This is a genomic window from Micromonospora sp. WMMD882 (assembly GCF_027497255.1).
In the GTDB taxonomy this organism is placed as follows: Bacteria; Actinomycetota; Actinomycetes; order Mycobacteriales; family Micromonosporaceae; genus Micromonospora.
On sequence record NZ_CP114903.1, the window covers coordinates 979,830 to 1,037,500 of the forward strand.

Annotated in this window: 52 protein-coding genes (2 of these 52 cut by a window edge); 35 read left to right on the plus strand and 17 right to left on the minus strand. The window is 74.1% G+C overall.

The annotated features are described in order from the left end of the window. Together O7606_RS03645 and O7606_RS03650 are read right to left on the minus strand one after the other, a co-directional pair. On the minus strand, positions 1-1,360 hold the start of the coding sequence (locus O7606_RS03645) for a carboxyl transferase domain-containing protein (RefSeq protein WP_281597568.1). 4,097 nt of this gene lie to the left of the window's left edge; only the first 1,360 of its 5,457 coding nucleotides appear in the window; the start codon lies at positions 1,358-1,360; its stop codon lies beyond the left edge, outside the window. A gap of 313 nt (positions 1,361-1,673) precedes the next feature. After that, positions 1,674-1,940 carry an RICIN domain-containing protein gene (locus O7606_RS03650; protein ID WP_281597569.1) on the minus strand — a complete coding sequence of 89 codons (267 nt, stop codon included), beginning with the start codon at positions 1,938-1,940 and terminating at the stop codon, positions 1,674-1,676. 706 nt (positions 1,941-2,646) lie between these two features. On the opposite strand from O7606_RS03650, the gene O7606_RS03655 reads away from it, so the two are divergent. The 10 genes from O7606_RS03655 (at position 2,647) to O7606_RS03700 (ending at position 15,675) form a co-directional block, all read left to right on the plus strand. Further along, positions 2,647-4,788, plus strand: a complete 2,142-nt coding sequence (locus O7606_RS03655) for a hypothetical protein (protein WP_281597570.1) — start codon at positions 2,647-2,649, stop codon at positions 4,786-4,788. A gap of 50 nt (positions 4,789-4,838) precedes the next feature. Next, positions 4,839-6,569 carry a GT4 family glycosyltransferase PelF gene (gene pelF, locus O7606_RS03660; RefSeq protein WP_281597571.1) on the plus strand — a complete coding sequence of 577 codons (1,731 nt, stop codon included), beginning with the start codon at positions 4,839-4,841 and terminating at the stop codon, positions 6,567-6,569. Continuing rightward, on the plus strand, positions 6,566-8,071 hold the full coding sequence (locus O7606_RS03665; protein WP_281597572.1) for a hypothetical protein: 1,506 nt from the start codon (positions 6,566-6,568) through the stop codon (positions 8,069-8,071). The genes pelF and O7606_RS03665 overlap by 4 nt, the downstream gene beginning before the upstream one ends. 27 nt (positions 8,072-8,098) lie before the next feature. Beyond that, positions 8,099-8,899, plus strand: a complete 801-nt coding sequence (locus tag O7606_RS03670; protein ID WP_281597573.1) for a sugar phosphate nucleotidyltransferase — start codon at positions 8,099-8,101, stop codon at positions 8,897-8,899. Continuing rightward, positions 8,896-9,792 (plus strand): NAD(P)-dependent oxidoreductase, encoded by an 897-nt coding sequence (locus O7606_RS03675; protein WP_281597574.1) that lies wholly within the window; start codon positions 8,896-8,898, stop codon positions 9,790-9,792. Before O7606_RS03670 ends, O7606_RS03675 begins: the two co-directional genes overlap by 4 nt. Then, positions 9,789-10,898 (plus strand): endo alpha-1,4 polygalactosaminidase, encoded by a 1,110-nt coding sequence (locus tag O7606_RS03680; RefSeq protein WP_281597575.1) that lies wholly within the window; start codon positions 9,789-9,791, stop codon positions 10,896-10,898. Before O7606_RS03675 ends, O7606_RS03680 begins: the two co-directional genes overlap by 4 nt. Before the next feature lie 91 nt (positions 10,899-10,989). After that, on the plus strand, positions 10,990-12,333 hold the full coding sequence (locus O7606_RS03685) for a nucleotide sugar dehydrogenase (protein ID WP_281597576.1): 1,344 nt from the start codon (positions 10,990-10,992) through the stop codon (positions 12,331-12,333). Further along, positions 12,330-13,298 (plus strand): NAD-dependent epimerase/dehydratase family protein, encoded by a 969-nt coding sequence (locus O7606_RS03690; RefSeq protein ID WP_281597577.1) that lies wholly within the window; start codon positions 12,330-12,332, stop codon positions 13,296-13,298. The genes O7606_RS03685 and O7606_RS03690 overlap by 4 nt, the downstream gene beginning before the upstream one ends. Continuing rightward, the gene (locus O7606_RS03695; RefSeq protein ID WP_281597578.1) at positions 13,286-13,987 is read left to right on the plus strand and encodes a hypothetical protein; all 702 of its coding nucleotides are present in this window, start codon (positions 13,286-13,288) and stop codon (positions 13,985-13,987) included. Before O7606_RS03690 ends, O7606_RS03695 begins: the two co-directional genes overlap by 13 nt. A gap of 182 nt (positions 13,988-14,169) precedes the next feature. Continuing rightward, entirely contained in the window at positions 14,170-15,675 is a 1,506-nt protein-coding gene (locus tag O7606_RS03700) for a hypothetical protein (RefSeq protein ID WP_281597579.1), read from the plus strand. 66 nt (positions 15,676-15,741) lie between these two features. Here the strand turns inward: O7606_RS03700 and O7606_RS03705 are convergent, their stop codons facing one another. After that, on the minus strand, positions 15,742-16,518 hold the full coding sequence (locus O7606_RS03705; RefSeq protein ID WP_281597580.1) for an IclR family transcriptional regulator: 777 nt from the start codon (positions 16,516-16,518) through the stop codon (positions 15,742-15,744). A 54-nt stretch (positions 16,519-16,572) separates the two neighbouring features. Here O7606_RS03705 and eda point away from each other — a divergent pair, with 54 nt between their 5' ends. From eda to O7606_RS03720, 3 genes are all read left to right on the plus strand, one after another. Continuing rightward, positions 16,573-17,235: a bifunctional 4-hydroxy-2-oxoglutarate aldolase/2-dehydro-3-deoxy-phosphogluconate aldolase gene (eda, locus tag O7606_RS03710; protein WP_281597581.1), complete on the plus strand. Its 663-nt coding sequence runs from the start codon at positions 16,573-16,575 to the stop codon at positions 17,233-17,235. Positions 17,236-17,302: 67 nt separating this feature from the next. Beyond that, positions 17,303-18,406, plus strand: coding sequence for a sugar kinase (locus tag O7606_RS03715; protein WP_281597582.1), 1,104 nt, complete (start codon positions 17,303-17,305; stop codon positions 18,404-18,406). Between the two features lie 67 nt (positions 18,407-18,473). Further along, positions 18,474-19,076: an adenylate kinase gene (locus O7606_RS03720; protein ID WP_281597583.1), complete on the plus strand. Its 603-nt coding sequence runs from the start codon at positions 18,474-18,476 to the stop codon at positions 19,074-19,076. Here O7606_RS03720 and O7606_RS03725 read toward each other — a convergent pair. After that, positions 19,025-20,680 carry an LLM class flavin-dependent oxidoreductase gene (locus O7606_RS03725; protein ID WP_281597584.1) on the minus strand — a complete coding sequence of 552 codons (1,656 nt, stop codon included), beginning with the start codon at positions 20,678-20,680 and terminating at the stop codon, positions 19,025-19,027. The genes O7606_RS03720 and O7606_RS03725 overlap by 52 nt on opposite strands. Positions 20,681-20,902: 222 nt before the next feature. Here O7606_RS03725 and O7606_RS03730 point away from each other — a divergent pair, with 222 nt between their 5' ends. After that, positions 20,903-21,580: a hypothetical protein gene (locus tag O7606_RS03730; RefSeq protein WP_281597585.1), complete on the plus strand. Its 678-nt coding sequence runs from the start codon at positions 20,903-20,905 to the stop codon at positions 21,578-21,580. 343 nt (positions 21,581-21,923) lie between these two features. Here the strand turns inward: O7606_RS03730 and O7606_RS03735 are convergent, their stop codons facing one another. Further along, on the minus strand, positions 21,924-22,298 hold the full coding sequence (locus O7606_RS03735; protein ID WP_281597586.1) for a MerR family transcriptional regulator: 375 nt from the start codon (positions 22,296-22,298) through the stop codon (positions 21,924-21,926). 63 nt (positions 22,299-22,361) lie between these two features. On the opposite strand from O7606_RS03735, the gene O7606_RS03740 reads away from it, so the two are divergent. From O7606_RS03740 to O7606_RS03795, 12 genes are all read left to right on the plus strand, one after another. After that, complete coding sequence (locus tag O7606_RS03740; RefSeq protein ID WP_281597587.1) at positions 22,362-23,117, plus strand: alpha/beta hydrolase; 756 nt, start codon at positions 22,362-22,364, stop codon at positions 23,115-23,117. A gap of 3 nt (positions 23,118-23,120) precedes the next feature. Continuing rightward, on the plus strand, positions 23,121-23,990 hold the full coding sequence (locus O7606_RS03745; protein WP_281597588.1) for an NADP-dependent oxidoreductase: 870 nt from the start codon (positions 23,121-23,123) through the stop codon (positions 23,988-23,990). Positions 23,991-23,999: 9 nt separating this feature from the next. Then, positions 24,000-25,184: an MFS transporter gene (locus O7606_RS03750; RefSeq protein ID WP_281597589.1), complete on the plus strand. Its 1,185-nt coding sequence runs from the start codon at positions 24,000-24,002 to the stop codon at positions 25,182-25,184. A gap of 256 nt (positions 25,185-25,440) precedes the next feature. Beyond that, positions 25,441-26,643, plus strand: a complete 1,203-nt coding sequence (locus O7606_RS03755; protein ID WP_281597590.1) for a sedoheptulose 7-phosphate cyclase — start codon at positions 25,441-25,443, stop codon at positions 26,641-26,643. Beyond that, positions 26,636-27,328: a cupin domain-containing protein gene (locus tag O7606_RS03760; RefSeq protein ID WP_281597591.1), complete on the plus strand. Its 693-nt coding sequence runs from the start codon at positions 26,636-26,638 to the stop codon at positions 27,326-27,328. Before O7606_RS03755 ends, O7606_RS03760 begins: the two co-directional genes overlap by 8 nt. Further along, positions 27,325-28,713, plus strand: a complete 1,389-nt coding sequence (locus tag O7606_RS03765) for an alcohol dehydrogenase catalytic domain-containing protein (RefSeq protein WP_281597592.1) — start codon at positions 27,325-27,327, stop codon at positions 28,711-28,713. Before O7606_RS03760 ends, O7606_RS03765 begins: the two co-directional genes overlap by 4 nt. Before the next feature lie 2 nt (positions 28,714-28,715). Continuing rightward, on the plus strand, positions 28,716-29,501 hold the full coding sequence (locus tag O7606_RS03770; RefSeq protein ID WP_281597594.1) for an SDR family oxidoreductase: 786 nt from the start codon (positions 28,716-28,718) through the stop codon (positions 29,499-29,501). A gap of 12 nt (positions 29,502-29,513) precedes the next feature. Further along, positions 29,514-30,431 carry a VOC family protein gene (locus O7606_RS03775; protein WP_281597595.1) on the plus strand — a complete coding sequence of 306 codons (918 nt, stop codon included), beginning with the start codon at positions 29,514-29,516 and terminating at the stop codon, positions 30,429-30,431. Beyond that, on the plus strand, positions 30,431-31,432 hold the full coding sequence (locus tag O7606_RS03780; protein WP_281597597.1) for a ketoacyl-ACP synthase III family protein: 1,002 nt from the start codon (positions 30,431-30,433) through the stop codon (positions 31,430-31,432). The genes O7606_RS03775 and O7606_RS03780 overlap by 1 nt, the downstream gene beginning before the upstream one ends. Position 31,433: 1 nt before the next feature. Then, on the plus strand, positions 31,434-33,056 hold the full coding sequence (locus tag O7606_RS03785) for an FAD-binding protein (protein ID WP_281597598.1): 1,623 nt from the start codon (positions 31,434-31,436) through the stop codon (positions 33,054-33,056). A gap of 168 nt (positions 33,057-33,224) precedes the next feature. Next, positions 33,225-34,601, plus strand: a complete 1,377-nt coding sequence (locus O7606_RS03790) for a glycosyl hydrolase family 18 protein (protein WP_281597600.1) — start codon at positions 33,225-33,227, stop codon at positions 34,599-34,601. A 45-nt stretch (positions 34,602-34,646) separates the two neighbouring features. Beyond that, positions 34,647-35,297 (plus strand): M23 family metallopeptidase, encoded by a 651-nt coding sequence (locus O7606_RS03795; protein WP_281597601.1) that lies wholly within the window; start codon positions 34,647-34,649, stop codon positions 35,295-35,297. A 9-nt stretch (positions 35,298-35,306) separates the two neighbouring features. Here the strand turns inward: O7606_RS03795 and O7606_RS03800 are convergent, their stop codons facing one another. The 7 genes from O7606_RS03800 to O7606_RS03830 form a co-directional block, all read right to left on the minus strand. After that, on the minus strand, positions 35,307-35,831 hold the full coding sequence (locus tag O7606_RS03800; protein ID WP_281597602.1) for a hypothetical protein: 525 nt from the start codon (positions 35,829-35,831) through the stop codon (positions 35,307-35,309). A 60-nt stretch (positions 35,832-35,891) separates the two neighbouring features. Further along, a complete protein-coding gene (locus O7606_RS03805) occupies positions 35,892-36,074 on the minus strand; it encodes a hypothetical protein (protein ID WP_281597603.1) in 183 nt (60 codons plus the stop codon). Beyond that, positions 36,071-37,006 carry a peptidoglycan-binding protein gene (locus O7606_RS03810; protein WP_281597604.1) on the minus strand — a complete coding sequence of 312 codons (936 nt, stop codon included), beginning with the start codon at positions 37,004-37,006 and terminating at the stop codon, positions 36,071-36,073. Before O7606_RS03810 ends, O7606_RS03805 begins: the two co-directional genes overlap by 4 nt. Beyond that, on the minus strand, positions 37,003-37,551 hold the full coding sequence (locus O7606_RS03815; RefSeq protein ID WP_281597605.1) for a hypothetical protein: 549 nt from the start codon (positions 37,549-37,551) through the stop codon (positions 37,003-37,005). The genes O7606_RS03810 and O7606_RS03815 overlap by 4 nt, the downstream gene beginning before the upstream one ends. Further along, positions 37,548-38,111 (minus strand): MauE/DoxX family redox-associated membrane protein, encoded by a 564-nt coding sequence (locus O7606_RS03820; RefSeq protein WP_281597606.1) that lies wholly within the window; start codon positions 38,109-38,111, stop codon positions 37,548-37,550. The genes O7606_RS03815 and O7606_RS03820 overlap by 4 nt, the downstream gene beginning before the upstream one ends. A 2-nt stretch (positions 38,112-38,113) precedes the next feature. Further along, positions 38,114-38,797: a hypothetical protein gene (locus O7606_RS03825; protein WP_281597607.1), complete on the minus strand. Its 684-nt coding sequence runs from the start codon at positions 38,795-38,797 to the stop codon at positions 38,114-38,116. A gap of 203 nt (positions 38,798-39,000) precedes the next feature. Then, a complete protein-coding gene (locus O7606_RS03830; RefSeq protein WP_281597608.1) occupies positions 39,001-40,389 on the minus strand; it encodes a short-chain fatty acyl-CoA regulator family protein in 1,389 nt (462 codons plus the stop codon). A 231-nt stretch (positions 40,390-40,620) separates the two neighbouring features. Between O7606_RS03830 and aceA the strand changes: the two genes are divergently transcribed. The 8 genes from aceA to O7606_RS03870 all read left to right on the plus strand — a co-directional run bounded on the left by aceA (position 40,621) and on the right by O7606_RS03870 (position 52,796). After that, positions 40,621-41,889: an isocitrate lyase gene (gene aceA, locus O7606_RS03835; protein WP_281597609.1), complete on the plus strand. Its 1,269-nt coding sequence runs from the start codon at positions 40,621-40,623 to the stop codon at positions 41,887-41,889. Then, the gene (gene aceB, locus O7606_RS03840) at positions 41,886-43,490 is read left to right on the plus strand and encodes a malate synthase A (protein WP_281597610.1); all 1,605 of its coding nucleotides are present in this window, start codon (positions 41,886-41,888) and stop codon (positions 43,488-43,490) included. The genes aceA and aceB overlap by 4 nt, the downstream gene beginning before the upstream one ends. Positions 43,491-43,775: 285 nt before the next feature. Continuing rightward, on the plus strand, positions 43,776-45,089 hold the full coding sequence (locus O7606_RS03845) for a hypothetical protein (protein WP_281597611.1): 1,314 nt from the start codon (positions 43,776-43,778) through the stop codon (positions 45,087-45,089). Beyond that, the gene (locus O7606_RS03850; RefSeq protein WP_281597612.1) at positions 45,086-46,213 is read left to right on the plus strand and encodes a transporter substrate-binding domain-containing protein; all 1,128 of its coding nucleotides are present in this window, start codon (positions 45,086-45,088) and stop codon (positions 46,211-46,213) included. The genes O7606_RS03845 and O7606_RS03850 overlap by 4 nt, the downstream gene beginning before the upstream one ends. A 9-nt stretch (positions 46,214-46,222) precedes the next feature. Further along, positions 46,223-47,308, plus strand: coding sequence for a hypothetical protein (locus tag O7606_RS03855; protein WP_281597613.1), 1,086 nt, complete (start codon positions 46,223-46,225; stop codon positions 47,306-47,308). Further along, complete coding sequence (locus tag O7606_RS03860) at positions 47,305-49,524, plus strand: serine/threonine-protein kinase (protein ID WP_281597614.1); 2,220 nt, start codon at positions 47,305-47,307, stop codon at positions 49,522-49,524. The genes O7606_RS03855 and O7606_RS03860 overlap by 4 nt, the downstream gene beginning before the upstream one ends. Positions 49,525-49,558: 34 nt before the next feature. After that, on the plus strand, positions 49,559-51,016 hold the full coding sequence (locus tag O7606_RS03865; RefSeq protein WP_281597615.1) for a VWA domain-containing protein: 1,458 nt from the start codon (positions 49,559-49,561) through the stop codon (positions 51,014-51,016). Positions 51,017-51,020: 4 nt separating this feature from the next. After that, positions 51,021-52,796: an AAA family ATPase gene (locus O7606_RS03870; protein WP_281597616.1), complete on the plus strand. Its 1,776-nt coding sequence runs from the start codon at positions 51,021-51,023 to the stop codon at positions 52,794-52,796. Here the strand turns inward: O7606_RS03870 and O7606_RS03875 are convergent. The 4 genes from O7606_RS03875 to O7606_RS03890 form a co-directional block, all read right to left on the minus strand. After that, entirely contained in the window at positions 52,686-53,330 is a 645-nt protein-coding gene (locus O7606_RS03875) for a DUF305 domain-containing protein (RefSeq protein ID WP_281597617.1), read from the minus strand. The genes O7606_RS03870 and O7606_RS03875 overlap by 111 nt on opposite strands. Before the next feature lie 34 nt (positions 53,331-53,364). Further along, a complete protein-coding gene (locus tag O7606_RS03880) occupies positions 53,365-54,123 on the minus strand; it encodes a lytic polysaccharide monooxygenase (RefSeq protein WP_281597619.1) in 759 nt (252 codons plus the stop codon). A gap of 197 nt (positions 54,124-54,320) precedes the next feature. Then, the gene (locus tag O7606_RS03885; protein ID WP_281597620.1) at positions 54,321-55,868 is read right to left on the minus strand and encodes a SulP family inorganic anion transporter; all 1,548 of its coding nucleotides are present in this window, start codon (positions 55,866-55,868) and stop codon (positions 54,321-54,323) included. A 148-nt stretch (positions 55,869-56,016) separates the two neighbouring features. Next, complete coding sequence (locus O7606_RS03890) at positions 56,017-56,472, minus strand: hypothetical protein (RefSeq protein ID WP_281597621.1); 456 nt, start codon at positions 56,470-56,472, stop codon at positions 56,017-56,019. Between the two features lie 230 nt (positions 56,473-56,702). On the opposite strand from O7606_RS03890, the gene O7606_RS03895 reads away from it, so the two are divergent. After that, on the plus strand, positions 56,703-57,491 hold the full coding sequence (locus O7606_RS03895; protein WP_281597622.1) for an NAD-dependent deacylase: 789 nt from the start codon (positions 56,703-56,705) through the stop codon (positions 57,489-57,491). Between the two features lie 45 nt (positions 57,492-57,536). Here the strand turns inward: O7606_RS03895 and O7606_RS03900 are convergent, their stop codons facing one another. Beyond that, positions 57,537-57,671 carry the final stretch of a hypothetical protein gene (locus O7606_RS03900; RefSeq protein WP_281597623.1) on the minus strand. The gene runs 426 nt beyond the window's last position, so the window shows 135 of its 561 coding nt (coding positions 427-561); its start codon lies beyond the right edge, outside the window; the stop codon is at positions 57,537-57,539.

Below are 57,671 nucleotides of genomic sequence, written 5' to 3' on the forward strand. Positions count from 1 at the left end.
CCGCGCCGCGTACCCGGTCGATCCAGCCGGTGTCCGCGCTGGCGTCGATGACCTCGGGCTGGTCGAGCAGGTCGAGCACGAAGCTCTTGTTGGTGGCGCCGCCCTCGATGATCACGGTGGTCTCGGCCATCGCCCGGCGCAGCCGGCCGAGCGCCTCGTCGCGGTCGCGGCCGTACGCGATGATCTTGGCGATCATGGAGTCGAAGTCGGCGGGGATGGTGTCGCCCTCGCTGACCCCGGTGTCCACCCGGATGCCCGGCCCGGCCGGTAGGTCCAGCAGGGCGATCCGGCCGGGGGAGGGGGCGAAGTCGCGGTCCGGGTCCTCGGCGTTGAGCCGCGCCTCGATGGCGTGCCCGCGCTCGACCGGGGGCGTGCCCTCCAGCCGCCCGCCCGAGGCCACGTGGAGCTGCGCCTTGACCAGGTCGAACCCGGTGGTGGACTCGGTGATCGGGTGCTCGACCTGGAGCCGGGTGTTGACCTCCAGGAACGCGAAGAGCCGGTCGCCGGGGTGGTAGAGGAACTCGACGGTGGCCGCGCCCCGGTAGCCGACCGCCACGGCCAGCCGCTCGGCGGACGTCTTCAGCTCGGCGACCTGCTCCGGGGCGAGCACCGGCGACGCGGACTCCTCGATGACCTTCTGGTTGCGTCGCTGCACCGAGCAGTCCCGGACGCCGAGCGCCCACGCGGTGCCCTGGCCGTCGGCGATCACCTGCACCTCGACGTGCCGGGCCCCGGTGACCAGCCGCTCCAGGAAGACGACCCCGCTGCCGAACGCCCGGGCGGCCTCCTGGCTGGTGCGCTCGTAGGCGTCCACCAGCTCGTCCTCGTTGGTGATCACGCGGATCCCGCGCCCGCCGCCACCCGCGGTGGCCTTCAGCATCAGCGGGTAGCCGATCCGGGCCGCCGCCGTGACCGCGGCGTCCAGGGTCTCCACCGGACCGCGACTCCACGGCGCGACCGGCACGCCGACCTCCTCGGCGATCAGCTTCGCGCCGATCTTGTCGCCGAGCTTGCGCATGGCGTCCGGGCTCGGCCCGACGAAGGTCACCCCGATGCGCTGGCACAGCTCCGCGAACGCCGGGTCCTCGGCGACGAACCCCCAGCCCACCCACGCGGCGTCGGACCCGGTCTCCACCAGCGCCCGCTCCAGCACCCCCAGGTCGAGGTACGGGCGCGCGGACGCGGGACCGAGGTCGTACGCGACGTCGGCCTCCCGCACGAAGGTGGCGGTCCGGTCGACGTCGGTGTGCAGGGCGACGGTCTCGATCCGGGTCCCGGTTTCCGCGGCCAGCTCCCGGACGGCGTGGATGAGCCGCATCGCGGCCTCACCACGGTTGACGATGGCGACACGACTGAACACCCGAAGAGGCCTTTCTGTAGACACCACGATGTGCGCGCCGGGGCACGACGGTCCCGGCAGTGTTCACCTTTCCCTCTACCGGCTGGCAGCGCCATGTCGCAGACAGCGCACACTCTGGTGGATCAGTTGTAGGAACCGTACAAAAAGCGTTGGCCGACCCCGTCCCACCAGGGGAGACGCGACCGGGGCGCGGGGCGACCCGGTCGCGCCGGATCTCCCGCACGGATCCCGTCGGTCCGGGCAGACCGACCTGCCGCCGGCGCCGCGCGGGGAGGGGTGGCCGCCCGGGCCCCGCTCCGAGGGCGCTCGCGGGTCAGCCGGGCAGGCTCCACCGCTGGTTGACGCCGCCGTGGCAGTCCCACAACCGGGCCTGCGCGCCGTTGGCGGTGCTGGCGTCCGGGATGTCGACGCAGCGGCCGGACGCCGTGCCCACGATCCGGGTGGTCTGCCCGGCCTCGCCGCCCGGCGCGCCGATGCCGCCGGACACCGCGCGGGCGGGGCCGACGGGCGCCGTCACTCCCGTGACGGCGAGACCCGGCGCGGCGGACGCCCCGAGCCATCGCCGGATGAAAATTGCCATCTGAAATTTACCCGTAATGTTCCCGTGTCGGCTTCACGACACCGTGCCGTGCCGCGTGCCAGAACTCGGGCGGTCGGATCCGGGAATTACCCGCCACGTTCCGATGAGGCGTCTGACGGCCTGCGTGCCCGTCGCCGGCGAGGGCGGCCGGTCGAGGCGTCGTGCCGCCGGGAAGAGTGGCCGTTCGGGTGGCGGGTCAATGTTCGCCCGTCTTTAGCTGCGAATTAAGCGTCCGGCTCCCTGCGCGTGGGGCGGGTCGCTCCTCGGATGCACCCGTGGCGTCCCGCTCGCTTGGAAAAGCTGGGCAGATGGCACATCGATGGGCCGAACGGCCGACCTTCGTCACCGGTGCGGCCACATTAAGCGAGCCTTAAGTAGCTACCGATCTGATGACTGACCGGCCTTCCCCGGTGTCCCAATCGTGGCGAAAAAAACCTGTATCGAAGCGTTGCGGAAGCGCGGAAAAGACGCAACTCCCCCCGACCGGAGTGGGCGTCGAATGGATCGTCAAGGTCGAGGCCGGAATATTCGTGCAGGCCGGGCCGGAAATGGCGCCCGCTAGCAGCAGGTGACGATTTCGTCAATGACGTGGATCTGGCACCCGAACCGCTGTGTCGACGGTCGACTCCGATTGGTAGCCTTCGCCCGCACCTCATCAGTCCACCGTGGACTGACACACTGTCGTCTCCTCATCGGAGGTCAGTACATGGTCCCCACCGGACCTGCGCGTCGCCGCGCAACCCGACTCGCCCTCGCCGGGCTGACCGCGCTCACGGTCGTGCTCGGCGCCCAGACCCCAGGCCTCGCCCGGCCGGCGGCCCCCGCCGTCACGCCGCCCGCCGTGCCCGGCCTCGGCCAGGTCGCGAAGCCGAAGCAGGCCCGCCCGGCCCCGCTGCCCAAGCGGTCCGGCACCGTCCAGGTCACCGCCGACCGCAAGCAGACCACCCAGCAGGGCGACGTCGGCGCCCAGGCGCTCAACGACAAGGTGGCGCTGCGCGCGCTGATTGTCGCCACCAACACCGCCGACTTCGGCGTGGCCACGCTGACCACCACCCTGGACCGGGTCGGCGCGCACTACGACATCGTCTACACCGCCACCCAGTCGATCACCGCGAGCTCTCTCGTGCGCCCCGACGGGGTGGGCAAGTACAACGCGATCCTGCTGACCAACAGCATGCAGATGTACGAGCACAACGGGAACTACCTCAGCGGCCTGACCAGCACCGAGTGGAACACCCTCTGGGCCTACGAGCGCAACTTCCAGGTCCGCCAGGCCGCCCTCTACACCAGCTACGGCACCTGGCCGGAGGACTACTGCCTGACCTCCAACGGTGAGGGCGGGGTCGGCGACACGCCGCTGCCCGTCTCGCTCACCACGGCCGGCGCGGGCGTCTTCGACTACCTCAACAGCGCCGCGCAGATCCCGGTGGTGCAGTCGTACGTGTACCGCACCTCGATCCGGTCCGGCTGCGCCGCCACGCCCCTGATGACCAACGGCTCCGACGTGCTCGCCGTCACCACCACCTCCACCGACGGCCGGGAGCGCATCGCGCTGACCTTCACCTCGAACCAGTACCTGCTCCACTCCGACCTGCTGGTCTACGGCCTTGTCCGGTGGGCGAGCAAGGGCCTGTGGTTCGGTGAGCAGAAGCACCACCTGAACGTCGACATCGACGACTGGTTCAACACCTCCGACCACTACAAGGAGGACGGCACCGTCGAGTACGCTCCCGGCTTCCAGGTCAGCGGGCACGACACGGTGAACCTCGACGCGAAGCAGACCGCGCTGCGCGCGGCGTACCCGCTGGCCTCGAACTTCACCTTCACCATCGCGTTCAACGGCTCGGACATCGACCCGTTCGCCGGTGACCAGTGCAGCCCCAACGGCGACGCGACCACGCTGACCGCCACCACCAAGTGCCTGAAGAACAACTTCCGGTGGATCAACCACACGTTCAACCACCCCGAGTTGAACTCGACCAACTACGCCACCTCGTACGCCGAGATCGACGACAACCGGACCGCGGGCGACTCGATCGGGCTGAGCTTCCCGGACAGCGTGCTGAAGACCCCCGAGTACTCCGGTCTCGGCGTCTACAACGACGACCCGGACAACGACACCGGCCCGCCCACCGACCACGGCCTGGAGGGATCCAACACCGCGCTGCTGGACGCCGCCGAGGACCTCGGCGTCACGACGATGGCCGGCAACATGTCGTTCGGTAGTCACAAGCCGGCGGACTTCAACGCCGCCCGGGTGCACCCGCTGAACTCGGCCATCGCCGTGGTGCCGTGCTGGCCGACGAACATCGCCTACCACACCACCACCCCGGCCGAGCAGACGGTCTTCTACAACTCCTTCTACGGGCCGAACGGGCTCTTCCCGTACTGGCCCACCGACCGCACCTACGCCCAGCTCCTGGACTACGAGGCCGGCGTGGGCCTGCAGCACGTGGCGTCCGGCTCGATCTACGCGCACACCTTCCACATCGCCAACGTGCGCGACTACGGCTCGGGCGACACCCTGATCACCGACTGGGTGGAAGCCGTGCTGGAGAAGTACACCTCCCTCTACTCGGTGCCGCTGCTGAACTCGCAGTGGACCGACGTCGCCGCGTACACCCTGGCGCGCAACGCCCACTTCGCCGCGCTCGACGCCGGGGTGGACGCCGTCTACGACCGCACCCTCGGCACCATCGCGGTGACCTCGCCGGCCGCCGGCTCGGTCCGGCTCGGCGGCGTGACCACGACCACCACCGGCGCCACCTCGTACGGCACCGACGTCACCGTGCCGGTGACGCTCGCGGCGAACACCACCGTGACGCTCAACGCCGCTCCCCGCCCCTGACCAACCTCGACGGCAAGAAACGGTGACAAGAAAGTGAACGGGAGCGCTCGGTGAGGATCGCACTGGTCTCGGAAGGGACCTACCCCTACGCGATGGGCGGCGTGAGCATCTGGTGCGAACAGCTCATCCGGGGGATGCCGGACTACCGGTGGGAGGTCGTGGCGCTCACCGTGGACGGCACCGAGAAGCCGGTCTTCGACCGGCCGGCGAACCTCGACCGGGTGCACTCGATCCCGCTGTGGGGCGGACGGCCTTCGGGCCGCCGCCCCCAGCGGGGGACCCTGGTCCCCTCCGGGCGCCCCGGAGCCGGGTTCGTGGAGTCCTACGAGGTGTTCCTGCGGGCGCTGGTCACCCCGCTGGAGTCGACCCGATCACAGGCGGGCGCGGTCAACCGCAGCACCTTCCTGCTCGCGCTGCGCGGCCTGTTCGAGTACGCCGCCGACGGCGGGGACCTCAGCGGCGGCGTGCTCTCCAACCAGGCCCTCGGGATGATGCTCGACGCCTGGCAGACGCTGCGGGTCGACGAGACCGGGCCGCCGCTCACCGTCGCCGACGCGCTGGAGGCGGCCTGGCTCATCGCGCACATGCTGCGGCCGTTGAGCGCGCCGCCGGTGCGGGCCGACATCGTGCACTCGTCGATGAACGGTCTCGCCACGCTCGTCGGGATGGCCGCCACGTGGACGTACGGCACCCCGCTGGTCCTCTCCGAGCACGGCATCTACCTGCGTGAGCGCTACATCTCCTACCTGCACGACAAGGCGCCGCACGCGGTCCGGGTGCTGGTGCTGAGCTTCTTCCGCTCGCTCGCCGGAGCGGCCTACCTGATCACCGGCGCGCTGGCGCCGCACTCGCAGTACAACCGCCGCTGGCAGCTGCACAACGGCGCCGACCCCGACCGGATGTGGACGATGTACAACGGGGTCGACCCGGAGGAGTTCCCGCCCGCGCGCAGCGAGCCGGAGGTGCCGACCATCTCGTTCATGGGCCGGGTCGACCCGTTGAAGGACCTGCACACCCTGATCCGGGCGTTCGCGCTGGTCCGCCAGGAGATCCCGGCCGCGCGGCTACGTATCTTCGGCGGCACCCCGGCGGCCAACAAGGTCTACCACGAGAGCTGCCTGACCCTGATCGACGAACTGGGGCTGACCGGTCACGCCACCCTGGAGGGTCGGGTCGGCAGCGCGGTCGAGGCCTACCACGCCGGCAGTCTGGTCGCGTTGACGAGCATCTCCGAGGGCTTCCCGTACACGGTGGTGGAGGCGATGGCCTGCGGACGGCCGACCGTCTGCACGAACGTCGGCGGCGTCGCCGAGGCGGTCGGGGACACCGGCATCGTCGTCCCGCCCCGGGACGTGGCCGCCGTCGCCGCCGCCTGCGTCAAGCTGCTCAGCGACACCGAGCTGCGGTTGCGGCTCGGCGCGGTCGCCCGGCAGCGGGTCCTGGACCGGTTCACCCTGCAACGCTCGCTGCAGGCGTACCGCGACATCTACGACCTGCTGGTCGCCGCGCACACGCCGGCCGGTCCGCCGGCGCAGCGGGTGCGTGGCCAGGCGCAGGGCCGGGTCCGGGTGCCGGACCACCGGATCCGACCCGGGGTGGCCGCCGTCCCGGCCCGGGTGCCCCGGCCACGCGCCTCGGAGGAGGACAACCGCACCAACGCGGCGTACGTGCCGCGCCACGCTCCCACCCCGTCCGCCTGGCCGCAGCCCCGGCCGCCGATGGCGTACCCGCAGGGCGAGCCGGCCGGCCGGCTCCGGCGACCGGCCGGTGAGCCGCGGTGACCTCCGGCGTCGACGGCGACACCGTCGTCCTGCAGCGGCAGTCCGGCGGCACGGCCACCCGCCCCGACGAGCCCGAGCGCACCATCCTGCTGCCCCGGATCTCCACCGACCCGGTCGACGAGCTGGTCGAGCGGGTTCGGCCCAGACTGAACCGGGCGGTCGACGCCCTCCAGGTGGCGGCCGCGCTGGAGGCCGAGGGGCACACCGACCGGGCCGCCCAGGTCGAGTACGGCTACAGCGACGTGTTCACCCTCGCCTCCGAGGTGTTCAAGCGGATGGGGCCGCCCTCGCCGGCGGCGGACGCGACCACCGACCCGGCCGGGCCCGACGTCCTGCGCTGGGTGGGCCTCCGGACGCTCTGGCACGGGCCGCTGTACGTGCTGCCGAGCGCCGCGTTCCCGGCCGTGTTGGCCGTGGTGGGACGACCCGGGCTGGTGCTCGGTCTGGTGCTCGCCGGGACGCTCGGCTGGGTCTGGTCCGGGGTGGCCGGGTACGCGGCGTACCGGTTGCTCGGCCTCGGTCGACCCCGCTCGGCGGCCCGGGTCCTGCGGATCGCCGCGGTGGCCGGCCCCCTGGCCGGCGTGGCGCTGGGCGCGGCGGTGGCCCCGTACGGCGGACTGCCGCTGGCCGTGATGGCGGTCTGTCAACTGGCCTACCAGATGGCCGGCACGCTGCTGACGTTCTACCGGCGGGAGGCGTGGCTGGCCGTGGCCATGGCGCCGGCGTTCCTGCTCGGCGCGGCCTACCTGGTGGCCGGCGGCCCGACACTGCGCGGGTGGGCGGTGGTCGCCGCGGCGCTCGGCGTGCTGGCCGCGTTCGCCGCGGCCCTGGCCGCCACCCGGCCGACCGCCGGCACGGAGGAGGCGGCGGCCCGGGATCCACTCTGGCCGCCACCGTCGGCGCTGCTCGGCGTCACCGGCTACGGCCTCGGCTCGGCCGTGCTGCTGTTCCACGCGCAGGCGCCGTACCTGTTGGGTCGACTGGACATCGCCGCCGCGGCCGTGCCGCTGATCCTGTCCATGGGCTACGTGGAGTGGCGGACCAGCCGGTTCCGGTCGAACGCCGTCGAGTTGACCCGTCGGGCCCGCCGACCCGGCCCGTTCGTCGCCGGCATCTGGCGCATGATCGGCCGGGAGGTCGCCGGCTGCCTCGCGGTGCCGGCCGTGCTGGGCGCGGCGTTGCTGCTCGGGCTCGCCCGGGTGGGGATGCTCTCCGCCCCGGGCGTGCTGATGACCGTGGCCCACGTCGCGCTGGCCGGCGCGTACTACCTGGCGTTCCTGCTGGTCGGACGAGGACGGTACGGCTGGCTGTCGCTGTCCATGGCGGTCGCGGTCGTGGCGCACGTGGGTGTCGGCGCGTTGCTCGGCGTCGCGCCGTTGCTCGGGCAGGACGGCGCCGCGTTCGTCGACACCTCGCTCTACCTGGGCAGCGTGGTGCTGCTCCAGGCGCTGTTCGCGCTCGGTCTGCTTCCGGTGATCGGGCAGGTCCGGCACTACCGGTAGTTCGCTTGAGACCTGGGGAGGTCTGCGATGCACGCGGTGATCCTTGCCGGCGGCAAGGGGGTGCGGTTGCGGCCGTACACGACGGCGCTGCCCAAGCCCCTGATGCCCATCGGCGACAGCCACTCGATCCTGGAGATCGTGCTCGACCAGCTCGCCTCACGCGGCTTCACCTCGGTGACCCTGGCGATCAACCACCTCGGCCCGCTGATCCGGGCGTTCGTCGGGGACGGTCGACGCTGGGGGCTCACCATCGACTACGTCGAGGAGGAACGACCGCTGTCCACCGTCGGGCCGTTGTTCGGGCTGAAGGACGAGCTGCCCGACGACTTCCTGGTCATGAACGGTGACGTCCTCACCGACCTGGACTACGCCGACCTGCTGCGGACGCACGCCGTCTCCGGCGCCGGGCTGACCCTGGCGACCTCCGAGCGGGTGCACCGCATCGACTTCGGGGTGCTCGACGTCGACGCCGGTCGGATCGTCGGGTTCCGCGAGAAACCCGCCCTGCGTTACCCGGTCAGCATGGGTGTCTACGGGATGTCCCGCAGGACGCTCGCGCCGTACCCGTCGGGGATGGCCCTCGGGTTCGACCGGCTGGTGCTGGATCTGCTCGCGGCGGGGGAACACCCGGCGACGTACCCGTTCGACGGGTTCTGGCTGGACATCGGCCGGCCGGAGGACTACGACGAGGCGAACCGCACCTTCGCGCAGCTCAAGCCGATCCTGCTGCCCGGCGAACGTCACCCGGTAGCGGTGGTCGGTGAGCACGACGGCCGCGCGGCGGTCGGGGAGCGCAACGGCGTCGCGGTGGCGGGGGATCGGGCGTGACGCGGGTGCTGCTCTTCGGAGCGTCCGGTTTCATCGGCGGGCACGTGCGGGACGCGCTGACCGCCGACCCTCGGGTCACCGAGGTGCTCTGCCCGGGACGGACCACCCACGATCTGGTCGCCGGCGAGCCGACCGGTCTCGCGGACCTGCTGCGCCGGACCGCTCCGGACGCCGTGGTCTGCTGCGTGGGGGCGCTCACCGGCGCCCCGACCCAACTGGTCACGGCGAACACCCTGGTCGCGGCGAAGCTGCTGGAGGCGGTGGGCGCGGCGGCGCCGCAGGCCCGGCTGGTCCGGCTCGGCTCGGCCGGCGAGTACGGCGTGGTGCCGGACGGCGTCTCGGTCACCGAGACGGACCCGACGCGACCGGTGAGCGCGTACGGCGTCAGCCACCTGGCCGGGACCCGGCTGTTCCAGCTCGCCGGTGAGTCCGGGCAGGTCGACGCCGTGTCGGTGCGGGTGTTCAACCCGATCGGGCCGGGCATGTCGGAGGAGAACCTGCTCGGTCGGGCGGCGGCCCGGATCCGGGCCGCCCTGGCCGAGGACGCTGCGGCGATCACCCTGGGACCGCTGTCGGCGTACCGGGACTTCGTGGACGTCCGGGACCTCGCGGCGCTCGTCGTCGCGGTGGTGCTCGCGCCCGCGCTGCGGCACCGGGTCTTCAACGCCGGCAGCGGCCGGGCGGTCACCGCCCGGGAGGCGGTCGGGCTGCTCGCCGGGACCGCCGGTTACCGTGGCCGGATCCACGAGGCCGGGGTCGGCCCGCAGCGCTCCACAGCGGTCGGGTGGATCCGGGCCGACGTCGGCCGGGCCGGTCAGGAGCTCGGCTGGACGCCGCTGCGTGACCTGGCCACCTCGATCAAGGACATCTGGGCCGCCGGGGAGGCACGGTGAGCCACTGGGGCTGGCGACGGTGGCTGCTGGCCTCCCTCGCCGGGGTGACCGTGCTGACGGTGACGGCGGTGGGCGTGGTCGTCCTGCGCCACCCGGACCCGGTGACCCCGTCGACGTCGTCGGCGGACCGCGCCGCCCCGCCCGCCGGGCCGGTCACCGGCGCCGGTTCGGCCGGCCCCGGCGCCGGTCCCTCCGGCGACGCGTCCGCTCCGGGGGCCACCGCCGGCCTCGGGGCGCGGCCGACCGGCCCGGCCGCCACCGCACCCGGCCGCCGCGCCGGCCCGCCGCGCCCCGGCACGATCACCGACTGGGCGTACCAGCTCCAGGGCTACCCCGACGGCCGGCTCGACGCGCTGTCCCGGGGCCGGTACCAGCTCGCGGTGGTCGACCTGGCCCGGGACGCGCACACCGACTGGTTCACCCGGGCCGAGATCGAGACCGTGCGCCGGGGCGGCAAGCGGGTCCTGGCGTACTTCGAGATCGGCAGCATCGAGGACTTCCGCCCGGAGTACCCGCTGCTGCGTCGGGACGCCCCGGACCTGCTGGCCAACGAGTGGCCGGACTGGCCGGGCGAGTACTTCGTGCGCTACTGGGACCCCCGGTGGTGGGACCGGGTGGTGCGGCCCCGGGTGGACCAGGCGCTGCGGGCCGGCTTCGACGGGGCCTACCTGGACACGCCCCTGGCGTACGAGGAGATCTCCCTGTCCGCCGCCGGCGGTCGCGACCGGGCCCGGCTCGCCGCCGAGATGTCCGCCCTGGTCGGCCGGATCAGCGGGTACGCCAAGGCCCGCCGACCCGGCTTCCTGGTCGTCCCGCAGAACTCACCCGAGCTGCGCGCCCAGCCCGGCTACCCGGCCGCCATCGACGGCATCGCGATGGAGGAGCTGTTCTATCTCGCGACGGACCAGCCGTGCGCCCGGGACTGGTGCGCGGAGAACCTCGCGCACACCCGGGCGCTGCGCGACGCGGGCAAGTTCGTGCTCGCCGTCGACTACGCGCAGCGGGCCGACCACGTGCGGACGGCCTGTGGCCGCTACCGCACGGAGCGGTTCGCCGGGACGGTCACCGTCCGGGAGCTCGACCGGCTCACCGCGCCCTGCGACTGAGTCACCCCGCCACGGCCGTCGGTTCCGCCAAGGGCGGCGGGACCCGCGCCGCGTGCGATCCGTTCACTGGATTGAAGAAAGGACACCCACCATGGGTACGAAGATCGGGGTCGTCGGCCTGGGCTACGTGGGTCTCACACTCACCGCCGCCCTCGCCGACAAGGGTTTCACGGTGTACGGCGCGGACGTGTCGCCGACGGTGCTGGCGTCGCTGTCCCGGGGGCGGCCGCACATCTTCGAGCCGGGCGTCGAGGAGATCTTCGCCGCCGGTGTGGGCCGTACCATCCACGTGGCCGCCGAGCTGCCGCGCGACACCGTCGACGTGGCGGTGATCAGCGTGTCCACGCCGGTCGACGACGTCACGCACCGGCCGAACCTGGCGAACCTGGCCGCCGCCGCCCGCGCGGTCGCCGCGAGCTGCCGTCCGGACACGCTGGTCGTGGTCCGCAGCACCGTGCCGGTCGGCGCGAGCCGTGACGTGGTGCTGCCGGAGCTGCGCGCCGCCTGGGGGGAGCGGGTCCGGCTGGTGATGGCCCCGGAGCGCACCATCCAGGGCCAGGCGCTGCGTGAGCTGGTCGAGCTGCCGCAGGTGGTCGGTGGCCTGGACGAGGCGAGCCTCGCCGCCGGCGTGGAGTTCTTCCAGGGGTTGGCGCAGAGCATCGTGCCGGTGTCCGGCCTGGAGGCCGCCGAGCTGGTCAAGCTCTCCAACAACTGCCACACCGATCTGATCTACGCGTTCGGCAACGAGGTCGCGTTGATCGCCGAGCGGCACGGCCTGGACCCGCTGGAGGTGATCCGGGCGGCGAACGTCGACTACCCCCGCCCGGACCTCGCCAAGCCCGGGTACGTCGGCGGCGGCTGCCTCTCGAAGGACCCGTACATCATGATCGACAGTGCGGGCGAGCGTCGGCCGTTCCTGGTCGGCAAGGCCCGTCAGCTCAACGAGTTCCTGCCGATCCACGTCGGGGAGACCGTGGTCCGGATGCTGGTCGAGGCGCGGGGACGCAGCCACGGCGCGCGGCTGGCGGTGCTCGGTTGGGCGTACAAGGGCTGGCCGGCCACCGACGACATGCGCGGCACCCCGATCGCCACGATGATCCGGGTCTTCGCCGCCGCCGGCGTGACCGTGCTCGGTCACGACCCGATGGTCACCGACGACGTGATCCGGCAGTACGGGGGCGAGCCGGTCAGCCTGGACAAGGCGTTCACCGAGGCGGACGCCGTCCTGATCATCAACGACCACCCGGACTACCGGGCGATCCGGGTCCCGGAGGCGTTCGGCGCGGCCCGGCCGGCGTTCGTCTACGACTCGTGGCGGGTGCTCGACGGCGACGCGGTCAGCGCCGCCGGCGTCCGCTACGCCGGCCTGGGCTACCTGCCGCCCGCCCCGACCGCCGTGGCGGCCGGCGAGACCCCGGAGGTGGTGTCGGCATGAGGGCGCTGCTGCTCGGCGGGGCCGGCTTCATCGGCCTGCACCTCGCCCGCCGCCTGGTCGCCGACGGGCACCAGGTGACGATCGTGGACGACTTCTCGCGCGGCCGGGACGACGCCGACCTCGACCGGCTCCGCGCCGACCCGGCGGTGGAGGTGATCTCCGGTGACCTGACCGCACCGACCGTCTGGGCGGCCCTGCCGTCCGGCTGGGACCAGATCTACCTGCTCGCCGCCGTGGTCGGGGTCCGCAACGTGGAGCAGGACCCGGCCCGGGTGGTCCGGATCAACACCCTGGTCGCCCTGCGGCTGCTCGACTGGGTGGCGCCCGGCGAACGGGTCTTCTTCGCCTCCACCAGCGAGGTCTACGCCGGGGGAGTGACCGCCGGGGTGGTGCCGGTGCCGACCCCGGAGACCGTGCCGACCATGATCTCCGACATCACCGCGCCCCGGTTCGCGTACGCGGCCAGCAAACTGCTCGGCGAGGCGGCGTTCCTGCACACCGCCCGCGCCGGGGGCTTCGAGACCGTGGTCGGCCGGTTCCACAACGTGTACGGGCCACGGATGGGCCTCGACCACGTCGTCCCGGAGATGTCGCTGCGCGCCCTGCGCGGCGCCGACCCGTTCCCCGTCCCCGGGGCCGACCAGTACCGGGCGTTCTGCCACGTGGACGACGCCGTCGAGGCGATGCTGCGACTGATGGCCGCCCCGGGCGCCACCGGTCAGATCGTGCACATCGGCAACGACCGCGAGGAGACCAACATCGGTGACCTGGCCAAGCTGGTGCTGCGGGTGGCCGGGGTGAGCGCGGAGATCGCGCCGGAGCCGGCGCCGTCCGGTTCGGTCGGTCGCCGCTGCCCCGACCTGTCCCGGTTGCGGGAGCTGACCGGCTACGAGCCGACGGTCAGCCTGGAGGAGGGGGTACGGACCACCTTCGCCTGGTACCGGGAGCACGTGTGGACGCGGTGAGCCGTCGCCCGATCTGCTTCTACTACGGCGACGGGCGGCTCGACGACCTCACCGGGTACCTGCGGGTGGTCCTGCAACCGGACTTCTACCCGCCCGCCGAGCTGCGGTACCTAGCCGACCAGGGCGTGCAGACCCTCGGTTACCTGTCGTTGTCGGAGGACACCGGCCCGCCGGCGCCCTGGCAGCGTCAGGAGCGCAACCCGGACTGGGGCGGCGCGTTCGTCCAGGTGGGACACCCGCTGTGGGTGGCGCACGTGGTCGCGGCGGCCAAGGCGGCGATCGCCCGCGGCTTCGCCGGGCTCTTCCTGGACACGCTGAACGTGGAGCTGACCTACCCCGAGGACCTGCCGCACCTGCTGACCCTGGTCGGCGCGGTACGGGAGGAGGCGCAACCGGCGTACCTGCTGGCCAACCGGGGCTTCGGTCTGCTGCCCCGGCTGGCCGAGCTGGTCGACGGCATCGTCTTCGAGTCGTTCACGGCGCGGTGGACGGAGGAGGGCTACGCCCCCTGGCCGGCGGACGCGTTGGAGTTCAACGCCCAGATCGCCGAGCAACTGCTGCACCTGGAGCTGGACCTGTACAGCCTGGACTATGCCGACAGCCCGGGGCTGACCGACTTCGCGGCGCGTCGGGCCCGTCAGTTCGGGCTCCAGTCCTTCGTCAGCGACCGCGCCCTGTCGCGTACCTGACCGGCTGCGCCGCCCGCCGGGGCGGGCCGGGACGTGCGGGGCGACCCGCCGACCGGTCCGCCCCGGCGGGTCGTGGCGGACCTCCGGTCGGCTCGCGGTCGCCGGCCGGAGGCGATTGACAGCGGCTCCCGGCGCGGATTCGATTGTCATATCGACGTCCGCAGATCTTAAGGGGATCCTCCGTGAGTCCACCGCCCGGCCGCCGGAGCGCCGTCCTTCTCGCCACCGTCGCCACCGCCGTCCCACTGCTCGCCCCCGCCCCCGCCGTCGCCGCGCCGCCCGCCCCCGCGGCGGTGGTCCGGGCCGGCGGACCCGCCACGCCCACCGCCCTCTGGGCCAGCACCACCGGCACCGGCATCTCGCTGGCCTGGGAACAACCGCGGGCCGGCTCGCCGGCGGTCTCCTTCCGGGTGTACGAGAGCGCCGAGGTGGTCGCCCGGGCCAGCACCACCAGCGCCTACCTGGAGGTGCCGTTCGGCTCGTCGCACACCTACACGGTCGCCGCGGTCGACCGCTGGGGCCAGGAGTCGCCCCGGTCCGCCGCGGTGACCGGCCGGTCCTGGCTGTCCGGCGTCAACCCCGAGTGCCTGCCGGACCCCGGGGTGTCCGTCACGGTCACCGAGGTCACCGCGTCGGCCGTCGGCCTGACCTGGACCCGGCATCCGCTCGGCGCCGACCTGGAGGTACGGGTCGACGGCAGCAGCCTCGGCTGGACCTCCGCCACCGGCGTCCGGGTCGGCGGGTTGACGCCCGGCGCCGTCCACCAGGTGGCCCTCTACCGCCAGAACCGGTGCCAGCCGGGCGGGCTCGTCCTCGTCGGGTCGCGGACGGTCACCACCGCGCCGGGCGCCCCGGCCCGCCCGGCGGCCCCCACCGGTCTCGCCGTGACCGGCCGCACCGACAGCACCGTCGATCTGACCTGGTCCGCCCCGACCGGCCCGCCCCCGGCCCGCTACGCGGTCTACGACGGCGCGACCCTGGTCGCCACGACCACCGGCACGGCGACCCGGGTGGACCGGCTGTACCACGCCACCCGGCACCGGTTCACCGTCGCCGCCCTGGACGCCGTCGGCAACGAGTCCGCGCACGCTCCGGCCGTGACCACGGCGACCGCGACCTGCCTGGCCGCGCCGCCCCGACCCGCCACGCCGACGGTGCTCTCGGCGTCCCCGTCCTCGGTGCGGCTGGCCTGGACCCTCGACGCCGCCGCCGACGCGTACACGGTGCTCGACGGGGAGACCCCGGTGGCGACCACCCGCTACCCGGAGGTGGCGTTGACCGGGTTGCGCTCCGCGTCGTCGCACGCGTACCGGGTGGTGGCCGCCCTCGCCCAGGGCTGCGGCGAGAGCCCGCGCGGCCCATCCGTCGACGTGAGCACCCCGGGCGGTCCGACGGCCCGTCCACCGGCGCCCGGCTCGCTCGTCGTCTCCGGCAACGTCCCGGACGGGACCACCACCACCCAGGTGACGCTGAGCTGGTCTGCCGGGCCGGCCGGCGAGCCGGTGGTCGGCTACCGGGTGTACGAGGGAGCGGACGTCGTCGGCGGGTCCGCCGGCACCTCGCTGACCCTGCCGGTGGGCGCGGCGACCACCCACGAGTACGTCGTGGTCGCGGTGAACGCCGCCGGCCACGAGTCGGCGCCCAGCCCTCGGGTCACCGTCCGGGCCACGTTCCTGCCGCCGCCGTGACCTGCCGCGCGGCCACGTCCCGGGTCCGGCCGCGCGGTCGCGGCCGGACCGGGCGCGGCCGGCGCCTCAGACCGCCGGCAGCAGGGTGCGGGCGGCGTGGGCCTGGTCGACGGCGGCGCGCAGGGCGACGACGATCCGGTCCTCCAACCGCGGGTCGAGCCGTGAGGTCGGCACGGAGAGGCTGATCGCGTCCACGGCGGGCGTCTGCAACGGCACGGCCATCGCGAAGCAGACGATCCCCTCGGTGTTCTCCTCCCGGTCGACCGCGTAGCCGCGGCTCCGGACCGTCGCCAGGTCGTCGTGCAGCCGGTCCGGGTCGGTGACGGTGTGCCCGGTGAGCGCCGGCAGCGGCCAGCTCAACAGCCGGTCGACCACCTCGTCGGGGCGTTCGGCGAGCAGCGCCTTGCCCAGCGCCGTGGCGTGGGCCGGCAGGTGCCGGCCGATCGCGCTGTAGAGCCGCAGCGGGTGCACCGACTCCCGTTTGGCCAGGTAGACCACGTGGGCGCCGTCCAGTCGGCCGAGGTGGACGGTCTCGCCGAACTGGTGGGACAGCTCGTCGAGCACCCCGGCGAGCAGGCCCATCGCGTCGTCGGTGCGCAGGTAGGCGGCGCCGACCTGCAGGGCGCGCACCCCGAGGCCGAAGCGGGTGCCGGTGGCGTCCGCCTCCACCCAGCCGCGCTGGATCATCGTGCGCAGGATGCCGTGCAGGCTGCTCTTCGGGATGCCGAGCGCGCGGGCCAGGTCGACCAGCGAGCGGCGGGCCGGGGAGCCGGCCAACGCCTCCAGCACGTCGAGGGCGCGGCCGGCGGACTTCACTGGCTGGAACGCCTCGCCCGTCGTCATGGCCGCCACTCTAGTCGGGTTGACAGCGGCCGTCGTCCGGGTAGGGTCACATATGTGACCAGCATTCAGAATGCCGAACAGCTTCCGGACGTCCACGCGACCCTCGCCGACGCCCGGATCCTGCCCGTCGTCGTCCTCGACCAGGCCCGGGACGCTGCTCCGCTGGCCGCCGCGCTGGTCGAGGGCGGGCTCCGCAGCGTCGAGGTGACCTTCCGCACCGACGCCGCCGCCGACGCGATCCGGATCATGGCCGAGCGGCCCGACGTGGTCGTCGGGGCCGGCACGGTGCTGACCACGGAGCAGGTGGACCGGGCGGTCGAGGCGGGGGCCCGGTTCGTGGTCAGCCCCGGCTTCGGGCCCCGGGTCGTCACGCACTGCCGGGCGCTGGGCATCCCCGTCTTCCCGGGCGTCGCCACCGCCACCGAGATCCAGATGGCGCTCGACGCCGGGCTGGACACCGTCAAGTTCTTCCCGGCCGAGCAACTGGGCGGCCTCGCCATGATCAAGGCGCTGTCCGCGCCGTACCGGGGGGTCCGGTTCGTTCCCACCGGCGGGATCAACGCCGGCAACCTCGCCGACTACCTCGCGCACCCCGCGGTGCTCGCGGTCGGCGGCACCTGGATGGTCGCCCCGCCGTTGATCGCCGCGGGCCGGTGGAGCGAGGTCACCCGGCTGACCGCCGCCGCCGTGGCCGCCGCCGGCACGCCCGCCGCCTGACCGTGCCGACCGCCGGCGCCCGACCGGCCGGCTGATCCGTCCCCACGACCGAACTGGATGAGGAGCCATGTCCCCGCTCGATCCGCGCCCGGCCGACCAGTGCCGTTACGACCTCGTGTCCCTCGGTGAGATCATGCTGCGCCTCGACCCGGGGGAGGGCCGGGTGCGCACCGCCCGCAACTTCCGGGTCTGGGAGGGCGGCGGTGAGTACAACGTCGCCCGTGGCCTACGCCGCTGCTTCGGGTTGCGCACCGCGGTGGTCACCGCCTTCGCCGACAACGAGGTGGGCCGGCTGCTGGAGGACCTGGTCCTCCAGGGCGGCGTGGACACGTCGCTGGTGCGGTGGACGCCCTACGACGGGATCGGCCGCGCCGTCCGCAACGGGCTCAACTTCACCGAACGGGGCTTCGGGCTCCGCGGGGCGGTGGGCACCTCCGACCGGGGCCACACCGCCGCCGGTCAGCTCCGGCCGGACGACGTCGACTGGGACCACCTCTTCGGCGAGCTCGGGGTGCGGTGGCTGCACACCGGCGGCATCTACGCCGCGCTGTCGGAGACCACCCCGGACACCATCGAGGCGGCCATGGTCGCCGCCCGCCGGCACGGCACCCTCGTGTCGTACGACCTGAACTACCGGCCCAGCCTGTGGAAGGCGATCGGCGGCCAGACCCGCGCCCAGGAGGTCAACCGGCGGCTCGCCCGGTACGTCGACGTCATGATCGGCAACGAGGAGGACTTCACCGCCAGCCTCGGCTTCCCGGTGCCCGACACCGACGAGAGCCTCACCGAGCTGGAAGCGGCGAACTTCCAGCGGATGATCCAGTCGGTCGTCCAGGAGTACGACAACTTCCGGGTGGTCGCCACGACGCTGCGGACCGTCCGGACCGCGACCGTCAACGACTGGGGCGCCATCGCCTGGTCCGCCGGATCCGGGTTCGTCCAGGCCACCCACCGCCCGGGGCTGGAGATCCTCGACCGGGTCGGTGGCGGCGACAGCTTCGCCTCGGGCCTGATCTTCGGGCTGCTGGAGTTCGGTGACCTGGCCACCGCCGTCGAGTACGGCGCGGCGCACGGCGCCCTGGCCATGACCACGCCCGGCGACACCTCGATGGCCAGCCGCAAGGAGGTCGACGCGCTCGTCCGGGGCGCCTCCGCCCGCGTGCAGCGCTGACCGGCGCCCCTCGGCCGGTCGCCGGTGACGGGATGCGGGACGGGACGGGGCGCTCTACGATGCCGCGATGAGCGCACCGTCGCGCATCCTGGTCTACGCGGTGTACGGCGCCGGCAAGTCCACCCTCGCGGCGCGGCTGGCCGAACGCCTCCGGCTGCCCTGGTACCCGGTCGACGACCTGCTCTGGCAACCCGGCTGGGTGGAGGTGCCGGCGCCCGAGCAGCGCCGCCGGATCGAGGCGATCTGCCGACGCGACCGCTGGATCCTCGACGGGGCGTACCACGGGTGGCGGGAGGTGCCGCTGGCCCGGGCCGACCTGGTGATCGGCCTGGACTACCCGCGCTGGCTCTCCTTCTGGCGGCTGCTGCGCCGGACCCTCGTCCGGCTGGTCAGCCGGGAGGAGATCTGCAACGGCAACCGTGAGTCGCTGGGCAGCGTGCTGTCCCGCGACTCGATCCTGCTGTGGCACGTCGCCGCCTTCGGCCGGGCCCGACGACGGATGCGGACCTGGCAAACCGACCCGTCCGGGCCGCCGGTGCTGCTGTTCCGGTCACCGGCGGAGGCGGAGCGCTGGCTGGCCGACCTGCCCCCGCCGGCGTCCCGTTCCGGCCGGCCCGGTCAGCCGAGACCGAGACGGGCCAGGGGCTCGACCAGCTCACGCTCCTCGTAGGACAGGTGGGACAGCAGCGCGTCGGTGAGCGCGTCCACCGCGGCGCGCAGACCGGACAGGTCGCCCGCCCCGCCGACCAGCGCCACCAGGGCCCGGTCGACCTGCTCGACCACCAGGTGGATGATCCTGTGTTCCTCTTCGAGGCGGGTGGTGACCGGGCCGAGACGGGGGTCACGCCGACGCAGGTGCGGGAGCATCGAGACGTCCTCGATGGTGTGGTGCGTGGTGACCAGCCGGCAGTAGGACTCGCAGTACGCGCCGAGCGTCCAGTTGTTCTGCCGCAGGGTCATCGCGTTGATGTGCGAGCGGGCGGCGGCCACGTCGAGCGCGCCCGCCGCCACCTGGTCCACCAGGTCCCGCACCTGGGCGAGCTCCTGGCGCAGGTGGTCGTGCACGTCGATCAGGTGCTGGCCCTGGGCCCGTTCCCGCGCGGAGTACCGGCGTCCGGCCTCCGGGGCGGGCCCGGTCGGCCGGGTGCTCTCGTCCCAGACGGCGGTGTCGCTGTGCCGCTTCCCGTCGTCGGGAGTGGGCGTCACGCCGAGGCCGGGGATCTCCCGCGGCACCGAGAAGTCCCCGCCGCCGCGCCCGGGCGTCGGCTCGGCCGGGGCCGGGCCACCGCCCGCCGCTGACCGGTCCGTGCTCCCGTTCGGGTTCGTGGCCCCTGTCGGTCCGGCGGTCGGGCCCGGGGGCGCCGTCGGGCCCGACGTGGCCGCCGCGCCCGCGCGGGCGGCGTCGACCAGCTCGCGGACCCGGGGCGCGACCTCGACGCCGAAGAGCCGGATGTCGGACGGGTCGTCGCTGGCCAGGATGAACGTGCTGACGCCGTGCGTGAGCGTGAGGTCGGCGAGCCGCCGCGCCCAGTCGTCCGGCGCGCCGGTGAGCGGGCCGGCGCCGCCGGGACCGAAGGTGCCGTCGACGTTGAGGAGACGACGTACGTCCCCGGGTGACCGCCCGGCCCGGACCGCCGCCGCGTCGATGGTCTCGTTCATGCCGGCCAGGTGGTCGAGGTCGAGGTAACCGAGGCTGGGCAGCCAGCCGTCCGCCGCGCGGCCGACCAGCCGCAGCATCCGGGGCTTGTAGGCGCCCACCCAGATGCCGATGTCGTGGGCCGGCAGCGGGCCGACCTTCGCGCCGGTGACCCGGTAGTGGTCGCCCTCGACCCGCGCCCCACGGCCGGACCGGCCCCAGATCGCCCGGATCACCCTGATCGCCTCGTCCAGCGCCACCACCGACTCCGCCGGGGTACGGCGTGGACCACCGTTGGCGACGATCGCGTCCCAGAACGCGCCGGCCCCGAGGCCCAGCTCGACCCGGCCGCCGGTGAGCAGGTCGAGGCTGGCGGCCGAGCGGGCGAGCACGGCCGGCGGGCGCAGCGGCAGGTTGGCGACGTTGGGCGAGACCCGGACCCGTTCGGTGCTGGCGGCGACGACCGACAGCAGCGTCCACGCGTCGAGGAAGGCCGGCTGGTACGGATGGTCCTGCACGGTGACCAGATCCAGCCCGACCTGCTCGGTGAGCTGGGCGAGGGCGACGACGTCGGTCGGCGCGTCGGCACGGGGGGTGAGGAACGTTCCGAACGACAGGTCATGCCCGTAGTCGGCCACGACGGAACCTCCGAGGCTGGTTGGGGGTGCCAACGATAGCCGTGACGCGTGCCCGCCCCGACGCGGCCGACGTCTGTCCCGACGCGGCCGACGGGTCGTCCCGTTCGGGGTGGCGTGTCCGGGTCCCCCCGTTTGGCCGACCCCGGGCCCTGGGTAGGCAGACCAGGGGCGCGGCACGGAACGAGGACCCGGGCCGGGCGTGCGACGGCGAGGGAGGACGGCATGTCGATGCGTGGCTGGTGGGCCGGAACGGGTCTGGCGGCGCTGACCCTCACGGCGGGCGCCTGCGCCGCGTCGTCCCCGGACGCGACGGGGCCGTCGGCGACGACGACGCAGCCGGCCACGACGAGCGCCCCGGCGTCGTCCGCGACGGGGAGCACGCCGACCGGTTCGCCGCAGGCGACCCCGACCGGCCCGACGGGCGGCCCGTCCTCCACGTCGACGGGCTCGGCGCCCCCGGTGCTCTCCGGCGACCGCCAGGTCACGATCGTCCGGGTGGACGCGTTCGAGTCGGGGCTGTCCATGACCGACGAGGGCCGGCTGGCCGAGGTCGACGACGACCGGGGGCGGCAGTTGTTCGTGCCCACCCCGCAGGCCGGCGGGAAGTTCCTGATCAAGGCTTACCAACGTGCCGGTGGGCGGCCGGTCTGCTGGCAGGTGGTCAATCCGGGCGGCGGCGGACCGCTCTCGGTCCGGGCCGCCACCTGCGCCGAGGACGACCCGCGCCAGCAGTTCGACATCGCCCCAGCCGCCGGTGACGCCGAGCGGACCTACGTGATCAGCAACAGCTCGGCGTTCCTGCGGAACTCGGCCCGTGACGGTCTGATCCTGGAGGAGCTCGGCGACGCCCCGCCGACCGACGCGTTCCGGCTCGTCGACAACGGCCCGGCGCCCGCCTGACCGGGCCGTCACGCCGGCCGTCCGCGCATTTCTCTGGATCTCGTAGCGGAACGGATCTCGGAAAGGAACGGGCGACAGCCGCGTCCGTTGTGTCAACCCGTCGGTCCCTCGCCGAAGATCCGGCGCTTCAGGCGGACGGGATAAGTGTTGCCGGTGCGGCGAAGCGGACGTTCCCGGACGCTTTCCAATGGTGGGTTCGGCGAGCGAAACCGTTTTCCCCGAGTTCGGGCCGGACGATGGCGGAGACGGGTGGGCGCGGGTTTTGCGCCCGGAAGTCCGACGCGCCGGCAGGCGACCCACCGTGGGTGCCTGCCGGCGCGCGGGGCGAACGGCGCCCGGTCGGTTACCGGGCGGCGCCGACCAGTTCGTTGGCGCCCGAGCGGTGCAGGATGTCCAGGATCAGGGAGCGACAACGGTCGATCTCGGCGGACGCCTCGTCGAGGCGGTCGACCTCCTGGCGCAGCGTCGCGACCAGGTTCCTGCACGGGTCGACGCGGGGAGTGGCGTCGACCACACACGGCAGCAGCAGCTCCACGGTGCGCAGGGGGAGACCCACGTTGAGCAGGGCCCGGATCCGGCGGACCTTCTCGATGTCCTCCGGGGCGTAGTGGCGGTACCCGTTCGCGGTGCGTACGGACTGGAGCAGCCCCTGCTGTTCGTAGTACCGAAGCAGTCTGGTGCTGACGCCGGTGCGTTCCGACAGCTCGCCGATGAGCATGGCAATCCTCCTCACACAAAGCCGCTTGACCTTCACACTACTGTCAAGGCTTACGTTCGCCCTATGAAAAGCTACGGTACTGGCCGTACGGCCGTCATCACCCATGGCGTACAAACTGTCGCCGACCACTGGGCCGAGGTTGCCAACCGGCTGCCCGGTCGCACGCTCGTCCCGAATCGTCGGGGTCGCGGAGAGAGCGTCCCGATCGGTGACGACTACGAACTCGCCACCGAGGTGGCGGATCTGCACCGGGTGCTCGACCAGGCCGGCCCGGAGCCGGTCCTGATCGGGCACAGCTACGGCGGCATGATCGCCCTGCTCGCCGCCGCCGAGCGGGACGACCTGGCGGGCCTCGTGCTGTACGACCCCACGGTCCCGGTCGACGGCCCGGTCACCGGGGACGGGCTGGACGTGATGCGCGCGGCGCTGAAGGCCGGGGACCGCGACACCGCGTTCGCCACCGTGCTCACCCGGGTCGTCGGTGAGTACCCGGAGGACGTGGAGGGCTTCCGGACCGGTGACCCGGCCGGCTGGGCCGGGATGCTGGAGCTGATCGACAGCACCTACGCCGAGCTCTCCGCGCTGGACCGGCTGGCCTACGACCCGTCGTTGCTGGCGAAGGTCACGGCGCCCACCTGGGTGATCGTCGGCGAGCGCAGCGACCGCGAGGAGCTGGTGTTCGGGCGGGCCGCCCGGGCGCTGGTCGACGGCATCGCCGACGCGAGGCTGGTGGTGCTGCCCGGTCAGGGGCACGTCGCGCACGTGGCCGACCCCGACGCCCTGGCCGACGCGATCCGGCCCGCGTTGAAGGGGTTCTGAGCGATGCGGGCGGTGCTGCTGCACGAGTACGGCGATCCGACGCTGCTGCGGGTGGCGGATCAGCCGGAGCCCACGGCCGGTCCGGGGCAGCTCCTGGTCCGGGTCGCCGCGGCCGCGGTGAACCCGGTGGACCTGCAGGTGCGCTCCGGCGAGCACGCGGCGCACGTCCGCGTGCCGTTCCCGATGATCCTCGGCTGGGACCTGGCCGGCACGGTCGTCCAGGTGGGCGCCGGAGTCTCGGCGTTCGCGCCGGGTGACCCGGTGGTGGCGATGTCGGCGCAGATGGCCACCGGTGTCGGCACGTACGCCGAGCTGGTCGCCCTGGACGCGGCGCTGGTCGCCCCGGCGCCCCGCAGCGTGCCGCTGGCGCACGCGGCGGCGCTGCCGCTGGCCGGTCTGACCGCCGAGCAGGCCCTGGACGTGCTGGACCTGCCGGCGGGCCGGACGCTCCTGGTGACCGGGGCGGCCGGCTCGGTGGGCGGCTTCGTGGTGGAGTTGGCCCGCACGCGTGGTCTGGAGGTGATCGCGCACGGCCGTCCCGGTGACGCCGGGACGGTCAGCGCGGTCCCGGCCGGCGCGGCCGACGGGTGGATCGACACCGCGGGTCTGCCCGGGGCGATCCAGGGGGTCCGGGACGGCGGTCGGGCGGTGTCGATCGTGCCGACCGCCGCGCCGGTCGCCGAGCGCGGCATCGAGGTGCGGATGTCCTTCGTCGAGCAGGACGGCATCCGGCTCGCGCAGCTCAGCAAGCTCGTCGACGAGGGCGCGCTCACGATCCGGGTCGGCGGGGTCTTCGACCTCGCCGAGGCCCCGGTCGCCCACGCCCGGCTCGCCGCCGGTGGCAGTCGGGGCAAACTGCTGCTCACTCCCTGAGGACCGGTCATGCCGCTTCCCCTGTTCGCGTTGATGCTGTGTGTGTTCAGTGTCGGCACCGCCGAGTCGGTGATCGCCGGGATCCTGCCGCAGATCGCGGGGGACCTGGGGGTCTCGGTGCCCGCGGTCGGGCTGCTCGTGTCCGGCTACGCCCTGACCGTCGTGGTGGGCGGTCCGCTCGTCACCCTGCTGACCGGGCGGATACCGCGCAAGTCGCTGGTGCTCGGCCTGATCGCCGTTTTCGTGGCGGGTAATCTGATCGCGGCGGTCGCCGACGATTATGCGGTGTTGCTGGCGGGACGCGTGGTTTCCGCGCTCGCGCACTGCACGATGTTCGCGGTGTGCATCGTGATCGCCAATGGTCTGGTCGGCGCCGGTCGGCAGGGTTCGGCGGTGGCCAGGGTCGCGCTCGGTCTCAATCTGGCGACCGTCGTCGGCGTGCCGATCGGGACGGTGCTCGGGCAGGAGTTCGGCTGGCGCTCCACATTCTGGGCGGTCCTGCTGATGAGTGTGGTTTCGGCGCTGCTGGTGTTCGGATTCGTGCCGGCGGTGCCGGGTCCGTCGAGTGCGGGCGCGGTCGGTGAGCTGGCGGTGCTGCGGGATCGGCGGGTGTGGTCCGCCGTCACGATGACCGTTTTCGCCAGCGCGGGTGCTTTCGCGGCCTACACCTTTATCGCGCCATTACTCACTGAGGTCGGTGGTTTCGGGCCGGTTGCGCTCACCACGCTGTTGTTCGTGTTCGGCGGCGGGTCGATTGTCGGCAATCTCGTCGGCGGTCGTCTCGTCGACCGGGCGGTGCTGCCGGCCCTGGTGTCGACGGTGGCGGCGCTGACGCTGTCCCTGCTGTTCCTGGCGGTGGTGGCGCCGGTGCGCCCGCTGGCGGCGGTGGCGGTGCTGCTGTTCGGGGCCAGCTATTTCTCGATCATTCCGGCCCTGCAGGCCCGCATCATGACGGCTGCGGGCGCGCGGGCGCCGACCTTGGCGCTCGCCGTGAACATCTCCGCCTTCAATATCGGAATCGGAGGCGGGGCGTGGCTCGGGGGTCGGGTGATCGACGCCGGGCTCGGCTACCGGGCGGTGGTTCTGGTGGGCGCCGCGGCGGTGGTGGTCAGTGTGCTGGTCGCTATCCGGGAATTGATCGTGGCGCGAGCGCGGGATACGTCGACCGTCAGTCGGGAACACCAGCTCGTTTAACGTTCCTCGTTGATCTGTTTAACCTGGTTGTAGCCTTCGGTGGGAAAGCTTGGGTGGGTCTGCTGCGGTGGGCTTGCCCAAGCTTTCCCGTGCATCTTGGATGTGATCTGCGAAAAGCTGTGAGGCAATGCACAGGGTGTTGTTAAGCGCATCGTGGCATGTCAATATTAGCTAGCTCGCCCGAACGTAGAGGCCAGTCCCGTTCGGGTTCGAGGTTCTGACTGTTCTGTCAGTCAATCGAGACCGGGGGTGAATCATGTCAATCAACTTGGCGGACCGGGGGGTCGTACGGTCCGAAAACGGGCTCTACGTCTACAGCGAGCAGGTGGACTCCTGGGTGGTCCGGACGCAGAAGCCGGTCAGCTACGAGATCCGGTTCGTGGACGACGTGCTCGACCCGCGTCACCGGGACCTCATCGACTTCGGCGGCCGGACCGAGGGTCGGCAACGTCGGTTCGTGGTGGTGGACAGCAAGGTCGACCTGCTGCACGGGGACCGGATCCGCGAGTACTTCGACCAGCACGGCGCCGAGTGCGCGCTGTCGGTCGTGCCGGCCGACGAGACGGTCAAGGACTTCGAGACCGCCGCCCGGATCGTGCGGGAGATCGACGCCTTCGGCATCAACCGGCGGACCGAGCCCATCATCGTCTTCGGCGGCGGCGTGCTGATGGACATCGTCGGCCTGGTGGGCAGCCTCTACCGGCGGGGCACCCCGTTCGTCCGGGTCCCCACCACGCTGATCGGCCTGGTCGACGCCGGTGTCGGCGCGAAGACCGGGGTGAACTTCAACGGCCACAAGAACCGGCTGGGCACCTACTTCCCGGCCGACCTGACCCTGCTGGACCGGTCGTTCCTCGGCACGGTGGACCGCCGGCACATCGGCAACGGCCTCGCCGAGATCCTGAAGATCGCCCTGATCAAGGACGTGCGGCTGTTCGAGCTGCTCGAGGAGCACGGCGCCGACCTGCTGGCCAACAAGTTCCAGGGCGTCAACCGCGCCGGCGACATCGTGCTGCGCCGCGCCATCCACGGGATGCTGGAGGAGCTCCAGCCCAACCTGTGGGAGGCCACCCTGGAGCGGTGTGTCGACTACGGACACACCTTCAGCCCGACCGTCGAGATGCACGCCCTCCCCGCGCTGCTGCACGGCGAGGCGGTCTGCGTGGACATGGCGCTCACCACCGTCATGGCCACCCGGCGCGGCCTGATGACCGAGGCGGAACGCGACCGGGTCTTCGAGGTCATGCGTCGGCTGGAGCTGCCGAGCTGGGACCCACGCCTCTGCCCGGACCTGCTGATGAAGGCGTTGCAGGACACCGTCCGGCACCGCGACGGCATGCAGCGGCTGCCGCTGCCGGTGGGCATCGGCGGCGTCACGTTCGTCAACGACGTCACCGCCGAGGAGATCGCCGCGGCGGTCGAGGCGCAGCGCGCGATCGGCGTCGCCCGTCATGTCTGACCAGATCGTCGTCACGGACGTCGAAGGCGTCACCGACATCTTCGGCGTCCACGGCGCCACCGGCATGAGCCACTGGAAGTGCCTGGCCAGCCGCCGCCACCTGCGCGGCGACTGGGAGGCGGTGGAGCTGGCCCGGGTGCCGCCGGGCGGGTTGTCCGGCGAGCACCGGCACACCCGGACCGAGGAGATCTACTACGTGGTGGCGGGCGAGGGCGAGATGTCGCTCGACGGCGTCGGTCACCGCGTCGCCGCCGGATCGGTGGTGCTGACCGGCCTGGGCACCATCCACGGTCTGCGCAACACCGGCGCCACCGACCTGGACTGGATCACCGTCGAGGTGCGGGTCCCGCACCCCGTGAGCCCCCTGGAGGAGAAGGTGAACGCACACATCCACGACCTGAGGGCGGCGGGTGAGCTGGACACCACCGCGTTCTTCACCGGGCCGCTGCGCCGGGTCGCGGTGCGGACGATGGCCGCCGACACCGAGCTCCCGCTGCACGCCGTCGGCGTGGAGCACGCGATCTTCGTGCTCGCCGGCTCGGGCAAGGCCGAGACCGTCGAGCTGCGCCCCGGGGTCGCGGTGACCCTGCCGCTGGGCACCGGCGCGCAGGTCTCCGCCGGCCCGGACGGGCTGGAGTTCTTCCACGTGGAGCTGACCGTGCCCCGGTCGAGGAGCCAGCGGTGATCGTCAACCACCACGACGTCCCGGGCCGGGTGGGCGACTCCGAGACCTGGCGCTGCCTGGCCCGGCGCGGGATGCTGCACAGCGAGACCGAGTCGTTCGACCAGCTCCGGCTGGGCCCCGGCACGGAGCTGGTGCACGACCCCGCCGACGCGGTCGAGGAGCTGCTGTACGTGGTCTCCGGCTCCGGCCGGGCCGACGACCGCGCGCTGGCCCCGGGCGCCGTCGTGCTCGCCCCGCACGACCGTCGGGTCGTCCTCACCGCCGCCCCCGACGACGGACTCGAACTGCTCGTGGTGCGGACTATGCCGGCCGAGGTCAGCGGCGCGTTGCCGGCCCGGGTGCCGCAACTGCCCGACTGGCCGGTCGGCACGATGCGGGCGGCGGCGATCCTGGGGCGGCACGAGGTGTCCGTGGTCGACGCCCCGATCCCGGCCACCCGGCCGGGGCAGGTGCTCGTCGCGCCGCTCGTGGTCGGGCTCTGCGGCACGGACCTGGAGCTGCTGCACGGCACGGCCACCTACGTCCGCGACGGCCGTACGACGCTGCCGCACGTGTTCGGCCACGAGTGGGTCGGCCGGGTGGTGGCGGTGGCGGACGGCGCGAACCCGAGGATCAAGCTGGGTGACCGGGTGGTCGGGCACACCATGCTGCCGTGCGGGCGGTGCCGCTCCTGCCAGCGTGGCGTACGCAACGGCTGCGCGTCGCTGCGGGAGGTCGGCCTCTACGGCCAGCAGGGCGCGGCGGCCGAGTACGTCAGCATGCCGGCCCACGAGCTCACCCTGGTCCCGCACGAGGTCGACGACCGGGCCGCGGCGCTGGTCGAGCCGACGGTGACGGTCCTGGCCGGCTTCGACCGGGCCCACGTCACGCCCGGTGACCGGGTGCTGGTGCTCGGCACCGGCACGATCGGGCTGCTGGCGGTGCAGCTCGCCGCGCGTACCGCCGGGGTGGTGGACGTGGTGGGCGTGGCCGACGGCGGCCTGGAGCTGGCCCGGGCGTACGGCGCACGACGCGCCTTCCGGCCCGGGGAGGCGCCGTCGGGCGGCTACGACGTGGTGGTCGAGGCGTCCGGCGCGGCCCCGGCGTTCGCCGAGGCGCTGCGGTTGGCCGACATCGGCGGCCGGGTCTGCGCCATCGGGGTGCCGGCCGCGCCGGTCGACCGGGTGGACGCCGCCGACCTGGTGCTGCGCGGCATCAGCGTGCACGGCATCCGGCACGGCCTGGACCACTACGAGCGGGCGCTGGCCCTGTTCGCCGGTGGCGTGCTGACCGCGGCCGGCATGATCACCGACCCGTTCCCGTTGGCCGACGTGGCCAGGGCGTTCGCCGAGCTGGAGAACGCCGATCGTAGATATCCCAAAGTAGCTCTGCACGTGGGGGAGTAGACATGTTCCGTTCCATCGCCGTCGTCACCGGCGCCAGCTCGGGCATCGGCGCGGAGATCGCCAAAGCGCTCGGCGCGGCCGGCCACGACGTCCTGCTGGGTTACGGCGTGAACGCCGTCGCCGCGAAGGGGCTCGCCGACCGGATCGCCGCCGAACACGGGGTGCGTACCGGACTGGTGGGCCTGGACCTGACCGAGCCGGAGCTGGCCGCCGAACAGTTCGCCGCGGCCGTCGACACCTTCGGCGGGATCGACGTGCTGGTCAACAACGCCGGGGTGAACCGGCGGGCCGAGGCGGTCGACGAGACGGTCGAGGACTGGCGGCGGGTGTTGGAGGTCAACCTCACCAGCCCGTTCGTGCTGGCGAAGCTGGCCGCCCAGCGGATGCTCGCGCAGGGCCGCGGCGGCCGGATCATCAACGTCACCAGTTGTCACGAGCACTACCCGATCAGCGGCGGGTCGACGTACTGCGTGAGCAAGGCCGGGCTCGGCATGCTCACCAAGGTGATGGCGCTGGAGCTCGCCGGCGCCGGCATCACGGTCAACGCGGTGGCCCCCGGCGAGACGGCCACCCCGATGAACGGCGTCCCCGACGGCGTGGACGCCGCCGACATCCACCGGCCCGCCATCCCGGCCGGCCGACCGGGCCGCCCGGCCGAGGTCGCGGCGCTGGTCGCGCACCTCGCGTCCCCGGCGGCCGGCTACACCACCGGAAGCTCCGTGATCATCGACGGTGGGCTCGGGCTCACCGCCGCCGAGGCCAACGCCCAGCGGGCGGGCCAGTTCTGAGGAGGAGCAGCGATGCCTGGTATCCCCACCGCCCGCAACGTCGACCACCTCGCCTACACGGTCCCCGACCTCGACCAGGCCGACAAGTTCTTCACCGAGGTCCTCGGCGCGCAGGTGCTGTACCGGCTGGGCCCGGTCCAGGAGCCGGACAGCGACTGGATGGCCGTGCAGCTCGACGTGCACCCCCGGGCCAGCGCCCAGATCAGTCTGCTCCGGCTGGGTGAGGTGACCAACCTGGAGCTGTTCGAGTACACCGCGCCGGACCAACGGACCGTGCCGCCGGCGAGCACCGACGTCGGCGGGTACCACATCGTCTTCGACGTGGCCTCCCTGGACGACGCGGCGGACCACCTCGCCCGGCACGGCGTCGCCGCCAGCCGCCGCGGGGACTCGCTCTTCTTCGCCTCGCCCTGGGGCATGGCGTTCGAGGCGCGGCTCGCCCCGGAGATCGACGGCCTGTTCCGGCCCGGCGGCTCGTGGAACGTCAGCCAGGTCCGGTACACCGTCGCCGACCTCGACGCCAGCGTCGGCTACTTCACCGGGCACCTCGGGGCCCGGCTGCTGCGGCGGGACCCGGACGCGGCGCTGCTGCGGCTCGGCCCGGTGACGAACCTGGAGCTGCGGCAGTGCGCGCCGGGGGCGCGCACGCGGCGACCGCGCAACAGCGACGCCGGCGGGCACCACCTGGCGTTCCACGCCGAGGACGTGGACGCGGCGGCCGCGTACCTGCGGGGTCTGCCCGGCTTCCGGGTGCTCGGCGACGTGCAGCTCATCGCCGACGGCGGCCCGATCCACGGCGACCGCTGGTTCTACTTCACCGCCCCCGACGGCTTCCAACTGGAGGTGCTGAACATGCCGCCGGGCATGCCGTACGAGCAGTTCACCAGCGCGCGCCGGTTCGGCCCCGCCCCGGAGTGGACGACCGACTGATGCGCTGGACGGACCTCTACCTCAACGCCGCCTCGGTGGTCGTCGAGCGGCAGGTCACCGTCGCCGAGGCGGTGGCGGCCGGCTGGTACGACGCGGCGGAGGCCGACCGGACCCGGCAACGGGCCGTCGCGGTGGCCGACTCGTCCGGCCCGGACCTCGGGGTGGCCGCCGGCCGGGCCGCGCTGCGGGCCAGCGGCCTCCCGCCGGCCGACGTGGGTCTGGTGATCCACGCGAGCTGCTACTTCCAGGGCGTGGAGTTCTGGAACGCCGGCGCGTACGTGCAGCACCACGTGCTCGGTCACGGCGACGCCACCGCGTTCGAGCTGCGCCAGATGTCCAACGGCGGCATGTGCGCCCTGGACGTGGCGGCCGGGCAGCTCGCCGCGCGGCCCACCCTGGGCGCGGCGCTGCTGACCACCGGGGACCGCTTCTGCGAGCCGGGTTTCCCGCGCTGGCGTACCGACCGGGGGTTGGTGTTCGGTGACGCCGGCACCGCCGTGGTGCTCAGCCGCCGGCCCGGGCCCCTGCGGCTGGTGGCCACCGCGTCGTACGCCGCGCCGGAGCTGGAGGGGCTGCACCGCGCGCCGTTCGCCGCCGGGTTCCACCAGGCCGGTCCGGTGGACCTGCTGGACCGCAAGCGGCGGTTCCTGGAGACCATGCCGGTCAACGAGGTGACGGCCCGCAACGAGGCGGGCATGCTCACCGCGATCAAGCGGTGCCTGGAGGACGCCGAGGCCAGCATCGACGACATGGCGACGGTGGTGGCGCCGTTCTTCGGCGCGGACCTCAGCGCCAAGCAGTGTCTGCGTCCCATCGGTCTGCGCGCGGAGCAGACCCTGCTGGAGTGGGGACTGGACATCGGCCACCTTGGCTCCGGCGACCAGTTCGCCGGGCTCGCCCACCTGCTCGACTCCGACGCCCTCACCGCGGGCCGACGCGTCCTGCTGGTCGGCGTCGGGGCCGGATTCACCTGGACGTGCGCGGTAGTGGAGAAGGAGTGACGTGACTTCCAACTGGGGGGGACGACTGTCCCGTCGGGGTCTGATCGGCGGGATGGCGGCAGTGGGCGCGGCGGCGGCGGTGCCGTCCGCGCCGGTCACGGCGGCGCCGGCGGCGTCGCCCGGAGCGACGGCGGCGGCTTCGACCGAGCCGACCGCGGTGGTGGTCGGACCGGACGACCACCGGTACGGCGACCTGGTGCGGGGCACCAACGCCCGGTGGGTGGGGCAGCCCGAGCGTGTGGTGCTGGCCCGCACGACCGCCCAGGTCGTGGCGGCGGTGCAGGCCGCCGTCGACGCCGGCAAGCGGATCTCGGTGCGCAGCGGCGGTCACTGCTACGAGGGGTTCGTGTCGAACCCCGAGGTCAAGGTGATCGTCGACCTGTCGGAGATGAACCGGGTGGACTACGACCCCGGGCGGCGCGCGTTCGTGATCGAGCCGGGCGCGATGCTGTCCGAGGTGTACGAGCGGCTCTACAAGTTCTGGGGCGTGACGATCCCCGGCGGGTCCTGCCCGTCGGTGGGGGCGGGCGGCCACATCGTCGGCGGCGGCTACGGGGCGCTGTCCCGGCTGTTCGGGCTGACCGTCGACCACCTGTACGGCGTCGAGGTCGTCACGGTCGACCGCGCCGGGACCGCCCGGGCGGTGGTCGCGACGCGGGAGCCGGGCGACCCGAACCGGGAGCTGTGGTGGGCGCACACCGGTGGGGGCGGCGGCAACTTCGGCATCGTGACGCGGTACTGGCTGCGTTCGCCGAACGCGACCGGCAGCGACCCGGCCGGTCTGCTGCCCCGTCCGCCGGCCGAGGTGGTCCTGGTGAACGCCTCGTGGTCCTGGTCGTCGTTGACCGAGGAGACGTTCGCCCGGCTGGTGACGAACTTCGGCCGCTGGCACGAGCGCAACTCCGCGCCCGGCTCGCCGGCCACCAGGCTGTTCAGCCAGCTCAAGCTGTTCCACCGCAGCGGGGGCAACGTGGTGCTGGTCGCCCAGGTCGACGCGGGCGCGGCGAGCCTGCTCTCGCCGTTCCTCGCCGAGATCGACGCCGGGGTGGGCGGGATGACCGTCACCGAGCGCCGCCAGGTGAACTGGCTGCACGCCACCGGCTGGCCGGGCTTCGCCGGCATCGACCCGACGCTGCGGTTCAAGGACAAGTCGGCCTACCTGCGCCGGTCGTTCACGCCGACGCAGGTCGCGGCGATCCACCGGCACCTGACCGACGGGTACCGCAACGGGGCGGCGTTGCTGCTGCTGGCCGGCTACGGCGGGCAGGTCAACGCGGTGGCGTCCGACGCCACGGCCGTGCCCCAGCGGGATTCGATCCTGAAGGCGCAGTACCTCAACTTCTGGAGCGACCCGGCGGAGGACGAGCAGCACCTGAGCTGGGTGCGGGACTTCTACCGGGACGTCTACGCCGAGACCGGCGGGGTGCCGGCGCCGAACCAGGTCAACGACGGCTGCTTCGTCAACTACGCGGACGTGGACCTCGGCGACCGTACGCTGAACCGCTCCGGGACGCCCTGGCACGCCCTGTACTACAAGGGTGGCTACCCCCGGTTGCAGCGGGCCAAGGCGCGTTGGGACCCGACGAACGTGTTCCGGCACGCCCAGTCGATCCAGTTGCCCTGAGCCCCGGGACTCTTCATCGACGGATGTCATTGACGAGAACAGTTAAGACTCCTTAGGATTTGCCTGCCTCGAGGAGTTCCTGCTCTCACCCGTACCCGACCGGCGGCCGGCGACCCCGGCGGCCGGTCGGGTGCGGGGCGCCGTGCTCCGTCCACGGGAAGGTCCTCGATGTCCTCACCACGCCCCCGCCGCTCGGCCCTGGCCGCCGGCCTGCTCGCGCTGACCACCGTCGGCGCGACCCTCGCCCTGCCCCCGGCCGCCGCCGAGGCCGTCGTCCTGCCGAACAACTTCAAGAGCGTCGGCTACCTGCCGTCCTGGACCGGCAGCGTCAACGCCGTGCAGTACGGCAGGCTCACCCACGTCAACTACGCGTTCGTGCTGCCCAACAGCAACGGCAGCCTGCGCGCGGTGGAGAACCCCGGCAAGCTCTCCTCGCTGGTCTCCCTCGCCCACGCCAACAACGTCAAGGTGTCCATCGCCATCGGCGGCTGGAACAACGGCGACGACTCGGCCTTCGAGGCGCTGGCCGCCAACTCCGGCAGCCGCGGCGCGTTCGTCACCAACGTGGTCAACTTCGTCGCCCAGTACAACCTCGACGGCGTCGACATGGACTGGGAGTACCCCGACCCCGGGGCGTCGGCCACCAACTTCAGCCTGCTCATGCAACAGTTGAGCAGCGCCCTGCGCAGCCGGGGCAAGCTGCTCACCGCCGCCGTCGTCAGCGAGGGCTACTACACCTCCGGCGTGCCGACCTCGGTCTTCGGCTACGTCGACTGGCTGAACATCATGGCGTACGACGGGGGCAGCCCGCACGCCAACTACGACTGGTCGATCAACGCGGTGAACGGGTGGAAGGCGCGCGGCCTGCCGGCCGCCAAGGCCGTCCTCGGGGTGCCCTTCTACAGCCGGCCCGGCTACTACACGTACTCCGCGCTGGTCGGCATGGACCCGGCCAACGCCAACCGGGACTGCGCCACCGTCGGCGGCGTCCAGCAGTGCTACAACGGGGTGCCGACGGTCCGCCGCAAGACGCAGTGGGCGATGGCCAACGCCGGCGGCATGATGAACTGGGAGCTCACCCAGGACACCACCGGCTCGACGTCGCTGGTCGGCGCGATCTACGACACGGTGACCGGCGGCGGCGCGCCCCCGCCGACCGGGCGGACCGGCCCGATCACCGGTATCGGCGGCAAGTGCGTCGACGTGGCCGCGGCCAGCACCGCCAACGGCGCGGCCGTGCAGCTCTACGACTGCAACGGCACCGCCGCGCAGACCTGGACGGTGGCCACCGACGGCACCCTGCGGGCCCTGGGCAAGTGCGCCGACGTGACCAGCGCCGGCACCGCCAACGGCACGAAGATCCAGCTCTGGGACTGCAACGGCACCGCCGCCCAGGTCTGGCAGGCCCAGTCCAACGGCACCCTGCGCAACCCGGCGTCCAACCGGTGCCTGGACGCCACCGACAACAGCTCCGCCAACGGCGCCCGGCTACAGATCTGGGACTGTTTCGCCGGCGCCAACCAGGTCTGGCGGCTGCCCGGCTGACCGTTCGGGGAACCGCCGTCGGGCGGCCGGTCGCCGGGGTCTGCCATGCTCGGAAGGGTGACGACCGGCCACCCCGCCAGCCCACCTGCCCGCCGCCCCCGCAACCGCACCCTACGCGTCCTGCTCGCGCTCGCCGTGGTCGCCGCCCTGGCCGCCGTGGCGGTGGCCGTGACGCCACTGCTGCGGCCACCGGGCCCCCGCCCGCTGTTCCAGCTCCCCGTCGCCTGCGGGGAGACCTGGCAGCTCGGCACCTACCCCGGGCACGACGACTTCGACGTCGACTTCTTCCCCACCGAGGGGGAGGCGTGGGGCCGGCCGGTGCTGGCGTCGGCCGCCGGCACGGTGACCGTGGCGGGGATCAACGGCGAGCTGGGCGGCCGTACCCCGGAGGACCCGGACGGCCCGCGCGGACGCGGCGGCGGATACTGGGTGAAGATCGACCACGGCGGTCGGTGGGAGACGCAGTACCTGCACCTGCTGGAGCCGCCGCTGGTGCGCGAGGGGCAGCGGGTCGCCCAGGGCGAACAGCTCGGCCGGCTGGGCAGCACCGGCAACTCCGGCGCGCCGCACCTGCACTACGAGCAGCGCCGCGGCTGGGAGAAGGTCGAGACGCACTTCGACGGGCAGCCGTCCGGCATCACCACCGACGACCGCGAGTACACCGTCCGGCTGACCAGCGCCAACTGCCCCGGCTGACCGCCGCCGTCACCACGCCCGGACGGCGAGCAGCGCGAACGCGGCGACCAGCACGGCGCACCCGGTGACGGTGATCGTCCGCAGCCGGGCCCGCAGGTCGGCGTCCCACCGGTCGCCGGCGCCGGCGGCCCGGCGGGTCAGCGGGGTGAGCGCCCGCCCCACCCCGAACCCGGCCCCGGCGAGCGCCGCGACGCCCAGCTCCTGACCGGCGAGCAGCAGCGCGACGGCCAGCACGTACGGGGCGCTCGCCGACACGTACGTGCGGACGCCGGTGCCCAGCTCGAAGCCGAACTGCGCCGCCCCGCGCCGGACGTCGCGCTGGAGCACGTGCTGCGGGATCTGCCGGGCGTTCTGCGGCAACCGGATCCGCACCAGACCGACCTCCCGCAGCAGGCCCAGCGCCGCGACCGCCACGACCGCCACGTGCCGCCACGGCGCGGGCAGCGGCGCGGTCAGCCCGGAGAGCAGGTCCAGCGCCAGCGCGCTGACCAGACCACCGGCGACCAGGCCGGCGCTGAACAGGGCGAGCAGCACGCCCTGCCGTTCTCGATCCCGCCACCCGGGCGAGGCCAGCGCGTACGCGCTGTTGTACGTTCAAACCGAGCCGGACAGGGTGTAGCCGGTGAGCGCGCCGATCACCGCCCAGGTGACCGCGTGCCCGGTCGCCGCCGCGCCGAGGGCCCCGGCGGCGAGCAGCAGGGCGGGGACGAGCGGATCGGTCAGCCGGTGGCGGACCTCCCGACGGCCGACCGGCCGGGTGTGCCCGGCAGCGCTCACACCGCCCCTCCGGTCAGCGTCCGCCAGGTGTTCACCCCGGCGATCCCGTCGGCGGTGAGGCCGTTCTGCCGTTGGAAGTCACGCACCGCGCTGTCGGTGAGCCCGCCGAAGACCCCGTCGACCACCAGCCCGTGGGCGTGCTTGTTGAGTTGGCGTTGCAGGCCGCGTACGGCGTGGCCGCTGTCGCCGGAGCGGACGCTGACCACCAGCGCCGGCCAGGTGCCGGCGTCGACGACGCCGCTGGCGGTGAGGCCGGCCGAGGTCTGGAAGGCCTTGACCTTGGCCTCGGTGTCGCTGCCGAACACCCCGTCGATGCCGGTGCTGTGACCCCGGGCGGTGAGCAGGTGCTGCACGGTGTAGACGTTGACCCCGGAGTTGCCCCGCCGCACGGCGGGCCAGCTCACCGTGCTCTGGCAGCCGCACTGGGTGTTCCACCGGCAGATCGACCGTACCCATCCCGAGCTGGTCCTGCGGTACCCGTCGTGGCAGCGGCGCTCCACCGAGCAGGCGCAGGCCCCGCACGGCCCCTGGTAGTGCCAGAGCCAGCCGTCGTAGGTGCCCGAGTAGCACTCGTTCGGTCGCAGGGTCCAGGTGACCCCGTCGGTCTTGTGGTAGCCGACGTAGGTGCCGCTGGTGTTGCAGGCGTCGGCGAAGATCACGCTCGGCCCGCAGCCGGGGGAGCAGTTGTGGTCGCTGGCGTAGCTGGGACACGAGCCGTAGACGGTGTAGCCGTCGGCGTAGGCCCGCCGGGCCGCGGGAAAGACGCTGAGCGCGGCCATGCCCACGGCGGTGCCGGCCTGCAGCAGGGTACGCCGCGACAGCGCCCAGGCGGCCCGGGCGCGTCCGCCGGCGCGGGCCGGCGGACGGCGTACGGCGGCGCCGGTGCCCGGGTCGGCGCCGCGCAGCGCGGGCACCGCGTCCAGCGTGCTCATGCTCCGCCTCCGTGCTGGTGGGTGGCGACGGCCGCCGGCTCGGCGGTCGCGGGGTCGACGGTGTCGAGCAGGCGGCGCAGGGCGGCCCGGGAGCCGACCGGCTCGGCGTGCCGGACCCGACCGGGCGGGTCGACCACGGTGGCGAACGGGGTGGCCACCGCGTCGTACCTGTCGAACAGCTCCGCCTGCCCGGCCAGCACGGTGACCGGCAGGCCGGTCGCGTGCGGCGGCGGGTCCTGCCGGTAGAGGATCCGGACGGCGAGACCGGCCCGGCTGGCCTGCGCGGCGGCTTCGTCCAGCACCTCGGCGCAGGTGGCGCAGCCGGAGTCGAGGAAGAGCAGCACCAGCGGCCCGGTCGGCGGGGTGGGGGCCAGCGCGGCGAGCCCGGGGGCGGGCGCGCCGGGCGGCAGCCCGACCGACTCGGGGCGGCGTGGGGCCGCCCCGCCGGTCAGCGCGTGCACCTGGCGGACCAGTCCGGACACCACGAGGGCCAGCAGCAGGATCGCGACCCAGGTCAGGATCAGCGCGCTGGTCTGGAAGCTCATCCGGGCAGCTCTCCTTCGGTCAGGCGCGCCGGCCCGGCCGGCTGGCGCATCGCGGCCGGCAGGTGCCACAGCAGCGCGGTGAACGTGGCGGCGGCCAGCAGCACGACCGCGAGGTCGGCGTCCGGCGTCGGCCAACCGACGATCGATCCGGGCCGGACGGCGCCGACCAGGGCCAGGCCGGCCAGGATCCCGGCGCGGGCCACCACCCAGCCGGAGGTGGGCAGCTCCAGCCGGGAGCAGCCGCACGGGCCGGCCCGCCCGGTGCGGACCAGATGCCGGCCGTAGCCGGCGTAGAGGCCGAACAGCGCGGCGCCGGCGAGCCCGACGGCGACGCGGGGACGCGGATCGTCGGTGGCCAGGGCGACCACGCCGGCGCCGGCGAGCAGCGCCTCGGCGGTGACGACCACCGCGGCGGTCAGGGTCGGGGCGGGCAGGACGCGGTGCGCGGCCAGGGCCCGGGGGAGCGCGGCCGGTCGGGACAGGTGTTCGGCGGTGGCGACCAGGAGGGTGAGCGTCACGGTGTACGCGGCCACGCTCGCCAGCAGGGCGGACACGGGCACGCCTACCCGGTGGTGACCCGGAGCCGGTCCACCAGGGTGGGGACCTGTTCCGGGTCGGTGTGCTCCAGCGGCACCACGCTCAGCCAGGTGTCGCTGGTGGCCAGCACGAAGTACGGCCTGCCGTTGGAGAGGGTGTCCCGGTACAGCTCGCCGGCCCGGGTGCGCAGGCCCCGCCAGGACGGCAGCCGGTCGGCGCGTTCCCTGGTCAGTGGGGCGATCTCCAGCAGGCCGAGGCCGGGGACCTCCTTGAGCACGGTGGCCGGGGTGGCGAAGCGGGCGCCGCCGCCGGGGGTGGGCGTCAGGGTCAGACCGTCGTCGTGCTCGGTGATCCGTACGTTCCGCAGGACGCCGAGGAGGTGGGTGGGCTTCGCGCCGTACAGCTCGGTGAAGAACGAGTGGCGCTGCCCGCGCCAGACCGCGACGAGCCGGTCCTCGGTGAGGCGGATCTGCGGATCGTACGGCCGGGCGCGGGCGGTCAGCAGCGTGCCGTCCTGGTAGCTGAGCTCCTCGTCGAACCGGTCGACGCCGAGCGCGCGGACCACGTCGTCGGCGAGGCCGGTCGGGCCGGCGGTGAACTCGTGCAGCCGCCCGTTGACGGTCACGTCGGCCACGGAGGTGAAGGGCGCGGTGAGGTCGAGGGCGCCGTCGAGCAGGAAGCGCCGCGCGTCGACCGCGCGATGTGCCACCGGTGTCCCGGTTGTCGCCATCGCCCCGCCTCCGCCCGGTTCCGGCGCGTCCGTTGGCCGGCATCGTATCCACGCACTTGAATGGCTGGCAAGAGGGCTGTCGGGTGACCGTCACCCGGAGGCGGTCCGGCCGCCGGGATTCCGCTGCCGGGACCTGATCGGACGGTCACGCCGACCAGGGCGGCCCTCGCCCGTCGCCCGGCTCAGTCCTTCAACGGGTACGGGATGAAGGTGCTGCGGTTCTCGTCCAGGTCGAGCCGTCGGCTGATCGGCGGGGCGGCCCGCTGCGGGCAGGTCATCCGTTCGCAGGTCTTGCAGCCCGGCCCGATCGGGGTGGCCGCCTCGGCGGCGTGCAGGTCCATCCCGGTGGAGTAGACCAGCCGGCCGGCGTGCCGGGTCTCGCAGCCCAGCCCGATCGCGTAGACCTTGCCGGGCTGACCGTAACCGCCGTGGTGGCGGATGATCGTCCGGGCGATCCACAGGTAACGCTGCCCGTCCGGCATCGCCGCGACCTGCGTCACCACCCGGCCCGGCGCGCCGAACGCCTCGTAGACGTTCCACAGGGGGCAGGTGCCGCCGGTGCGGGAGAACGGGAAACCGGTCGCGGACTGCCGTTTCGACATGTTGCCGGCCCGGTCGACCCGGACGAACGAGAACGGCACGCCCCGGGCCCGGGGCCGCTGGAGGGTGCTGAGCCGGTGGCAGACCGTCTCCCAGCCGATCGCGAAGTGCTCGGTGAGCAGCTCGATGTCGTACCGGCGGCGCTCGGCGGCGGTGAGGAACCGCTCGTACGGCAGGATCAGCGCGGCGGCGAAGTAGTTCGCCAGACCGACCCGGGTGAGGATCTGGGTCTGGGTGTCGTCGAAGCCCTCCTCCTCGACGATCTCGTCGATCACGTCGGCGAACTCCAGCAGGGCGATCTGCGCGGCCATCCGCATCGCCTCCTGCCCGGCCCGCAGCGACGTGGACAGGTGCAGCGTCTGGGTCTGCGGGCGGTACCGGTGCAGCTCCCCGCCGAGGGCGCCGGCGTCGTCGCGGGCGACGCGGACCCCGTGCCGGTCGGCCAGCCGGTCCCGGAGGGCGGCGCGCACCTCGCCCCGGCGCAGCCCGATCCGGGCGGCCAGCGCTTCCGCCGCCTCGTCGAGGTCGGGCACGTAGTTCTGCCGGCGGTAGAAGAACTCGGTGACCTGGTCGTGCGGGCTGCGGCCGATCCGGTCCCGGTCGCCGACCAGCTCGGCGAGCTGCTCGTCGGCCTGCTGCCAGCGGCGGTGCAGCTCGATCACCGCCTCGGCCACCTCGGGCAGCCGGCCGGCCAGCTCGGTGAGGTCGGGCAGCGCGGCCCGGCCGCCCAGCGCCTCCCGCAGCCCGGCGACCAGCCGGGGGGTGTCGTGCGGGGCGAACACCGTCGGGTCGACGCCGAACACCTCGGTGATCCGCATCAGCACCGGCACGGTCAGCGGCCGGGTGTCGTGCTCGATCTGGTTGAGGTAGCTCGGCGAGATGCCCAGCAGGCGGGCCAGGTCGGCCTGGCTGACCGCCCGGTCCTCGCGCATCCGGCGCAGCCGCGCGCCGGCGAAGGTCTTCTCCACCACCGCCCCCTCCCCGGGTCGTTTCCGGCCACATTAACAGCGCTGTAAAGAGGTTCATTCGCAACTTCGCAGAACGGCTTCCAGAATTTTCAACAATTGGCTGATTCCGTCCCTCGACCCCGGTCACCGGGCCGTGTGACCGTGGGCGACACACGGGTTGACCAGCGCCGATACCGCCCGGCGCGCCGCCGCGCCGAGCACCGACGCGATCCACACCACGAGGAGACGACCACCATGAAGACCGCATCCGAGTTGCGCCACGAGTGGGACACCGACCCGCGTTGGCAGGGAGTGCGCCGCAGCTACCGCGCCGAGGACGTGGTGCGGCTGCGCGGCGCGATCCAGGAGGAGCACACCCTCGCCCGGCACGGGGCCGACCGCCTGTGGCGGCTGCTGCACGACGAGGACTACGTCCACGCGCTCGGCGCGCTCACCGGCAACCAGGCCGTGCAGATGGTGCGCGCCGGGCTCAAGGCCATCTACCTCTCCGGCTGGCAGGTGGCCGCCGACGCCAACCTCGCCGGCCACACCTACCCCGACCAGAGCCTCTACCCGGCCAACTCGGTGCCCGCGGTGGTCCGGCGGATCAACAACGCGCTGCTGCGCGCCGCGCAGATCACCACCGCCGAGGGCGACGACGCCGGAGCCGGCTGGCTCGCCCCGATCGTCGCCGACGCCGAGGCCGGCTTCGGCGGGCCGCTCAACGCGTACGAGCTGATGACCGCCATGATCGCCGCCGGCGCGGCCGGCGTGCACTGGGAGGACCAGCTCGCCGCCGAGAAGAAGTGCGGCCACCTCGGCGGGAAGGTGCTCGTCCCGACCGGCCAGCACATCCGCACGCTGGAGGCGGCCCGGCTGGCCGCCGACGTGGCCGGCGTGCCGACGGTGGTCGTCGCCCGCACCGACGCACAGGCGGCCACCCTGCTCACCACCGACGTGGACGAGCGCGACCGGCCCTACGTCACCGGCGAGCGGACCGCGGAGGGCTTCTACCGGGTCCGCAACGGCATCGAACCGTGCGTCGCCCGGGGCCTGGCCTACGCGCCGCACGCCGACCTGCTCTGGATGGAGACCAGCACCCCCGACCTGGAGGTCGCCCGCCGGTTCGCCGAGGCCATCAAGGACGAGCACCCGGACCAGCTCCTGGCCTACAACTGCTCACCGTCGTTCAACTGGCGCAAACACCTCGACGACGCGACCATCGCCAAGTTCCAGCGGGAGCTCGGGCACATGGGCTACCGGTTCCAGTTCATCACCCTGGCCGGCTTCCACGCCCTCAACTACTCGATGTTCGACCTGGCGCGCGGCTACGCCGCCGACGGCATGCCCGCCTACGTGGCGTTGCAGGAGCGGGAGTTCGCCGCCGAGACGGCCGGCTACACCGCCGTCAAGCACCAGCGGGAGGTCGGCACCGGCTACTTCGACCTGATCAGCACCGTGCTCAACCCGGCCGCCGAGACGACCGCCCTGCGCGGTTCCACCGAAGAGGAGCAGTTCGCGTGAGGTACGAGATCATCGGCCCGTCGGCCGACCGCTTCGACGAGGTGCTCACCGCCGAGGCGCTGGCGTTCCTGGTCGCCCTGGACAGCGAGTTCGCCGCCCGTCGGGTGGCGTTGCTGGACACCCGGCGGGCCCGCCGCGCCCGGTACGCCACCGGGCAGTTCCCCGACTTCCTCCCCGAGACCGCGCACGTGCGCGCCGACCCCGACTGGCGGGTCGCCCCGCCGGCCCCCGGCCTGCTCGACCGCCGGGTCGAGATCACCGGCCCGCCGGACCGCCGGATGACCGTGAACGCGCTCAACTCCGGGGCGAAGGTGTGGCTCGCCGACTTCGAGGACGCCACCGCCCCGACCTGGCACAACGTCATCGGCGGCCAACTCGCCCTGATCGACGCCCTGGACCGGCGGATCGACTTCACCGACGACCGGGGCAAGCGCTACGCCCTCGGCGACGACCTCGCCACCATCGTCGTGCGGCCTCGCGGCTGGCACCTGGTGGAGAAGGGCATCGCGGTGGACGGCCGACCGATCTCGGCCAGCCTGGTCGACTTCGGGCTCTACTTCTTCCACTGTGCCCGGCGGCAGCTCGACGCCGGGCGCGGCCCGTACTTCTACCTGCCGAAGCTGGAGACCCACCGGGAGGCCCGGCTCTGGAACGACATCTTCGTCTTCGCCCAGCGCTACCTGGGGCTGCCGGTCGGGACGATCCGGGCCACCACCCTGATCGAGACGATCACCGCCGCGTTCGAGATGGAGGAGATCCTCTACGAGCTGCGGGAGCACTCCGCCGGGCTGAACGCCGGCCGCTGGGACTACATCTTCAGCGTCATCAAGAACTTCGGCCACTGGCCGGACTACGTCCTGCCGGACCGCGCCGAGGTCACCATGACCGTGCCGTTCATGCGCGCGTACACCGAGCTGCTGGTGCGGACCTGCCACCGGCGCGGCGCGCACGCCATCGGCGGGATGGCCGCGTTCGTCCCCAGCCGGGACCCGGCGGTCAACGAGACCGCCCTGGCCCGGGTGCGGGCGGACAAGCAGCGGGAGGCCGGCGACGGGTTCGACGGCTCCTGGGTGGCCCACCCGGGCCTGGTCACGACCTGCCGGGAGGTGTTCGACGCGGTCCTCGGCGACCACCCGCACCAGCTCGACCGGCGGCGCGCCGACGTCACCGTCGGCGCGGCCGACCTGCTGGCCGTGGACAAGACCCCCGGCCGGGTCACCGCGGCCGGGCTGCGGTCCAACGTGGCGGTGGCGCTGCGGTACGTCGACGCCTGGCTCGGCGGCGTCGGCGCGGTGGCGTTGTGGAACCTCATGGAGGACGCGGCGACCGCCGAGATCGCCCGCTGCCAGCTGTGGCAGTGGCGACACCACGGCACGCCGCTGGCCGACGGCGGCCGCGTCACCGACGACCTGGTCCGCACGCTGCTCGCCGAGGAGCTGACCGCGCTGGGCGAGGGACGCGACGACGCCGGCCGGGAACGGGCCCGGAGGGCGGCGCGGATCGTCACGGACACCGCGCTCGGCGATGAGCTGCCGGCCTTCTTCACCACCGACGCGTACGCCCGGCACCTCGCCGCCGGGCCACGGGGCGCCCGCGGCTGACCACCCACGGCGCGCCGGCCGGTCGACGACCGACCCGGGTGGCGTCGCCGCCGTCACCCCGTCCCGGATCTGCCGGCCGGAGCGCCTTCCCCGCAGGAGCTGCCGCCGGGCGCGACGGGTCCGTCCCGATCGGAGTCGACGTCGCGTCGGATTCCGGACACGGCGGCGGGCGGACCGGCGACGTTCTGTCATCCTGGCGGTTCGCCAGGATCATGCCGCGCCGGTCGGTCTCCCGTTGCCGACCGGAGGCGGCGGGGCGACGCGCGATCGGGGGGTGGCACGACGGTGCGGGTGGAGACCGACGAACGGCCCGGCGGGTCGACCCGGACGCTGACCGGGGTGACCGTCGATCCGGAGCGCGGCCGGGCCGGCCGGTGGCGGGCGGCCCTGCGGACGACCCCGGCCCGGATCGTCCTCTACGGCGCGGTCCTGCTGCTGCTGCTGGTCACCACCGCCGTGGTGGCCCTGCGCTCCGCCGCGCCGGCCGGCGCCCTCGGGGAACGCTCCGCGTCGACCGCCGCGCGCACCAGCACCAACGCCCGCCAGATCTACGTGCTGCTGGCCGACACCGACGTGGCCGCGAGCGCCGTCTTCCTGCTCTCCCCGGGCGACCGCGAGCGCGCCGGACTGGAGGCCGCCTACCAGGACAAGGTCCGTGCCGTGGAACGCGCGCTGAACCGGTCCATGGGCGCGGCGGCCGACGACCGGGACCGACTGACCCGGCTCGCCGGGATCACCGCCCGCTTCCAGCGGTACCAGCGGGTCGTCGACGACGGGCTGGCCGTCGTCTCCGACGGCAGCGACATCCGGCGGGGGGTGCTCGCCTCCGCGTACGCCGCCCAGGCTTCCCACTACATGACCGACCAGGTGCTCGACGCGGCGCAGAGCCTGTGGAACTACGACACCCGGCTGCTGCGGGAGGCCCGCGGCGACGCCGGCTGGTGGGCGTCGGCCGCCCTCGGGACGCCGCTGGTCACGCTCGCCGCGCTGGGCGGCGTGCAGTGGTGGCTGTGGCGTCGTACCCGCCGTCGGCTCAACGCCGGCCTGCTGGTCGCCACGGTGAGCGTCCTGGCGGTGCTCGGCCTGGCGGTGGCGTCGTGGTCGCACTGGCCGGCCGCCACCCACGGCTTCCCCGCCCTGGCGGAGACGGTCGAGACGCAGAGCGCCACCCAGGAACGCCTCGGCGACGTGCTGGCCGGTCGCGCCGCCGTCTACCTGGCCCTCGGCGCCAGCGTCGACCCGGCCGTCCACCGGGCCGCCTTCGACGGGCGTCGGCTCTGTGACTCCGGGCCCGGGTCGGTCGGGTTCGACTGCCGCGCCCTCGACAAGGTGTGGGGGGCCCGGCAGAGCCAGGAGCCGGACGCCTTCCGCGACGCGGTGCGGACCGTGCTGGACCAGGGCCGCGCCGGTGAGTCCTTCGAAGCCGCGTCCACCGTCCTGACCCGCCGGCTTGACGAGGGGGACACGACGGTGACGACGGCGGTCACCGCGCTGCCGACGGCCCCACGTCACCTGGGCGGACCGGCCGCCTGGTTGACGCTGCTCGCCGGCGTGGGTGTCCTCGCCGGCCTGCGACGACGCCTGGTGGAGTACCGGTGAGCCGACCAGGGGCGCCCGCGCCGGGGCGACGGACGGCGACGCGCGGGACGGTCCGGCGGCCCCTGCCCGTGGCGGTCCGGCGGCCCCTGCCCGTGGCGGTCCGGGCCGTCCTGGCCGCCACGCTGACCCTGGTGGTGGCCGCCTGTGCGGCCTCGACCGTCCCGGCCACCGCTCCCGCCCCGCTGCCCGCCGGGGTGGCCGAGGCGCCGACCGGGGAGCCCGCCAACGACCTGTGCACGGTGCGGCGCAGCTTCGCCCCCAGCGAGCAGCGGCCGGCGCGCGTGGGGGACCGGCTGGTGGTGGGCGTCGACCCGTCCGACGCGACGATGAGCTACTGGAACGCGCAGGAGCAGACGTTCCAGGGCTTCCTCATCGACCTGGTGCTGGAGGTGGCCCGCGCGTTGTGGCCGCGGGAGGACCCCCGCGGCCGGGTCACCTTCAAGGTGGTGCCGCCCGGCCAGGGGCCCTTCGCGCTGCTGGCGGCCGGGGAGATCCAGATGATCGCCACCTCGTTGACCGCGAGTTGTGGCCGTGCCCGGCAGGTGATCTTCTCCAACGACTACCTCGACTCCGGCCAGACCGCGCTGGTCCGCAAGGTGGACGGCAGGCCGCAGTTCCGGGGCATGGAGCAGCTCGGCGGCCGTCGGGTCTGCGCGGCCCGGGAGACGACGTCCCTGAAGGCGATCGCCGGCTACCGCACCGCCGCCGGCCGGGCGTTGGTGCCCGTGTCCGCTCCCCACCCGGTCGACTGCCTGGTCATGCTGCGGCAGGGGCAGGTCGACGCGGTCAGCACCGACGAGAACATCCTGGTCGGTCTCGCCGAGATCGCCCCAGACACCACGCTGGTGACCGAGCCCCCGCCTGGCAACAGGAAGTTCTGCGACTACCACACCGGACGGGACGCCGGCACCTGCACCTGGTTCACCGACGAGCCGCACGCCTTCGCCCTCGACAACGAGGAGCTGGCCCGGTTCGTCAACCACGTCCTGGAGTCCACCCGGGCCTCCGGGGTCTGGCGCCGGGCGCACGAGCGGTGGCTCCGGGGGCACCCGGACCGGGGCATGCCGACCCCCGGCCAGCCTCCCGTCACCGACTGGCCGCCGCCGAGCGGGCCGCCCGACTGAGGGGGCGACGTGCTGGCCGACGAGGCACGACTCGACGCGGTACGGGCCGCGCACGCCCGGGTGGCCGGGTTGCTTGTCGACATGCAGGCCCTGGTCGTCCGGGAGTTCCGGCGTCCGCTGACCGGCGTCACCGCCGAGACCGAACGGGAGGCCGACGGTGAGCTGCTCCGGCTGAGCTGCCTGTCGCTGGCTCTCGACCCGGGGGACGACGACCACGCCCCGGACGGCTCCCGGCTCGCCGGGCTACGCGCCGACCCGATCGCGGTCACGTTCACCTCCGCCACCGGGGAGCCGGTCCACGTCGAGTGGCTGGCCCTCGCCGAGGCGGTCGAGGCGGCCGAGCAGCACCGGGCCACGATCTGTCGGCTCGTCGACGCGTACCGGGCGGCGGTGCGGTTCGTCGAGGCGGACCTCGACCGGCTCCGGCGGGCGCTGGCGACGCCCGACACGCCGACCGGCTCCGCCGGGACGGACGACGCCGACCGGTCCGACGCGCCGGCCGCCCGGCTGGCCGCGTTGGCCCGGGCCGCCGCCCTCGACCCGGTGGGATGCGGTCGGCCCGGCCCCTGGCGGGACGAGGTCGCCCGGCTGCTCCCCGAGCCGGCTGTCGCGGCGCGCCCGGCGCCGGCCGTCGCCGTCCGTCCCGACCCGTGGCCGCCCCCCACGACCGGCCCGACGCCGGATGCCGCGTGGCGGCTGCGCTCCTCGGTGGCGCGGCTGCGGCGACTGGCCGCCGAGGCCGCCCGGGAAGGGCTGGCCGGCGGTGATCCGTTGCCCGACCTCGACGTGGAGGCCCTGCTCGACCGGGCCGCCGCCGGCCCCGTCGGGGTCGACCTGACCGCCGCCCTCGACCAGGCCACCGAGGCGGTCGACGCGGCCCGTCGTCGCCTGCGGGGACGCTGCCACCGGGAGCTGCGCGGCCGGCTGGAGGCGTACCGGCAGCGGGCCGCCGACCAGGGGCGGGCCGAACACCCGAACCTGGAGCACAGCTACCGCGAGGCCCGGGACGGACTCCGCCCGGACGGCTTCGCGGTGACCGCCGCGAGCCGGGCGGTCCGTGCGTACCAGCAGGCCGTGAACGAGGTGATCCGTTGACCGCTGTCTCCCGCTCCTGCGCGGAGCGCAACTGCCCCGGCGTGGTGGACCGGGACGGGTTCTGCCGCCTGTGGGGGCATCCCTGCGACGGCGGACCGGCCGACCCGTCACCGGTGCCGCCGGCCATTCCCGCCCAGCCGGTCGCCGCCGTCCGCCTGGAGTCGACGCCCGTCGACGCCCGGCCCGCGACGGCGTCCACCCGTGACCTGTGGCCGCGGCACCGCCCCTGGGAGCGTCCGGCGACCATCCCGCCACCGCGCAGCCGCAGCGCCCTGGAGGCGGTGCTGCCCCGGGCCGTCGTGTCCGAGAACCAGCGCTACTGTCCCCGGACGACCTGCCGACGCCGGGTGCCGCGGGTCACCGGCTACTGCCCGAGCTGCGGCAGCCACTACACGTTCACCCCGCCACTGGACAAGGGCGACCTCTGCGCCGGGCGGTACCGGATCGAGGGCTGCCTCGGTCACGGCGGCGTCGGGTGGGTGTTCCTGGCCCGGGACGAGGAGCTGAACGGCCGCTGGCGGGTCCTCAAGGGACAGCGCAACCCGGACGACCGGGAGGCCGCCGCCGCGTTCGCCGCGGAACGGGAGGCGCTCATCGAGCTGAGCGACCACCACCCGGGCATCGTGACCATCACCGACGCGATTCGTCCCGACGACAGCGGCGTCGGCTACCTGGTGATGGAGTACGTCGACGGCGGCACCCTGGAGGACGCCCGCCGCGCCATCGCCCCGGACGGTGGCCCGGCCGCCGTCGACGTGCCCCAGGCCCTCGGGTACGCGGCGCAGATCCTCGACGCGTTCGCGTACCTGCACGGGCAGGGCTGGCTCTACTGCGACCTGAAGCCCGACAACGTCGTGCTGGTCAGTGGCCACGGCGTCGACAGCCGGATCAAACTGGTCGACTTCGGGGCCGCCCGGCAGGTCACCAACACGGTCAGCCCGCCGTGGGGCACCGCCGGCTTCGAGGCGCCCGAGGTGCAGCGGCTGGGGCCGGCCGGGCCGAGCGTCCGCTCGGACATCTACACCGTCGGCCGTACCCTCGCCGCGCTGACCCTGGTCGTCAGCTCCGCCGACCTGCGTCCGCTACCGGCCGGTGAGGACCTGCTGCGGTTGGCGTTGCCGGCCCGGCTCGACCCGTTCGCCCGGCTGCTGGCGCGGGCCACCGCCACCGATCCGCAGGACCGCTTCGGCTCCGCCGCCGAGATGCGCGAGCAGGTCCGGGGGGTGGCCGACCAGGTGCGCGCCGCCACCGACGACGTCCCACGGCCCAGCCGATCGTCGTTGTTCGGCCCATCGGCGTGCGCGTTCGCCCTGCACGTCGACGTCACCGCCGACCCGGTGGAGATCGCGCTCGGGTTGCCCACGCCGCTGGTCGACGGCGACGATCCGGCGGCCGGGTTCCTCGCCTCGCTCGGCCCCGCCGACCCCGCCGAGCTGATCACCCTGCTGGGCGCCGCGCCCGAGCGCACCGCCCAGGTGACCTACCGGATGGTCCGGGCTTACCTGGCCGCCGGTCGGGCCGACGAGGCGGGTCCGCTGCTCGCCGAGCTCCCCGCCGACCGGCGGGACTGGTCGCTGTGGTGGCACCGGGGCCTGGTGGCGCTGGTGGGCGGGGACGTCCCGGCCGCCCTGGACTGGTTCGAGCGGGTCTACGGCTGGCTGCCCGGGGAGGTGTCCGCCCGGCTGGCCTACGCCGTTACGGCGGAGCTGCACGGTGACCACGCCACCGCGGCCGCCCACTACCGGGGCGTCTGGCAGACCGACCAGGGGGTGGTCGCGGCGGTCTTCGGGTTGGCCCGCTGCCTGCGCGTCACCGAGGACCCCCGCCGGGCCGCCGCCATCCTGCTGACCGTGCCGGAGGCGGCCCGCGCCTCGGCGGTGGCGGTGACCTGCGCGGCGCGGATGCTGCTGGAGGCCCCGGACGACCAGCGCCGGCTGACCGCGGCGCTGGACGCCGCGGACCTCGTCGCGAAGCTGCCCCCGTTCGCCGAGCGGGACCTGGTCGAGGCGTACCTGCTGCGGGTCGCCCTGGACAGCGACCGGCGGGCCGCGCGGGACGCCGACCGGCTGCTGTTCGGGCACCGGCTCGACGAGACCGACCTGCGTCGCGCCCTCGACCGCGTCTGCCGGCGGCTCGCCGCGCGCACCGCCGACCGGCGGGAGCGGATCGCGCTGATCGACCACGCCAACGCCAACCGGCCGGTCACCTGGTGGTGACCCGGCGTCCGCCCGCGAGCACAGGAGGGCCAGCATGACCGGAACGGACGGGCTCCGGCTCGACCTGACCGCCCACCACAGCGAGTACCTGCCGGCCGACGGCGGCGTCGTGGACGTCGTCGCCGCGGTCCGGGCCGCCCCGGGTGGCCCGGCGCCCCGCCACGACGGGCTCGCCGAGGTGATCCTGCTCGACTGCTCCGGGTCGATGGGCGCGCCGCAGAGCAAGATGCGGGCGGCCCGCGCGGCCACCCTGGCGGCCCTCGAGGCGCTCCCCGACGGCGTCGCGTTCGCCGTGGTGGAGGGCACCGGCACGGCCCGGATGGTCTACCCGCAGCGTCGGCGGCTGGCGGTGGCCGACGAGAGCAGCCGGGCCGCCGCCCGCCGGGCGGTGCAACGGCTCACCCCGTACGGCGGCACGGTGATCGGCGCGTGGCTGCTGCTGGCCCGGGACCTGCTGGCCACCCGCCCGGACGCGATCGGGCACGCCATCCTGCTCACCGACGGCCGCAACGAGGGCCAGCGGGACGTCGACCTGCGGGCGGCGGTGCAGGCGTGCGTCGGCCGGTTCACGGTGGACTGCCGGGCCGTCGGGTCGGCCGACGGGGCGCACGACTGGGACGGCCCGGAGCTGTTGGGCATCGCCGACGCCCTCGGCGCGAACCCGGTCGTGCCGGTGGAGGACCTGACCGGGCTGACCGACGAGTTCGCGGCGGTGCTGGACCGGGCGCTGGCCCACCGGGCCGGCGCGGCCCGACTGCGGGTACGCGTCGGCGGGCTGGCCCGGGTCCGGTTCGTCAAGCAGGTCTACCCGACCATCGTGGACCTCACCGACCGGGGCGTCCCGGCGGGCGACCTCACCGTGGACTACCCGATCGGGGCGTGGAGCCCCACCGACCGGCGGGACTACCAGGTCGCGCTGGAGGTGGACCCGATGTCGCCACGGCTGCGCCGTCGGATCGGCTGGCTCAGCGTGCACACCGCCGCCGACGAGGACCCGGACGCCGTCGAGACGCCGGTGACCGTCGAGTGGAGCGAGGAGCTGGAACTCGTCTCCCAGGTGCACGAGACCGTGGCCCACTACACCCACCAGGAGGGCTACGCCGAGCAGGTGCGGTTGGCGCTGGACGCGGCGGCGACCGGCCGGTCCGGCGAGGCCGAGCGGCATCTCGGCCGGGCGGTCGCCATCGCGTACGCCGGCGGCCACGACGACAAGCTGCGCCAGCTCGCCCGGGTCGCGGAGCTGCTCGACCCGGCCGCCGGTCGGGTCCGTCTCCGGCCCGACGCCGATCTGCGCCGCTGGCAGTACTCGGTGGCGTACGCGCCGCAGACGTCGTCGTGGGCGTCCGGTGACCCCGGCGAGGCGGACCCGGCCGGCCGGGTGGCCCCCGAGCCCCGCGTCGAGCCGTGGGAGCACTGCGGGGAGCCACGCGTGCACCCGTACTGCGACGAGTGCGGCGCCCACCACCGGTCGGCGACCGGACGGCCGGGGTGAGCGGGTGAGTCTGGACTTCCTCGACAAGGCGGGCAGCGCCCTCGGCGGGGCCGTCGCCCTGGCCACCGCCGGTCTGGCGGTGCTCGGCTACCTGCGGGCCCGGGGCCGGCGCGGCTGGCGGACCGTCCTGACGCCGCTGTGGCGGTCCCAGGAGGACGACGCGTTGGGGCACCCGTACCGGCTCGCCGGCGGGTACCTCCGGCCGCTGTCGGAGGTGTACGTGCCACGTCGGGCGGTGCCCCGGGCCGATCCGGCCGGCGGGACCGTCGCCGCCGACCCGACGCCGTCGCGGCCGGGGGAGGGGCTGCTGGCCGGCGCCGGACACGTGCTGCTCATCGGTGAGCCGGGCAGCGGTAAGTCGGCCCTGGTCCGGCAGGCGTGCGCGGTGTCGGCGCGGCACTGGCTGGCCGCACGGGGTCGACGACGGCGCCTGCCGGCCGGGCTGCCCGTGGCGGTGGCCCTGCCGGCGGGCGCGTTGGTCGGTCGGGCGTTGCCGGCCGCGCTGAGCGGGGCGCACCCGCTGCCGGACGTCGACTTCGCGGCCCCGCCGGCCCCCGGCCGACGGTGGCTGGTCTGTGTCGACGGGGTCGACGCCGTCGCCGACCCTGACGAGCGGGCCGAGGTGCTCAACCGGCTCGCCGCCCTGGCCCGCCCCGCCGCGGTGGACCCGCCGTGGCGGCTGCTGGTGACCACCCGGCAACTCGCGGAGGCGGAGCTGGCCGTGCTGGGACCGGGGTTCACCGCGTACCACCTGGCGCCGTTCGGCCCGGCGGAGGTCCGTCGGTTCGCCTACCGGTGGTTCTCCCGGGCGGCCACCGCCGAGGCGTTCCTGTCCTGGGCGGACGCCGACCGGGCGACGACGGCGGCGCGGACCCCGCTCACCCTCACCGTGGCCGCGGTCGTCTGGGAGGCGGGGCCGCCCGGCGGGACGCCGCGGGTGGCGGACCCGACGGCCCTGCTCGCCCGGTTCGTCGACGCGCTGCTCGACGCGGGACGCGCCGGTGTGGACACCGTGGGCGCGGCGTTGCGTCGGGCGTCCCGGGGCGGCCCGGTCGCCGACTGGCTCGCCGAGCGGCACACCGAGCTCGTCGAGGTGGCGGCGGCGGCCGCCCTGGCCGGCGGCGACCCGGTCGCGGCGGTGGTCGAGTGGTCGGCGGGGCAGGCGCCGCATCCGCCGGACCGGGTGCTGCCGGACTGGTCCCGGCACGTCCGGCTGATCCTGCTCGGCACCGGCCTGTTCGCCGCCGGGCCCGGCCCGGCGGCGCCCGCGGCCGCCGCCGGCCGGCTGGTGCCGACCTGGCCGGGGCCGGTGGAGTACCTGGCGGCCGGGCCGCTGGCCCGGAACTGGCGGCCCGACCGGTGGGTGGCGGCGATGACCACCACGTCGCAGCGCGGCCTCGGCCTGTACGCGGTCGGCCGGGGCGTCGCCGCGCCGGACTTCCTGCGGCTGGTCGCCCGGGACCCGGCCGGGGCGGTCGCCGCCGGCCACTACCTGGCGGCGGGCGGCCCGGTCGACCCGGTGGTCCGCGCGGACGTGCTCGCCGCCCTGCTCGCCCACTGGTCCGCCCCGCCGGTCGACGACATCGGGGGGCCGGTGGGGTCGGACGTGCCGGGGGAGTGTCACGCGCTGCTCACCACCCTGGTCGCCGCCCCCGCCGACCGCGCCGTGCTACGTGCCATCGCCGTCGACCCGCGGCGGTCCCGTGCGGTCCGCCGGGCGGCGGCCCTGCTGTTCGCCACCCGACGGACGGCCGACGCCGGCCGGCAGGTCGGCGAGTAGGGCCACCTGGGCCGTCCTCGACCGTTCGACGCGTCGGGCCAGGTCCCGCACCCGGGGGTCGCCGACCTCCAGGTGGGCCCGGGCGAGGTCCGCCGTCGCGCCCTGGTGCGCGCGGAGCAGGTCGCGCAGCAGGCGGTCGACAGCGCCGTCCGGGGCGGTCCGCAGCCGTTCCAGCGGGTCCGCGCCGTCCGTGACGCCGTGGTCGTGCCGGTGGGCCGGGACGGAGGCGTGCGTCCCGGCCTCCCGCAGCCAGCCGCGTACGGTGGCCAGCTCGTCGGACTCGGTGGACTCGATCGCGGCGGCGAGGGTGCGTAGCTGCGGGTCGGCCAGCCGGCCCCGGGCCAGCCGCACCAGCGCCAGGGTCTGCTCGACGTGGCTGGCCAGGTTGGTCAGGAAGACCACGTCGAGGCCGCTCAGCGTGGCCCCGGCCACCGTTGTCGGCCCGGGCCGTGGGGGCGGGTCCGGGGTGGTGGCCGGCGCGCATCCGGCGACCGCCAGCAGCCCGGCGAGCAGTATGGCCGGCAGCCGGGTCACCGTGGCGCTCCGGTCCACCCCGGGCCCCGGCCGGTCAGACCTGGGTCCACAGCGCCGGCACGTAGGGCGGCTCCCAGCCGGGGAGCGCGGTGTGCGCCTGCCGGCAGCGGTAGGTCGCCCCGCCGTAGGTGACCTGGTCGCCGACCTGGTACGTCCGGCCCGCCGTCCAGGTTCCGCCGGAGGCCGGCGGGGTGGGCGTGGGGCTGGTCGTCGGGGGCGGTGTGGTCGGGGCCGGTGTGGTCGGACGCGGAGTGGGCGTGGGCGTGGGGGACGGGGTGCCACCGCCACCGATCTGCAGGTCGACGCAGGCGTAGAACGCGTTGGCGGTGTCCGCGATGTTCCACACGGCGAGGACCTTCTGCCGACCGGACCAGCCGGACAGGTTGACGGTGTGCGAGACGGTGGCGCCGGGCTGTTGGCCGCCGCCGTTGACGACCGCCACCCGGGTGCTGCCGATGAAGTACTCCCAGTTGCTGGTGGCGTGCCGGGCGGTGTTCGTCCAGGTGAACGTCACCGACGAGCCGACCGAGGTGGCGGGCCAGCCCCGGCTGTCGTCGTCGAGCACGGCGAAGTGGGAGATTCCCGCGTGGCAGCTCCGTAGCCCCTTCGGGCCCTCGACGCTCTGCGGCTCGTACCTGATCTGCCCGCAGTCCGGGACCCGGCCCTGCGCGCAGAGCGCCTGACGGCTCGGCGGACCCGAGACGTAGCCGTGCGCCTGCGCGGGGGCGCCGACGGCCAGGGTGGTGGCGATCGCTCCGGTCGCCACCAGCGGGAGGGTGAGTGCTCGACGCATGGTGTCAGCTCCTTGGGTGTCTGGGCTGGGTGAGGTGACACCACGGTAAATTAAACCTTGTTAACAGTAAAGATGGTTGCCAATATCGACCTGCGGCCCGGACCACGCCGGGCACGACCGGTCCCCACGGCCGGAGCGCCGCGGGGACCGGCGGGAAGCGGAGACGGCCACGCCCGAAACCACGGGACGGCGTCCACTCAGGACCTGTCGGCCGCGCTCCCGCTCGGCGGCCCCGACGCGACCCTCCGCACCGGGCCGTCCCCCGCCGGCCGGGGGGAGACGATCTGCACCGGCACGTCCGCGCTGGCGTTGTGCGTCGCGATCCAGGTGTCCAACGCGGTACGGCAGGCGAGGTCCGCGTGCCGCAGACCGCGCAGGTCCAGCCGGACGGTCCGGTCGGCCGGCAACCCGTTGAGCGTGGGGAGGATGGTCGGCAGCCGGAGGAACGTCGCGTTGCCGGAGATCGTCACCTCGATCGGGCCCGGTCGCCCGTCGTGCACCGTGACCCGCACGTGCGAGGTCTCCCAGGCGGCCTTCACCACCGACAGTCCCAGGCCGACGAGCACGCCGGTGAACATGTCGGTGGTGACGATCGCCGTGGCCGTCACCGTCAGGATCACCGCCTCGCCCCGGTGCTCCCGCCACAGTGGCGGCAGCGCGCCCACCGGGAGCAGCTTCACGCCGGCGTGGACGAGCACGGCGGCCAGCGCCGGCAACGGGATCAGCCCGATCAGGTCGGGCACGGCGGCGGTGAACAGCAACAGCCACAGTCCGTGCAGCACCCGGGACGCCTTCGTCCGCGCGCCGGCCCGGACGTTGGCGGAGCTGCGGACGATGACCGCGGTCATCGGCAGCGCGCCGAGCAGGCCGCACACCGTGTTGCCGGCGCCCTGGGCCACCAGCTCCCGGTCGAAGTCGGTGCGCGGCCCCTGGTGCAACCGGTCCACGGCCGCCGCGCTGAACAGGCTCTCCGCCGAGGCGACCAGCGTGAACGTGGCGACGGTGGCGAGCATGCCGAGGTCGGCCAGGTCGCCCCAGTGCCCGAACGAGGGCTGCACCACCTCGAACAGGCCCGTCACCCGGATGGTGTCCACGGGCAACCCGAACACGGCCGTCACCCCGGCCGCGGCGACCACCGCCACCAGCGCGCCGGGCACCACCCGCAGCCGGCCCGGCAGGGCGTCCCAGAGCAGCATGACCGCCATGGTGGCCACGCCCACCCCGAGGGCGAGCCGGGCCGTCGCCGAGGCGCCGAGCGAACCGGCCAGCTCCGGCAGCCCAGCCAGCGCGCCGACGCCGGAGTGCGGCGCGACGCCACCGGCCAGGACGTGGAGCTGACCGACGATCAGCAGCAGGCCGATCCCGGCCAGCATGCCCTGCACCACGGCCACGGAGATGGCCCGGAACCACCGGCCGAGCCGGAACAGGCCCAGACCGATCTGGAGCAGCCCGGCGAGCAGCACGATCGTGCCGAGGCCGGCCAGGCCGTAGCGGTCCACGGCCTCGGCGACCAGCACGGTCAGACCGGCAGCGGGGCCGCTGACCTGGAGGCTGCTGCCGGGCAGCAGACCGACGAGCAGACCGCCGACGACGCCGGTGACCAGGCCGAGCTCGGCCGGGACGCCGGAGGCGACGGCGATCCCCACGCACAGGGGCAACGCGACGAGGAAGACGACGAGGGAGGCGGACAGGTCGGCGCGGAGGGCGCGCCGGGTGGAGACGGAGGGCAGGAGGGCAGACCGCATGGCTCACATCCGGAAAAGTCGGCGGGGGAGAGAACGTGGCTACGCCCCGTCCGTCGCCGGCCGACGCAGGTGTCGGCGTCGGCCGGCGGCACGGGCGGGAGGCGTAAGACGGCAGGACGGTTGGTGGTGGGCTCTGGAGCCGCACCCGTCAGCAGCGCAACACGCTCAGCCAGATGTGGTCGGGAGTGGAACCGCCGGAACGGGGCCGCCGGTCGACGCCGCCGTCGCCACGGACGTCCGGGCGGGGAGGCGTCAGGGCCTGGTGCGCCACCGGATCGCGGCGGTCGGTCGACTGGACACCCCGGCCCCCGGGGCGGACGACCGACCCGCACGTCGTGTCACCGCAGCCCGTGGCCAGGGCGCCGACCGGCGACCCGGCGCGTCGTTGCGCGGGCTTCCACCCGTCGGCCCGGCCGGGCGGTGAGACCCGGACGGCGGGGGCCGGCGGGACGACGGGCCGGGCCACCGACGGGCCGGTGGCCACCCGGGCGGACTCGACGGCCGCCCCGGGCGTCGGCGGGGCGACCGGCCGGCAGGCGAGGACCACGTGCACGAGGACCGCCCCGGCGAGCAGCGTGGCGAGGGCGACGAGTCTGCCGTGCACCGCGTACCCTCCCCAGGCCGGGCGTGCCCGCGCGACCGCACGGACACGTCACCCGGACCAACCCGCCGTCGGGGCGATCGGTTACGCCCGCCACCCCGCCGGACCCGCCGTCCGCGTCACCGCCACCAGGCCGTGGCCCGCGTCGCCGGTTGGTGGAGGTCCCGGCCGGAGAGGGAGACTCGTCCCGCGCGGCCGACGCCGCGCCGGTGGCACGGAAAGGCGGACGGCACATGGGGCAGCAGCACCCCCCGATCGGACGGGCCGCGGCCCTGCTCGGCCAGGCCCGACGGGTGGTGATCTTCACCGGGGCGGGCATGTCGGCGGAGAGCGGCGTGCCGACCTTCCGGGACGCCCTCACCGGCCTGTGGCGGCAGTTCGACGCGCAGACGCTGGCCACCCCGGAGGCGTTCCGGGCCGACCCCGCCCTGGTCTGGGGTTGGTACGAGTGGCGGCGTCACCTGGTGAGTCGGGCCGAGCCGCACGCCGGCCACCGGGCGGTGTCCGCCATCCAGTCGCGCGTCCCACATGCCGTCCTGGTCACGCAGAACGTCGACGACCTCCACGAGCGGGCCGGCGCGGTCGACCCGCTGCACCTGCACGGCAGCCTGTTCGCCCCGCGCTGCTCGGCCTGCGCGCGTCCGGCGTCCGTCCCCGACGACGGCACGACGGAGGCCGGGCCGACCGGGGGACGGGTGCCGCCACCTGGCTGCGTCCGGTGCTCAGCTCCGGTCCGGCCCGGCGTGGTGTGGTTCGGCGAGGAGTTGCCCCGGGCGGCTCTGGCCGCCGCGGTCGAGGCAGTCTCCTCCTGTGACCTGCTGGTGACGGTCGGCACGTCCGGCCTGGTGTACCCGGCGGCCGAGCTGCCCCACGCGGCGGCCCGGCTCGGCGCGACCGTGATCCAGGTCAACCCGGAGGAGACCCCGGTGGACGCGGTCGCCGAGGTCAACCTGCGCGGCCCGGCCGCCCGGGTCCTGCCGGCGCTCGTCGAGGCCACCTGGGGCGACACCGGCCGCCGCTGACGGTACGGCGTGGACCGCGGCCGGTCCACGCCGTACCGCCCGGTGTCAGTCGCCGCAGCCGCGCGGCCCGTCAGCGGTGAGGTCGGCCAGCGAGCAGACCTTCACCAGCGGGTAGTACGGACCCATGATGGTCGCGGCGGTCTCCGCCGGGCTGTCCACCGGCACGTTCGCGGTGGAGTG

What these genes read in the sequence shown, in the direction of transcription:
- O7606_RS03650 (WP_281597569.1), bottom strand. Translation starts at nt 1,940, where the DNA reads ATGGCAATTTTCATCCGGCGATGGCTCGGGGCGTCCGCCGCGCCGGGT.
- O7606_RS03655 (WP_281597570.1), top strand. Translation starts at nt 2,647, where the DNA reads ATGGTCCCCACCGGACCTGCGCGTCGCCGCGCAACCCGACTCGCCCTC.
- O7606_RS03670 (WP_281597573.1), top strand. Translation starts at nt 8,099, where the DNA reads ATGCACGCGGTGATCCTTGCCGGCGGCAAGGGGGTGCGGTTGCGGCCG.
- O7606_RS03685 (WP_281597576.1), top strand. Translation starts at nt 10,990, where the DNA reads ATGGGTACGAAGATCGGGGTCGTCGGCCTGGGCTACGTGGGTCTCACA.
- O7606_RS03690 (WP_281597577.1), top strand. Translation starts at nt 12,330, where the DNA reads ATGAGGGCGCTGCTGCTCGGCGGGGCCGGCTTCATCGGCCTGCACCTC.
- O7606_RS03705 (WP_281597580.1), bottom strand. Translation starts at nt 16,518, where the DNA reads ATGACGACGGGCGAGGCGTTCCAGCCAGTGAAGTCCGCCGGCCGCGCC.
- O7606_RS03715 (WP_281597582.1), top strand. Translation starts at nt 17,303, where the DNA reads ATGTCCCCGCTCGATCCGCGCCCGGCCGACCAGTGCCGTTACGACCTC.
- O7606_RS03720 (WP_281597583.1), top strand. Translation starts at nt 18,474, where the DNA reads ATGAGCGCACCGTCGCGCATCCTGGTCTACGCGGTGTACGGCGCCGGC.
- O7606_RS03730 (WP_281597585.1), top strand. Translation starts at nt 20,903, where the DNA reads ATGTCGATGCGTGGCTGGTGGGCCGGAACGGGTCTGGCGGCGCTGACC.
- O7606_RS03735 (WP_281597586.1), bottom strand. Translation starts at nt 22,298, where the DNA reads ATGCTCATCGGCGAGCTGTCGGAACGCACCGGCGTCAGCACCAGACTG.
- O7606_RS03740 (WP_281597587.1), top strand. Translation starts at nt 22,362, where the DNA reads ATGAAAAGCTACGGTACTGGCCGTACGGCCGTCATCACCCATGGCGTA.
- O7606_RS03745 (WP_281597588.1), top strand. Translation starts at nt 23,121, where the DNA reads ATGCGGGCGGTGCTGCTGCACGAGTACGGCGATCCGACGCTGCTGCGG.
- O7606_RS03750 (WP_281597589.1), top strand. Translation starts at nt 24,000, where the DNA reads ATGCCGCTTCCCCTGTTCGCGTTGATGCTGTGTGTGTTCAGTGTCGGC.
- O7606_RS03755 (WP_281597590.1), top strand. Translation starts at nt 25,441, where the DNA reads ATGTCAATCAACTTGGCGGACCGGGGGGTCGTACGGTCCGAAAACGGG.
- O7606_RS03760 (WP_281597591.1), top strand. Translation starts at nt 26,636, where the DNA reads ATGTCTGACCAGATCGTCGTCACGGACGTCGAAGGCGTCACCGACATC.
- O7606_RS03770 (WP_281597594.1), top strand. Translation starts at nt 28,716, where the DNA reads ATGTTCCGTTCCATCGCCGTCGTCACCGGCGCCAGCTCGGGCATCGGC.
- O7606_RS03775 (WP_281597595.1), top strand. Translation starts at nt 29,514, where the DNA reads ATGCCTGGTATCCCCACCGCCCGCAACGTCGACCACCTCGCCTACACG.
- O7606_RS03780 (WP_281597597.1), top strand. Translation starts at nt 30,431, where the DNA reads ATGCGCTGGACGGACCTCTACCTCAACGCCGCCTCGGTGGTCGTCGAG.
- O7606_RS03790 (WP_281597600.1), top strand. Translation starts at nt 33,225, where the DNA reads ATGTCCTCACCACGCCCCCGCCGCTCGGCCCTGGCCGCCGGCCTGCTC.
- O7606_RS03795 (WP_281597601.1), top strand. Translation starts at nt 34,647, where the DNA reads ATGCTCGGAAGGGTGACGACCGGCCACCCCGCCAGCCCACCTGCCCGC.
- O7606_RS03810 (WP_281597604.1), bottom strand. Translation starts at nt 37,006, where the DNA reads ATGAGCACGCTGGACGCGGTGCCCGCGCTGCGCGGCGCCGACCCGGGC.
- O7606_RS03815 (WP_281597605.1), bottom strand. Translation starts at nt 37,551, where the DNA reads ATGAGCTTCCAGACCAGCGCGCTGATCCTGACCTGGGTCGCGATCCTG.
- aceA (WP_281597609.1), top strand. Translation starts at nt 40,621, where the DNA reads ATGAAGACCGCATCCGAGTTGCGCCACGAGTGGGACACCGACCCGCGT.
- O7606_RS03865 (WP_281597615.1), top strand. Translation starts at nt 49,559, where the DNA reads ATGACCGGAACGGACGGGCTCCGGCTCGACCTGACCGCCCACCACAGC.
- O7606_RS03880 (WP_281597619.1), bottom strand. Translation starts at nt 54,123, where the DNA reads ATGCGTCGAGCACTCACCCTCCCGCTGGTGGCGACCGGAGCGATCGCC.
- O7606_RS03885 (WP_281597620.1), bottom strand. Translation starts at nt 55,868, where the DNA reads ATGCGGTCTGCCCTCCTGCCCTCCGTCTCCACCCGGCGCGCCCTCCGC.
- O7606_RS03895 (WP_281597622.1), top strand. Translation starts at nt 56,703, where the DNA reads ATGGGGCAGCAGCACCCCCCGATCGGACGGGCCGCGGCCCTGCTCGGC.